Genomic DNA, 57,671 nt, shown 5'->3' with positions numbered 1-57,671 from the left:
GCAGTTGCTGTTGATCCAGCTGTAACGCTGATACAGGCGCTGCAACAACGATAAAAAGAAGAACTAAAAGACTGAATTTCATACTGATTTACCCAATGCGATTGTGTTCACGATAGTAGCAGGTTGCAGAAGATATTTCTAACCTCGTACAGCCACCAAAAAACGCATTAATTATTCACCCAAACCACAAATAAACACAATGAAATACTACATTTCAATATTTAAAACACCAAAAAGGCAGATTAATGCACTTTGTTTATCTTTGAGCCTTGACACTGCCGCATATAAGCCTTTAAATAAAGAACATCAGATTAAACTTTTACGCAGACATTAAACATGCAAACTCTATTCTTCACAGTTGTGGTACTCGTACTGGTCTTAGTGATAAGTCCGGCGGGGCCGTTGTGAGCGAACGTTTGCACAGACCCCGCACCAGCGGGGTTTTTTTTTGCCTTTAATTTAAATTTTGCTGAGGAATGAGGTAATGAATGAGCAATTTAATGGCTCAGAGCTGGTAGTTAAGGCACTGACCGAACTCGATGTTGACTATATATTTGGCTATCCGGGCGGATCGGTATTAGATCTCTATGATGCACTATTTGCACAAGATGACATCGAACATATTCTGGTGAGACACGAACAGGCAGCAACGCATATGGCCGACGGCTACGCCAGAAGTACCGGAAAGACCGGGGTCGTGCTGGCCACATCCGGTCCGGGTGCGACCAACTGTGTAACAGGCATTGCCACAGCCTACATGGATAGTATCCCTATGGTTGTATTGTCAGGCCAGGTACCGTCTAATTTAATCGGCGACGATGCATTCCAGGAAACAGACATTGTCGGCTGTTCCCGTCCAATTGTTAAACACAGTTTTAACTGCCGTGACGCTCAGCAGATCCCGACTGTACTGGCAAAAGCTTTTTATCTGGCAAGTTCTGGCAGACCAGGTCCTGTCGTCGTTGAATTGCCCAAAGACATTCTCAACCCGCAACTTAAATACACCTACGAAATGCCCGCCCGAATTGATATGCGCACTTATAGCCCAAGCTCTAAAGGGCATTCGCGTCAGATCAAAAAAGCGGTCGATGCGATTCTAGGGGCCAAGCGCCTGGTTGTATATTCAGGGGGCGGTATCATTCTTTCCAATACCTCTGAGCAACTAACTGAACTGGTTGAGACCCTAAACGCGCCCATTACTAACACCCTGATGGGTTTGGGTGGGATCAGCGGCACACATCCAAACTTTGTCGGTATGTTGGGCATGCACGGCTCATTGGAAGCTAACAAAGCGATGGCCAACGCTGACGTGATACTGGCATTAGGTGCACGATTTGATGATCGGGTAACCAATAACGTCAAAAAGTTTTGCCCGGATGCGACCATAGTCCATGTCGATGTTGACCCCACTTCGATCTCAAAAACAATTCAGGCGCACATTCCCGTCGTTGGCAGCCTGGAAACCGTACTTTCGCAATTACAAAGCGCCATAGAAAAAAGCGCGCTACGTATCGACAGAGCGGCTCAAGAATCCTGGTGGCAACAGATCACGGCATGGCGTGAACAACGCTGTTTGGCCTACGATGTACAAAGCAACGTAATTAAACCGCAAACGGTTATAGAGAAGCTATACAAGGTTACTCAGGGCAATGCCTATGTCAGTTCAGATGTTGGCCAGCACCAGATGTTTGCAGCGCAATATTATCCGTTTAAAAACCCAAGACAATGGATCAATTCAGGCGGCCTCGGCACCATGGGCTTTGGCCTGCCCGCTGCAATGGGCGTAAAAGTTGCCTACCCTGATGCTGACGTCGTATGCGTTACGGGAGATGGCTCTATACAAATGAACATTCAGGAGCTTTCTACCTGTCTTCAGTACGGCCTGAATGTCAAAATAGTCTCTTTAAACAACCGCTCTCTGGGCATGGTTAGACAATGGCAGGATATGATGTACGGTGGACGCCACTCCAGCTCTTATATGGAATCTCTGCCAGATTTTGTGGCTTTGGCCGAAAGTTATGGCCACGTTGGGATCCGAGTAGATCACCCTGATGAACTGGACGATGCACTGGACAGAGCATTTTCCATTACCGACAGACTGGTGTTCCTTGATATTCGAGTGGACGAAAATGAACACGTTTATCCGATGCAAATCAAACTAGGCGCCATCGATGATATGTGGCTGAAAAAGGGAGTAAAAGCATAATGCGCAGAATCTTATCTATATTACTAGAAAACGAGCCGGGTGCTTTGTCTCGCATAGTGGGGTTATTTTCTCAACGCGCATACAACATCGACAGCCTGACGGTGGGCACAACCGACGACACAACGCTATCGCGGATCACCATTACAACTCAGGGTGACGACCGCGTGGTCGAACAAATAACCAAACAAGTAAACAAGCTGGTTGATGTGCTTAAGATCATTGACTTAACAGACTCCAGCCACATCGAAAGAGAACTGTTACTGGCCAAAGTATTCGCGGGTAATGAGCAAACCAGAGCCTCTGTGACGCGTGTTACAGACGTATTTGGGGGTACCATACTGGACATGGGTAAACGCAGCTATACCGTTCAGCTGGCCAGCAGCAGCGACAAGATAGCGTCATTTCTGGATATGCTTAGACACGAGAGCGATATTATAGAGGTGGTTCGTTCTGGTACTGTGGGAATAGGAAGAGGAGATAAAGCACTCAAGGGATAATAAAATGTAGGGTGCTAAAAAAAGGGGCTTAAGCCCCTTTTTCTATTAAGGATTAACCTGGTCTTTAAGGCCTTTACCCGCTTTAAAAGAAGGGATATTTGCCGCTGGAATTTGGATTTCAGCGCCAGTTTGCGGGTTACGACCCGTACGCGCTGCACGCTCTTTTACAGAGAAAGTGCCAAAACCAACCAGTGCCACTGAGTTACCATCTTTAAGAGACTGAGTTACAGCACCAGTGAATGCTTCCAGCGCGCGTGTCGCTGCAGCTTTTGAGATCTCAGCGTCAGCCGCCATCTTTTCAACTAGTTGAGCTTTATTCATTGTATAATTCCTATGTTTTTATAATTTGCCGAAGCGGATTCTATGGTTATCCATTTTTTTTCTTTGTGCAAGCCTAAAATCCCGTTTTAACTAAAATATTTACGCTATTTCGCCTTATCTGACGGGGATGTAATCATAACGGGCACAAAAACACCCACTTTTTGCTCACTTTTCATGCACCACGTCTCACCCCGCGTCAAACCTGAGCCGAAGGGAAACATCAACCATAGGTTAAACCTTAAACGCAGCGAGCGCTCTCTCACGGGCGGCTTTGTGTTCAACTATCGGTTTCATGTACCCACTTATGCCAAAAGCCTGCAAATATTCGTGAGGAAAATGAATCGATTTTGCCGGCACTTCGCTCAGCTCCGGCACAAATTTACGAATGAAATCTCCTTGCGGATCGAACTTTTCACTTTGGCTGATAGGGTTAAAGATCCGAAAATAAGGCTGTGCATCACACCCAGTACTGGCAGCCCATTGCCAGCCACCATTGTTGCTTGCCAAATCACCGTCGATCAGCTTGCTCATAAAGTAGTGCTCGCCCTTACGCCAGTCTATAAGCAAATGCTTGGTTAAGAAGCTCGCTACAATCATACGTAAACGATTATGCATCCACCCGGTCTGGTTAAGCTGTCGCATTGCGGCGTCGACAATAGGGTAACCTGTATTGCCCTCGCACCACGCTTTAAAGTGGGCATCGTCCTGTTGCCAGTCAACGTGATCATACTTTTCGTTAAAGTTAGCCCCTTTGCATAACTTTGGATAAGCGCAGATAAGATGTCGGTAGAACTCGCGCCAAATCAACTCATTGATCCAGCTAAACGCTGGTGCACTGGTCATCTGCAACAGATCGGCAAAATGGAGCTGGCTTTCTGCTAATAGCTGCTTTACTGACACAATTCCTAATGCCAGGTAAGGACTGAGCCCAGAGGTGCCTTTGACACCAGGAAAATCCCGATTGGCTTTGTAATCGACCATTTTTTCCTGAATAAACGCCTGTACAACTTTTACCAGGGTTTCATCGTCAACAGGCCATTTATCTGAAACACCCTCCCCTTTGAGTATCTCTGGGGCTTCCCATTCAAATGGAGCTGCGTTTATCTCAGGCCAGCCGGGCAGGTAAAAGTGCTGTTGCTCATACTGTTTAAGCCAGGCCTTTTTAAACGGCGTAAACACTTTGTACATCTCATTGCTGGCCGTCGTTACACTGCCCGGTGGGGCAATCAAATCGCCATCAAATAATTGCAATTGCACACCGGCTTGCTGACAAGCGTTATCTCGGTCTTGTTCATTTACTTCATACTCACGGTTAGCGTAAACCTGCGCAACGCCGTTTGCCTGACAAAACTGAGACACCACTGCGGGCACTTGAGTAAAATCACCCGCATCTAGCACGTGCAGGCGAATACCCAACTCTGCCAGTTTATGCCCTAGCCAAATAACCCGCCGCTTAAGTAAATCAACCTGTACAGGTGCTGCATTGTGCGCTTGCCATTGCTGCTCACACACCAAAAAGAGTGCATCGCGCGCACCATTTTCAACCGCAGCTATAAGCGCTTCGTTGCCAAAAACGCGCAAATCACGCCGAAACCAAAACAATGTAGACATTAAATCGCGAACCTCAGTTTAAGCTCGTTAGGATAAGGGTGAAAATAGACTTGCTGCATCAGGTAGTCATTGGGGTGCATGATCAAATGGTGTCGCAACAAGGTAAGTGGGACCTGTAGAGGAACCTGACCAATGCGATAGTCATCAATCGCCCGGCACAGCTCCTGTTTTTCGACCTTACCCAGTACTTTCTTAAAATACCCCTGTAAGTGCGATAAAGTGTTAGCCTGGTCCTTGCGCCTTGCCGGGCTCGACAACGCCTCCATCAAACCGCTGATGTACGTCTTTCTAAGTTCATCAAGCGCGACCCCTTTACCCTCTGCCAACAGCCTGCCGAGATCACGATAGGCCTCGTAATTATGGCTCATCAGCAAGTACTTATGACGGGCATGGAAATTAGTCAAATCATGTAAGCCAGGATTGGTAACCACCAGTTCTTGCCAGCTCTTGTATACGTAGACCCGCATCACAAAATTTTCTCTCAGATGCATATCATTCAGACGGCCATTTTCCTCACAAGGCAACAACGGGTTGCGCGCCATGATCTGCTCGGCAAATATACCTACCCCTTCGGACGTATTACCTGTCTCTGCCTCGTTGTAGATCTTAACCCGCTCCATACCGCAACTGGGGCTTTTCGCACAAAAGATATAACCAGACAGCTGATCACCATGGTCCTCAGACACCTTTTTCCCATATTCAGCCAAATCGGGAGCATAGTCCTCATCACTGTGTGCAGGACCAACTTTGATAATGTCCTTTACTCTGACCTGACGGATGGTTTTTCGTGGGATAGGTAATCCGATAGCTACCTCTGGACAAAAGCGCACATACTCCACGTACTGCGCCAGTTCATCCATACAAAAATTGCTACGTTTATGCCCTGAATCAAAACGGACTTTGTCTCCGGCAAGGCACGCACTGATCCCTATTTTTATGGGGCTGTTGAAGTTAAAAGCTTGCTCTATCATTGCTCTCTCCATAACTCAAAAATGACGGATAGATTTAGCACCACTGGTACTGACGTAAGGCAATTTTGCCACCCTGTACCTTCACTCCTTCTAAGCGTAATAGTTGACTCTGCTCGATAAACTTACTGCTCTCGGGAGGAAAAGAAATTTTTCCCTGACTGTTAATCACTCTGTGCCACGGCAAACTCGATCCTGCCGGTAAGTGCTTTAACAGGTAGCCAACTGCCCGGGCATGCTTAGGTGCGCCGGCCAGCCCGGCAATTTGCCCGTATGTTGCGACATTTCCAACCGGAATGGCGCCTATCAGCGTAAACACCCTGGCTCTGAATTCCTCTTTAGTTTCCTCTTGCAAACTGCGCTCCTAATGCTGTGAACTGTTGCCACAAGTGTCGGCCAACTGGGCCATAGTGACTCTGATGGCGACGAAAAGCGTGAATTGCTGCTGTGAACTCATGCTGTCTGTCTATGATCTCAATGCGCTCCAACTCGCCGCTTTCCAATTCCTGCCGGCAAGTGTTGAGGCTGGTAAGGGCAAACCCGACCCCCTGAGATAAGAATAGTTTAATAGTACTTACATCATCCAGCTTCATAATATGTAATCCACGTGAATAAGCCAGCCTCTCGCTGTCGAAATCGAAACCACTCTCTACCATTGCCAAACAGGGATATAAACTCAACTCATCATAGTACATACGCTTAGGCAACAAACCACGTTTGGCTACGACACCAAGCTTGGTTTCGCCAATCGCGATTGATTCCAACTCGCCAGTGGCATAGAACAAATCAAACCAGGGTCCAATTCCTAAATCAGCGGCGCCGGTGTTTACCTGCTCCAGCGCAACAAAGCGTCGGCCGCTGGAAATCACGAGTTCAGTCGAAGGAAATTGCTTAAAAGTGCTGCTAATCTGTGCGTTATACGTTTCGTGGTGACACATAGGTTCATAGCAAATGCGAAATTTCGCTTCATTGCCCTGAGAGAACTCATCCGCCAGGCCTTTTAAATGATTATGATGCTCCAGCAGCTTTTGAGCGTGCTGGTGGAAACGCTTCCCCTGCTCGGTAAGCCGGATCCGATAATCTTCACGGGTTACCAAAGCAAAGCCCAGTTCGTCAGACAGACGCTTTAACGCTTGTGTGACTGCGGGCTGTGATTTATATAGACGTTTTGCCGCCTCGCTCAGGCTTTGAGCATTTGCGACGGCGTCGAGTACTTGAATATCAGCCAACTTCATAAATAAAATTTATTTTATACCAAAGTTTTAATAATTTTTATTTTATGACCAAATTCATTATCCTGCACTAAGTTTTAGTATGAGGGAGTAATTTTGGTGAATAAACTCGCACTCTTTTTGCCAACCTTGTTGTTATTATCCGCATGTCAGGATGCCACACAGCAAACCACTACAAGTCAAGTCGTTCGTCCAGTTAAACTACATACAGTGTCTGACCCACAAGCCAGCCAATTGCGCAGTTTTCCAGCCGAAGTTGTTGCTAACCAGGGGTCTTACCTTGCTTTTCGAGTCAATGGCGAGCTGATTGAGTTTCCTGTGTTGGCCGGCCAGGAAGTGCAAAAGGGGCAACTTCTGGCGAAACTCGACCCGGAAGACTTCGAACTCCAGTATCAGCAACGTAAAGCCCAATTTGAGCTCGCAGTTGCTCAGCTTAACCGCATTGAGTCTTTATATAAAAAGTCTATTGCCAGCAAAGCCGAATATGACCAAGCACTGGCAAACGAACAAGTTGCTGAATCAGCATTCAAAATAGCGCAAACCAATCTGCAAAATAGCGAGCTCAGAGCCCCATTCGGCGGTACGATTGCCAAAGTTTTCGTTAAGAACTTTGAAAACATAGTCGCAAAACAGAATATTTTACGCCTTGAGACGCGTGATCGTATGGACGTGGTCATCCAGGTGCCTGAAAAATTAGTTGCCCGGGTTAATAAAGATCTCGAATATCATCCAACCGTTATTTTTGACGGTTACCCGGATAAATCCTATCTGCTAAATATAAAAGAGTGGGATACCCAAGCCGATCCTGCGACGCTTACCTATAAGGTTGTCTTTTCGCTGCCTATTCCTGAAGACTTTAATTTGCTCGCCGGGATGACAGGTCATGTTTATGTCGACCCCAGCAAGATAACCAACCACAACACCTCGGAAATCATAGTGCCGAACGAAGCGGTATTTTCTGATCAAACGCAAGCAGCTAAAGGCAATCACTACGTCTGGATTTACGATCCCAAGACCCAGCTGGTGTCTAAACGAGCTGTCCAGCCCGGTCAGCTGCGCCAGCAAGGTTTTGAAATAAAAAGTGGATTAAAGCCCGGCGATGTCGTTGTCTCAGCCGGTGTTCATCACCTTAGTGAAGGCCTGAAAGTACGCCCATGGACCAAAGAGCGAGGCCTGTAAAATGAGTCTTGCCAAATGGTCTATTGAAAATAAGGTGATCAGTGCGATGTTCGCACTGCTGTTGCTTTTAGCAGGCACGGTTTCGTATTTTGGCCTGGGGCAACTGGAAGATCCGGAGTTTACACTCAAAAAAGCCATGGTGATCACAGTATATCCAGGTGCATCACCGCAACAGGTTGAGGAAGAAGTCACCTATCCCATAGAGAATGCCATCCAGAGCCTGCCTTACGTGGATTACGTTACCTCAATCTCGTCACCGGGCCAATCACAGATCACGGTAGAGATGAAAAGTACCTACCGGAAGGAAGACCTGAAACAGATCTGGGACGAATTAAGGCGGAAGATAAACGATCTCAAGCCAGATCTGCCCCCCGGCGTATTCACGCCCAAAGTAATGGATGACTTTGCGGACGTGTATGGCGTGTTATATGCCGTGACGGGTGATGGCTATTCCTATGAAGAACTAAAAGAATACGTTGATTATCTAAAACGTGAGTTGGTTCTGGTCGATGGTGTCAGTAAAGTGACCATCGCTGGAGAGCAACAAGCGCAGGTCATTGTTGAAATCTCGAGTCAAAAACTGTCACAGTTAGGGATATCTCACAACCGCATTTTTTCACTGCTGCAGACCCAAAACAGCGTATCTAACGCGGGAAAAATACGCGTTGGCGACGAGTCTATTCGGATTCACCCTACCGGTGAGTTCAGTCAGGTTTCTGAACTTGAGGACTTGCTGATTTCTAAACCCGGTGCCAAAGAGCTCATCTATTTAGGCGATGTTGCCACCGTAAAACGTGAGTATGCTGAGATCCCAACGCATATCACCCGTTACAATCGTGATCAATCTTTGCTCCTGGGTATTTCCTTCAGCTCGGGGGTTAACGTGGTAGAAGTCGGTAAGGCAATAGAAAAGCACCTGACCTCACTGGAATATCAACGCCCCCATGGCATGTCGGTCCACACCGTTTACAACCAACCCAAGGAAGTAGAAAAGTCCGTAGACGGATTTATTGTCAGCTTGCTTGAAGCCGTTGCCATCGTCATTGTCGTGCTGTTGATCTTTATGGGTGTTAAAAGTGGCATTCTTATAGGCGGTATCTTGCTGCTTACCGTTCTTGGCACCTTTATTTTTATGAAGATGTTCGCAATTGACTTACAGCGTATATCCCTTGGCGCTTTGATCATCGCTCTGGGTATGCTGGTCGATAACGCTATTGTGGTCACTGAGGGGATCCTAATCAACCTGAAGCGTGGACAAAGCAAGGTAAAAGCAGCGGTCAATATTGTCGAGCAAACCAAATGGCCTTTGTTAGGTGCAACGGTAATAGGGATCACCGCCTTCGCCCCTATTGGGCTGAGTTCAGATGCCAGTGGTGAATTTGCCGGCTCACTGTTTTGGGTACTGCTGATCTCATTGCTACTTAGCTGGGTTACTGCCATTACACTGACACCATTCTTTGCCAACATGTTGTTCAAACAAGAAATTCAGCAAGGTAAAGAGACCGACGACCCCTACCAGGGCATAATTTTTACCGCTTACAAAGCGCTGCTCAGCGTGTGTCTGAGATTCCGCTGGACTACCGTTATCGCGATGCTAGCGCTCCTTGGCTGCGCGATGGTTGGCTTTAAGTCAGTCAAGCAATCGTTCTTTCCCGCTTCCAATACGCCCATGTTTTATGTCGATTACTGGCACTATCAGGGCGCTGACATTCGCAGTACAGCAGATAATCTGGAAAAGCTGGAAGCATTTTTGCAATCCGACGAGCTGGTTGAGGAGATCACCACCACCATAGGTCAGGGCGCCCCCCGATTTATGCTGACATACAGCCCGGAAAAGCAATATGCATCCTATGGTCAGCTGATCATTCGGGTGAGCGACAGAGAAGCTGTTGCGACTATGATAGCGAAAGTACGCGAGTTTGCTGCCCATAACGAATTAGATGGTAAGCTTAAAATCAAGCGCATGGAAATTGGCCCGTCGACAGATGCTAAAATCGAAGCGCGTTTCTCTGGTCCTGATCCTGTAGTACTGCGCAGGCTGGCTGATCAAGCTAAAAACCGTCTGGCACAAGACGCCGGTGCATTTAATATTCGTGATAACTGGCGTCAGCGTTCTAAAGTACTTGAGCCTGTCTTTAATGAGCAAAAAGCGCGGCGACTGGGGATCAGTAAATCTGACCTGGACCAGCTATTGCTGACAAGTGTGTCGGGCAACACAGTAGGCTTGTATCGGGATGGCACTAAAATGCTGCCGATTGTGGCCAGAGCACCCGAGGTTGAACGTCGCAACGTTGAAAACCTGGTTGACCTGCAAATTTTCAGCCCTGTGCTCAATGTATATGTGCCGCTGGGCCAGATCCTCGATGACGTTGAAGTCATTTGGGAAGACAGCCTGATCATGCGTCGGGATCGCAAACGCACAATTACCGTCATGGCAGATCATGATGTGATCGGCAATGAAACACCGGCTAAACTGTTTGCCCGGATCCGCGCCGACATTGAAGCAATCGAGTTACCGCAAGGCTATGAAATGCAATGGGGTGGTGAGTTTGAGTCATCCAGCAAAGCACAAAAAGCCATTTTTGGCTCACTTCCGCTCGGATACTTATCCATGTTTATCATCACGGTGCTGCTATTTAATTCAGTGCGTAAACCATTGGTCATCTGGAGCACTGTGCCACTGGCAATTATTGGCGTAACCGCGGGTCTGGTCATATTTCAGGCACCATTCAGCTTTATGGCACTGCTGGGATTGCTCAGTCTGTCTGGCATGTTAATTAAAAATGGCATTGTATTGATGGATCAAATCAATCTGGAACTGGATAGCGGAAAAGCCCCCTATCAGGCCGTGTTTGATTCCGGGGTTAGTCGTGTACGGCCCGTGTCTATGGCGGCCGTGACAACCATTTTAGGTATGATCCCACTGCTGTTCGATGTATTTTTTAAATCCATGGCAGTGACCATTATGTTTGGTCTGGGTTTTGCCACCGTGCTCACTTTGATAGTGCTTCCCGTAATCTACTGTTTGTTCTTCAAAGTAACCGCACCCAAATAGCAAAAGGGCCGCAGTGTGCGGCCCTTTTTTTAAGTTATTTTTTGAGAGACAAAGTCCCTTTTACCCTGCCTTTTGGCTTAGCGCCAGCGCGACTTTTCGGTCTACCACGATTTGCAGTATTATCATCGTGTGCATTGCCTGGGCGCTTACGCTTTTGCTCAGACGCAGACTTTCTGCTCTGCCCTCTGGCCGCTGTTTCACCATCTTGACGCGGCTTCGCAGTGTGACGCTGTGTACGTTTATACGTATCCACTGACGCCTCTTCGGTCTTCGAGGAACCTTCAATTGAAGCATTTATCTCTGCCATTTCAGACTCGCTCAGGTGGCGCCACTGTCCCGGTCTTAAACCGTTAAGGTTCACATTCATGATCCGCACACGCTTCAGTGTTTGTACTTCATAATCAAAGTATTCACACATACGTCGGATCTGACGATTCAGTCCCTGAGTTAAAACAATGGTAAACTGCCTGGCCCCGGTCTTTTTGACAAAACACTTTTTAGTCATGGTGCCAAGAATTGGCACGCCCGAACGCATACCAGTTATAAACGCATCGGTGACAGGCTTATTGACGGTTACCACATATTCTTTTTCATGATTGTTGCCAGCACGCAATATTTTGTTGACGATATCGCCCTCATTGGTCAAAAAGATCAGTCCTTCTGAGGGCCGGTCTAAACGGCCAATAGGAAAAATACGTTCCGGATACTGAATGGCACTGACAATATTACTTTTTATTTTTCGCTCTGTTGTGCAGGTCACACCAACGGGTTTATTGTAAGCGATATATACCCGCTTAGGCTTAGCTTTGAGCGGTTTATTATCAACCAAAACAGTGTCTGCATCACTGACTTTCAGACCCATTTCGGCAACCTGACCGTTAACACTGACACGGCCGTCACTGATCAGGGTGTCCGCTTCTCTGCGGCTGCAAAACCCGGTTTCGCTGATGTATTTATTTAGTCGCTTAGGTTCATTCATAAAGGGACACTTTTCTTTTCGTGTGCAATGAGTCAATACTGTCCGATATCCGGCCCACAGGCTCAGAATCCGGTGTGCTTGACCAACGGGCAGTTACGGGGGCGCATGGTAACAAAATTTCATCGCCAGTAGAAATATTTCATCAACAGGTGTGACTTTAACTCGGCTAACGTTATAGCTTGCTCAGTCGCTAATCACACCTGGAGCGTTATCCTTGGCTAAAAAGGTCGGCGACACCAAGTAGTTCGATTGTTTATTGTTAAGCAAGCTAAACCCGCTAAAGTCCACGCCTGCCCAGTCAATTTTTTCGGCCAGCCATATATAGCGATGCACATTGTGTTGATTAATGACTACAAGTGGGTAAGTAATCGATTGGTTGGTTTGCCAATAGGAATGGCCATGGAACTTATCATACAAAGACAAAATAGCCAGCCCACCCATGATGAAGTGACCACCGACGGAGGCCTGCAATTCACCCTTTTCAATCAACCTGAGCGTGTCATTGAGCCAGTCAAATCCACCAATGGCAACAAATGCCTGGTCCTTCTCACCACGCTGTTTCACCGCACTTAGTGCACCCATTGCCATCAGATCTGACGCACTCCAGATTATGTTTGTGTTGGGGTAACGCTTAAGCAAACGCTGCGTTTTTTCCATCGCCTGGGTTTTTGACCAGCTTGCATAGATAGATTGTTGCAAGGCAACGCCCTGGCTGCCAAAAAAAGATTGCGCGCCTTGATTGCGAGCATCCGATTCACTGCCATAATGACCGTTGATCGCTAGCGCCTGAGGTTTAACTGCAGGCCTCTTCTCAAGTAATGAATCCGTCAAAGCCTGCGCCAGATCAGCGCCTGCACGAAAATTGTCAAAGTAAATCTCACCCAACCAATTTTTATATCTCTGTCCAGGTTTGCCAATCTCAACCTGCTCAGGCCCATTAATGGTTTGTTCTAAGGTTAAGTACTGTATTCCATACTTTTCTAATAGGTCCAGATGTTGCTCAGCATTACCGGGGTATAGCATCAAAACAACGTAATCAGGTGTTGCTCGATACTCTAAGTATTTCTGTAATTCTTCTAGCTGAATATAGCGACTGCCATCACCATAAATCACGTCCAATTTAACATTAAGCTGCTTACTGGCGGCCATAGCGATAGATTCTACTTTTTGCCAAAATGGTTCACCAGAAATCGATGGGTTCACTAAAAGCACTGAAAAATCGGCCTTTGCCCAACTCAAAGGGGCGAAAAGCAATCCCCAGCTCAATAAAACACACTGCAATAACTTCACAATAAACAGCCTTTTTTATGTTACGTTTGACTAAGGTAGCGCACGCAACGCTTCAATAAATACTCAGCTGGGCCGGTTTTCTTCGCCCTATCAAGCAGTATAGCTAAAATCACCTGAAACAGGGTCAGAGTAAGAAAAAAACCGAAATACTCAACACGAGTAAAGGACACCCTGGTCTCAGGAAAAAGAACATGAAACACCAAAATCCCAACCATTGATTGCAACAAGTACAAAGACAGCGAATAGCGTCCCGCTATCGCGAGTACCTGGCTAAACTTAGGCCAAAATTGGCGGATAGCTTGCAACAGCACCAAATAACATAAGGCCATAGGTATTGCAGCCAACCAATTCAATGTTTCCAGCATCTGCCCCAGGGTAGTTTCATTATTTGACCAAAGTATCAGGGATGCAAGCACACTTCCCCACCACCAGGTCCACATCTTCTTACCAGATACAAAACGCTGCCCTGAAAACCAACCTCGTTCAAATAGTTCCATCCCTAACAGCATCAGACCCAATGTATTCCACAAAGTAGCCAACGGGATTAGAATGATCATCATATTGAAATGGCTGATATTCTGGCTCAGCAACTGAGCGTAGCTTACCGGCAAAGAACTCAATAACGTCGCATACTCAGCACTGGACCTGTCAAAGCCAGGTTCACTGACCAGGATGCTGAGTATCACAAGCAATATAACCGGAAGGACTATCAGTAGCGCTGCGCTTAGTAATCTATGTTTCGCATCCAGCCACATCAGCGCCAGCAACCCCGACAATGCATAATTCAGCAGAATATCTCCAGGCCAAAGTAAGTAGCCATGTAGTACGCCAAATAAGCCCAATACGCACAATCTAGATTTGATAACAAAGAGGTTATCCTCGCCCTTGTCGTGCGCTTTATACTGAATTACCAATGCTGCACCAAACACGAGGCAAAATAAGGTTCGAAACCGACCATCGGCAAACACGGTGGTGAAAAGCGACAAAACTGATTCCACCCCGTCGCGTGTAACTGGGGGCACATAACCATAGGCAAAGTTTGCCATAAAGAATAAGTTTGTCAGGCTCAGGCCCAATAATGCAAAGCCTCTCAGGCTATCGATGTATTGATTTCTCACATCAATAAACGTGGTCGCGGTACATGTCGGCCCAGGTAACGGCGGATGCATGAAAATCAGGCAAACTGTCATCTTCCATATTTAGCATCGCACAGGCCTCCTGTAATGCCCACCAGCTGCCACTTTCGTAAGCCCTGACGACATTTAATATATAATACAAGGTGTTTGATTTACCCAGCAGCGCATCATGGATCATCTCCGGAAAAGGCAATCGGCCAACTAACAACTCCATCGGTTTATCCAAAATAGCGTCCAGTAAAGAAAATAACCCTGCCAGAAAGCTCATACCAGCAATGCCTGGTGCGATTTGCTGTGCGATGAGTTCACAAAAACGTGAGCGTACGATACTAAGACGAGTCAACTCGGTGGGTTTATTCGTCGCCACATGGGCTGTCATGATCAGATTCACAAACTTGAGCACGCGTTCGTTGCCCAAATAAACCAACGCCTGCTTGAGGGATTCAATGCGGTTTTTGATTGGAAAAACCCCAGAATTGATCAACCGAAGTAGCTTGTAGGCAAGAGCCGTATCTTGAGCAAACAGCTCCGAAATCCGTCCAAGGTTCATATTCGGCTTCAGCACTTCTGCGTAAATTAACATAACTATGGCGTAGTTGATTTCGATATCTTGTTGAGAAATCATCGTGGGCTTAGCGAAAAAGTATCCCTGAAAAAAGGTAAAACCCATTTTTTTCGCTTCAACGAATTCTTCTTCGGTTTCTACCTTTTCAGCCAATAATTTCAGGTTTTTACGTGTTTTTAGTTGCTCAACAAGTGGGCCGATTGTATCCAGCGGGCTTTCGACCAAATCGAACTTGATAAGCCGGACCAATTTGAGAAAGGGCTCCCAGTCTTTAGAGTAAGTAAAATCATCCAATGCCAGTCGGTAATTATTGTGAAACAACGACCTGACGCGTTCGTAATTGTCTTTTGTCGGGGGGATCGTCTCCAACAGCTCCAGGATCACATCACTGCTAGGCAGAAAGTGGGCGAGCTCCTGATTAAGCGACTCTTCTCCAATGTTGATCAGAGCCTTTTTACCAGAAGTCAGATATCGAGTGCCCAGATTGAGCTGGTTGTCCATTATAAGCCGCGCTGTCGCGGCATCATCAGCAATGTTGGGGAAGCAATTTTGTTTACCATCTCGAAACAGCAATTCATACGCGACCACCTGTTTCTTCCTGTTAAAGATGGCCTGCCTTGCCACAAACACTTTCAAATCACTGCTCCCAGCTATCTACTGCTCAATTAATAGCACTTTTGTTTTATTAGTTTGTCTTGATGGGGAATATTTTAACCCCATTTCATTAGAAAAAAAATCAAACTAAAACATTAATGTATTAGAATAGTCGATAGCAGAGCGAGCAGGCAAACGCCTACTCATACAATTTTTCGATATATTGACTGGCAATGGTATCCCAACTGAATCGTTGCGCTTTTGCATTGTCCTTAATATCACGGTACCTTTGCGGTTCGTGCCTATGTATATCGAGCGCCCGCTTTAAACCTTCGAGTAACTGCTCAGCCTGCTCAGACAAGTTACGTCCACCAAACAGGAATCCAGTTTCCTCATGTGCAATGGTGTCTTTCAGCCCACCGACCTGGTGAGCAAGACAAGGCTGCCCTGCACGCATTGCCAGCATCTGACTGATCCCACAGGGTTCAAATGAACTGGGCATCAGAAACAAGTCACCAAGGTCATACAGATGGTCGCCCAAAGTCTGTCCATATCCTTGTAAATACAAAACATTACTGTGACGGGCCATAACCTGCGTAAACAGATACTCAAGGTGCGGATCGCCGGAGCCCAGAATAACCAACACCCCACCGTACTCGTTGATCAAAGCCGCCACTTTATCCAGGATCAGTTGACCCTCTTTTGGTTGTCTGAGCAAAAGCGCCTTTTGGTCCGTTAAACGTCCAACACTGGTGACCAGAGGTCGACGAAATTGCCCATGCTGACGCCATTGCATGACACGCTGGTGAGCGATGTAATGAGCAGGCATTAGTTCTGAACGCTTAGACATCCACACAAACAGCGCCTGCTCTGCTAACTCACAGTAGTCACTCAGCGAGATGTCAGCTCCCTGGTCAGCATGCTGAGAATAAATACACCCATTGAGAATACCTGCCAGCCTGCCCGCTCTGTCAGCAGCTTGCATATCATGCTCCAACCCTTCACCACCAAAGAAGCCACTTTCGTGATCGCTGCTTAGCTGCACTTCCTGACAATAGGTTGGTGACACCAAGTGTACTTTATCTACGAGGTTAATGGCTGCGCGCATGGGATTAAAGCAATGAGGGTAGATGTGATCACATATCCGACTGCCGTCATAGCTCAGAGTTGGAAACCAGGATTCCAGACTGGAGTCATCATGCTTAAACGGCCGGATCCCCTGCAATGCGAGATTATGCACTGTATAGACCGTTTTGATCTGTTTTAAATTAACAAAACGAGGACTGAAAGTTTTAAGCACCGCCACTACAGCGGCATGCCAATCGTGTAGATGCAGTACATCAACGGGCCCTATCATCTCATGCTCAAGCAGCTCACTCACCGCAGCACAAAATAGCGCAAACTTATTGGCATCTGTTGCAAATGGCTGATCGCCATCATTACAATAAATGGCGCCATCATGTTGCGAGAACAACGAGTGCGACACGACATATTGATCTACACCTGACTCACTTGCAACTCGCCACAGTGTCGCTGTTTCTAAATGTTGCTTAAAAGGCACCGCAATATCTGCAACGAACTCCCGGTTTAGTTCGAACTGGCCATAATCCGGTACGATAACAGAGCAACGGATTTGCTGCTCTGCCAGTGCATAAGGAATGTCGCGGATCACATCCGCAACCCCCCCAACTTTACAACTCGGCAAGCGGTCATTTTCCGCTGCCACCATAACTACATGCATGATTGTCCTTTTACGCCGTTTCCTGGTTCTGACCTGCTAACAGCTGTTGCTTTTCTAGTGCAACAAGCATATCACGGGTCACCAGCACAATGCCGTTTTTAGAGACTCTGAAGCCATTTCTTTTATCTTGCTCCTGATCATAACCAATCTCCATGCCTTCCGGTATGTGGCAGCTGCGATCAATAATGGCATTTTTGATCCGACAATGACGCTCAATCACCACACCAGGCAAAACCACTGCGCCTTCTATTTCACAATACGAGTGTACATGAACATTTGAAAACAATAGAGATTTCCGTACTCTGGAACCTGAAATAATACAGCCACCAGATACCGTTGAGTCCACAGCCATACCGCGCCTTTCGTCGTCATCAAAAATAAACTTCGCCGGCGGTAGCTGCTCCTGATACGTCCAAATTGGCCAGCTCGGGTCATACAAGTCAAGTTGTGGTTGCGGAGACACCAGCTCCATATTCGCTTCCCAGAACGAATCTATTGTGCCCACGTCACGCCAGTAAGGTTGGCCGGGGTGGCTGGGATCTCGAAATGGGAATGCAAATACATTATGCTCTTCGATAATAGCCGGAATGATATCGTGGCCAAAATCCCTGCCAGATCCTTCGCGCTCTGCGTCTTTCTTTAGCTGCTCAAACAAAAATTCTGTATTGAACACATAATTGCCCATTGAGGCTAAACAGACTCCAGATTTGCCCGGGATCTCACTCGGCGCAGCCGGCTTTTCATCAAAACGCCGGACTCGCTTTTTCTCATCAACAGTCATCACGCCAAAGGTATTGGCAGCATCCTCACACGGCACTTCGAGACAGCATACGGTCATATCGGCACCGGTTTCGACATGCTTTGCCAACAAAGCACCGTAATCCATTCTATAAACATGATCGCCTGACAAGATCATCACATATTTAGGCAGCTCGTGACGAATAATGTCCATATTCTGGAATACGGCATCCGCCGTACCACAGTACCACTCGTCACCATATCGCTGAGATGCCGGCAAAATCTCCACTGACTCACCCAGCTCTTTCTTAAAGTGACCCCAAGCGCGGTTAACGTGGCGGATCAAAGAGTGCGATTTGTACTGTGTCGCTATGCCAACCCGGCGGATCCCCGAGTTAATACAATTTGATAACGGAAAGTCTATTATTCTGTGTTTGCCTCCAAAATACACCGCGGGCTTTGCTCTCCAGTCGGTCAGCTCATGCAGCCTGCTACCACGACCACCAGCCAGGATCAATGCATAGGTTTCTCTGGTCAGGTTACTAATATATCGGTTTGCATAACTGGGCATTCATTATCTCCATTAAAAAGTCTATCTACGATCTACTGCATTGGGGTTAAGCGCCAAATATCGTCACAATATTGTTGAATAGTGCGATCGCTAGAAAAACTGCCACTAGCGGCCGTGTTAAGTATGCTCATTCTCAGCCACTGCGACTGGTCCTGATAGGTTTCTGCTGCACGTTGTTGTGCATCCAGGTAGCTGTCAAAGTCGTGTGCAACCAACCAGGGATCGTGAGGGCTGCGGATCGCGGCAATGATGTCGTTGAAAATTCCAGGTTCAAACAAGTTGAAATGACCACTCTCCAGCAACGCCATAGTATTGCTGAGTGCCTGACTGGATTGAATAATGGCGTTTGGATCATAGTGCTGGCGCACTTCCTCTGCTTGTTGTGCGGTAGCACCAAATAAGAAAAAGTTATCTGCCCCCACCTGTTCTCTGATTTCAATATTTGCGCCATCCAGGGTGCCAATGGTGAGTGCACCATTCATCATAAACTTCATGTTCCCGGTACCGGATGCTTCTTTGCCCGCCGTTGAAATTTGCTGTGACAAGTCCGTCGCAGCGCAAATCGTTTCCATAGCCGTTACATTATAATTTGGGAAAAATGCGACTCGAAGAAGTGATTTAGCCTTCGCATCTTTATTAACAACATTCGCAACGTTATTGATCAGCTTAATCACCAGCTTAGCCATTGCATAGCCAGGCGCAGCCTTACCACCAAACAACACGCAGCGAGGCACCATGCCTTGAGTATCGCCACGGCGAATACGATCATATAAAGAAATCACATGCAGAATATTCAGCAGTTGGCGTTTATATTCATGGATGCGTTTGACCTGCACATCGAACATCATGCTGGCATCAAACTCCACACCGCACCGCGCCTGCACCAGCTTTGCAAGTTTTTCTTTATTTCTTTGTTTAACCGATTGCCACTGACTCTGGAACGTTTTGTTATCGTAGTAACGGCGCAGTGATTTAATTTCGGCGTAATCTGCTTGCCATTGCTCGCCAATCTTGCTGGTAATGAGTTCAGCCAATTCAGGGTTACAATAGGCAAGCCAGCGTCTGGGCGTAACACCATTTGTTTTGTTGTTAAATTTAGCAGGCCAGAGCTGATAGAAATCATGAAACAGCCCTGACTTAAGCAGCTCAGTATGCAATGCAGCAACACCATTGACCGAGAAGCTGCCCACAATTGCGAGGTAAGCCATACGGATCTGTGGATGGTCACCTTCTTCTATGAGTGACAGTGCACGTTGTTTTTCTATATCCCCAGGCCACATCAACGCCACTTCTGATAGAAAGCGCGCATTGATCTCATAAATAATTTCCAGCAAGCGGGGTAACAGACGAGCAAACAAAGACACTGACCACTTTTCCAATGCCTCAGGCAACAATGTGTGGTTAGTGTAGGCCATGGTTGAATTAGTGATTGACCATGCCTGATCCCATTCCAGTTCATACTCATCAATCAGCAGCCTCATCAGCTCTGCTACTGCAATACTCGGGTGGGTATCATTAAGCTGGAAAACATGAAGGTCAGAAAATTCACTAAAATCCGTACCATGTTGTTCCACCCACTGATGCAAGATGTCCTGCAAACTGGCACTCGACAGGAAATACTGCTGTCGGAGTCTCAGCTCTTTACCATTTTCACTGCTGTCATTCGGATACAACACCATAGTGATCTGCTCGGCGAGGTTTTTCTTGGCTACCGCTTCAGAATAACTACCGGCGTTGAATTCCTTTAAGTTAAATTCATCCGTCGCTTCCGATTTCCATAGCCGTAAGGTGTTCACCACCCCATTTCGATAACCCGGAATAGGCACATCATAAGGTACAGCCAGCACATCCTGAGTATTCACCCACATGCGATGATTACGACCCTGTTTATCCTGATGCCCCTCAACATGACCGAAAAACTTGATCACTCTGGCTTGCTCTGGCGCTGGCATTTCCCAAGGGTGGCCTTCACGTAACCAGTTGTCTGGCTGCTCCACCTGAAACCCCTGCTCCATTGACTGATTGAACATGCCGTACTCATAACGGATCCCATACCCTATCACCGGAAGAGCCAATGTCGCACAACTATCCAAAAAACACGCCGCCAGTCGTCCCAGACCACCATTGCCCAACCCGGCATCATGTTCAGCCTGCTCAACATATTCAAACTCGGTGCAATATTCTTTCAGCGCTTCACGCGTTTGCTTCTCCAGATCCAGGCTCAAGACCGCGTTACCCAACGCTCTGCCCATCAAAAATTCCAGTGATAAGTACGCGGCACGTTTACATTGGTTGTCGGCAAGATATTGATTCGTTGCTCTGCACCTTGCCACGAGCCGATCCCTGACGGTCAACGCCAAAGCCTGAAACAAATAGTGTTTAGAATCTCCGACTTTGTCACGTCCCAGGGTATAGTAAAAATGCCGCATTAAATCATCAGCCAGCGTGCTTTCATCCAGTTTTGGAGCTTCCTGCCAATGCTTTACAACACACACATTTGACGTTTTCTTAGTCATTCTTGAGATCCTCATTATGAGATTGATATACCCAGGCACTGTGTGCACTCAGGGATTGAGTCTGTTGACTTTTTTCGATGGTTTCGGTGGGATGTACAGAGCTGAGTGAAAGCTGCCAGACAACGCCCGGAATAACCGGTAATTTAGCCTCTACGTCGTCACTGCCGGCATGTAATATCACCAATAAATTTTGTTTTCTGAGCGTATCCGTCAACATATAGATCAGCGTTTTATTATTGCTGTCGTGCCAGTCTCCCTCAGACATTGGACGTGCATCCTTGTTGAACCAGCTAATGTTAAATCGTTCATCTTGAGTATGAATATAAAACGGGTGATGGAATATCGCATAACGACACCTGATTTCCTGGAGCTGAGCTATCAAGGCACACAAGGCACTTTCCTGGCCATCATCCCAGTCTCTCTTTACACGTAGGCTGTGAATCAATCGCTCGGTAATAGTTTGCGGCCAGCTCAACCAGTTAATCTCATTATCCTGACAATACGCGTTATTATTACCTTGCTGAGAATGCGCAATTTCCGACCCCGCGGCTAGCATCGGTACACCTTTTGACATCATTAGCGTAATCAGAGCGCTTTTTTGGATTTGGTGTCTCAGTGCCAGTATGTGTGCTTGTTCCGTCTGGCCCTCTATGCCGCAATTAAACGAGATGTTCTCACTGTGACCATCACGGTTCTCCTCGCCATTGGCAAAGTTGTGCTTTTGTTCATAACTCACCCAATCAGAGAGCGTAAACCCGTCATGACTGGTGATAAAATTAACAGAATTAAGCGGCCCGCGTTGGTTGTGTTCAAACAACTCATGAGAGCCATGCACACGTTTAGCAAGTTCCGACAGAGTACCGGCATCTCCACGCCAAAACCGTCTCACCGTATCTCGATATTTGTCGTTCCATTCACGCCACGGAGAGGGAAATCCACCTAATTGGTAGCCACCCGGGCCAACATCCCAGGGTTCGGCAATTAACTTAACTTTACTCAGTACAGGATCTTGTGCGATCGCCTGCAAAAAGCTGTGTTGAGAATTGAAGCCGTGCTCCGTGCGAGCCAATATCGTTGCCAAATCAAATCTAAATCCGTCGACCCCCATATACTCAACCCAATACCTTAAGCTATCCATAATCAGCTTTAGCGTATATGGGTCATCGATATTAAGGGTATTTCCACAGCCGGTATCGTTGATATAATGGGCCTGCTCTCCCACCATCCGATAATATCCAGTGTTATTTAGTCCTTTGAGTGATAAGGTTGGCCCGTCTAGACCGCCTTCTGCTGTATGGTTGTATACAACGTCCAGGATCACCTCAATGCCAGCAAGGTGGAACTCGCGAACCATTTGCTGAAACTCGCTAATTTGCCCTTCTACCAAAAAGGCTTTATGCGGCACAAAAAAGCTCAATGAGTTATAGCCCCAGTAGTTCTTCAGCCCCTTGGTCGTTAAAAACTGTTCAGAGATAAAAGCATGACATGGCAACAGCTCCACTGTTGTGACACCCAGACTGGCAAGGTGGGCAATAAAGTTGCTGTGACTCAGGCCCAGAAACTTACCGCGCAAAGGCTTAGGCACAAAGTCACAGTGCTTAGTCGCGCCACGTACATGACATTCATAAATAAGGGTTTTTGACCAGGGTACATTTGGTCTCTGACCATCGTATCGGGCAATGTCTGTAACACTGGATTTGGGCATATCTACCGCATTGTCACTTTCGTTAAGGGTGCCAACAGGCAAATGACAAAAGTGGCGCTCACTCCAGGTAAATTCGCCCTGAAAATCTTTACAATACGGGTCTAACAGTAATTTATTTTGATTAAACAGCAGGCCCTTTTCAGGCGCATAGGCTCCGTTTGCACGATAGCCATATAATGTCCCCGCACGCAGTGGAGAAACGAATACGGACCATAGCCCTCCCTCATGACGATACATAGTGACCTTCGCAATTTCGCTATGGCCACTTTGATCAAACAGGCAAAGTTGCATCTGAGTGGCCGACGGTGCATACACAGCAAAGTTGACCCCTTGTTCATGCAAAGTACTGCCTAATGGTGAGGGTTGACCCCTGTGCGACGTTAACATGGTTTGGCAGCACTCAAATATTGTAAGTAGATAGTGCTCAATGGGCCTATAGTGATTTCAATACTGTGTTCAAAGCCATGACTGGCAATGGCTTTGCTTTGTATCATTTGCTGTTGATGCGCAACTGGCGTGGTACCACTTCCATACAGGCTGCTTTCATCAGAGTTAAACACCACCTGATATATGCCACTCTTAGGAACACCAATTCGGTAGCTATGCAACACCTGAGGCGTAAAGTGACTGACTACCACGACAAGATCAGAACTGGATTTACCGAAACGTGCGAAACTCAAAATTGACTGTTCGCCATTGTGACAGTCTATCCACTGAAACCCACAAGGCGAATTATCCAGCTCATATAAAGCAGGGGTGTTTTTATATAAATGATTGAGTGATTTGACGGTCTGATAAATCCCCTGATGAGCAGGTGATTCCAGCAATGACCAGTCCAGCGTCGTGTTATGATCCCATTCAGTGCGGGGTGCCAATTCACTGCCCATAAACAACAGTTTTTTACCCGGATGAGCATACATAAACCCGTAATAGGCTCTCAAGTTAGCAAATTGCTGCCAATCGTCGCCTGGCATTTTGCTCAGCAATGCCCCTTTACCATGTACGACTTCATCATGGCTCAGTGGTAAAATATAATTTTCCGAGTAAGCGTACGCCATAGAAAAGGTCATTTCATGGTGATGATACTTCCTGTGGATTGGATCTCTTTGCATATAGCTCAGACTGTCGTTCATCCATCCCATGTTCCATTTGAAGCCGAATCCCAAACCATTGTGGTCAACGGCTTGCGTGACTCCAGGCCAGGCCGTCGACTCCTCAGCCACCATCATGATATGTGGATGCCTGCCATAGCTGCGGGTATTGACTGACTGAATACAGTCGATCGCTCCAAGGTTTTCCCTGCCACCGAACTGATTCGGGATCCATTCACCATCATTACGCGAGTAATCGAGATACAACATAGAAGCAACTGCATCCACTCTGAGGCCATCCAGCTTAAAGACATCAAGCCAGTAATTTGCATTGGAAAGCAGGTAACTTTTTACTTCCGGACGTTCATAGTTATAGATATAGGTATTCCAGTCGGGGTGATAACCCTGGCGACTATCTGCATGCTCATATAAGTGGGTTCCGTCAAACCGATGCAAACCATGCGGATCTGACGGGAAGTGACCTGGAACCCAGTCGATCAAGACGCCCAGCTCAAGCGCAGCACATTGACGTATAAAGTAACGAAAATCGTCAAGACAGCCGAAACGGCTAGTCGGCGCAAACAACCCTACCGGCTGATAGCCCCAGGAACCATCAAATGGATACTCACTGATAGGCATTAGCTGAACATGAGTAAAGCCCAGTTCCTTAACGTAAGGCAATAAATCATCAGCCAGCTCGCGATAAGTCAGATAACGGTTATCCTCTTCTTCTCTGCGTTTCCAGGAGCCCAGGTGCACTTCATATATCGCAATCGGAGCATCAATGGCATTGCGCTTTCGCCGTTGTGCCTGATCGGCATCACTCAATGTCATACACTGCTGAGCAGGCTGAATTACACTCGCGGTACCCGGAGCTTGCTGCATCTTAACAGCGTAAGGATCAGCGCGCTCAGTTACCTCACCATCCACACCGACGATGGCATATTTATAACCCTGCTCGCCCGTAAGATGAGGTATAAACAAATCCCACACCCCACTGGCAGGATGAAAACGCATAAAATGTTGAGAAGGCTGCCAATGATTAAACTCACCAATGACAGAAACACTGCGCGCATTGGGTGCCCAAACACAAAACTGCGTACCATTGCAGCCTTGATGAGTGATAGCCCTGGCGCCAAAGTGAAGGTAACCATGTTCCAGAGAACCTTCATTAAATAAGTACATCGCCGACTCATCCAACGCACTGCTGAAGTCGTAGGCGTCTCGGGTTGTAATAACCGTATCAATAAATTCAACGGTTAAGTGATACCCAGACGAAACTTTGCGATCAAACTCAACGACAAACAGAGCAGATTGTCCTATGCGCTGCATGACTGTTGAGTGGCGTCCGTCATTCACTGACACTGTCAGGGCTCCGGGCATATAAACCCGTATAATTGAGCCCTGCCCGGTACTGTGTAAGCCAAGAAAAGAGAAGGCATCACGAAAGCACCCGGCTTCAAGTGCCGAAATTTGTGCTGCGTATTCGAGGGTTACAATGGGCGATTTACTTGCTGAATTCATGCCTGCTCTCTAATCCTTTTTATCTCTGCCATTAAATGACGATTCTGTTCTAAAGTCTGTTCTGCTGGTGTCGCCAGACGGCGACGCCAATTGGGATATTCGCGGTCGGTGCCAGGAATATTCACTGGCAAATGTTGTTGTTCCAGGTCATCAAGTTGAATAGCAAGCAACTTACTGGGGCTGGCTGCAAGTTTTTTCAGCAGTGCACCATATATGCTGTGAATCTTCGAATGTTGCTGCGCAGGGAATGTGTCATTTATCCCCAACCATGCTAATAATCTGGCCTTATCATCTTCTCTTGCCATCGCCATTTGTGTGGCTTCTTGTTCGCTACACAGCTGGTAATCTTTTCTAAGTAAAATATCATTGTGCGTCCACCAGGCATTAAATGGCGCCACATCATGGTTTGCGACCATTAATAATGTGTCAGCACGATACTGCTCGGAAGGTTTAAAATAACCCTGCTGATCTTTGGCAAAATACATCAAAATATTGCCGTAAAGGTTCGCCTCACTCATGGCGGATGAGACTTCGGGCGGCACGATACCCAGATCTTCCCCTATCACCATGGCCCGATTCAGATGAGATTCAATTTTTAAAATGGCCAAAAGATGTTCAAAGGGGTAGTACACATAACACCCACCCGGTTTGCCCTCAGATTCAAAACACCACCATAAGCGCCGAATGGCCATAACATGGTCGATTCGAAGTGCACCAAAAGACGCCATGTTGCTTCGTACCAAAGAACGAAAATAGGCATAGTTTTGCTTCTTTATTTTAATCGGGTTGAGTGCAGGCAAGCCCCAATTCTGGCCTGTTTCAGCCCAAGGGTCAGGCGGCGCACCAACATCTGCACCGGTTGCAAAGAGAGACTCATTTTCAGCAAACTCGTAACCGCCTTTAGCACAGCCAACTGCCAGGTCATTAATCAGACCAATTGCCATCCCGACGTGGGTGGCATGTTGCTGACAGGCCTGAAGCTGCTGATGTGCCAGCCACTGCAAAAACCACTCCCGCTCTGTGAGTGCGCTGACATTCAGGTCACGCATTCTATCGCTTTTGAATTCTCTCACCGCCTGCTCAACAACGGGCATATCAATACACTCGCTATACAATTGAGTAAATATGGCGTATTTCAATTCAGCGACGGCACTGTAATCAATGTACTGTGCCTGAGCATCGAACGGATCCGGACAGCAAGCAGCACTCACGTTGACCTGATAATGATCGCGGAGTGTTTCAACAGCCCAGTCCAATGCAATATACAGGGGGTTAATCAAACAACGATGTGAGGGACTATAAGGGCTTGCACGCTCCGGCTCGGACTCGAACAGTAAATGTAGCGGGTTCAGCAAAACAAAATCACAATGCTTAGCCGCAGCACCACGGAGTAATTGATAAAGATCGCGAAAATCGCCAACACCATGATTACGGTCACTGCGTAACGTATAAAGCTGCAATGACAGACCAGTTCGTTTTAACTGTTCTTGCTCTAAGGCATAACAACGCTCGGGGACTGCCCACAGCTCGGTAATTTTCGTCTCAAAGGGGCCTTCTATTTGCGTCTTATGATAACCAACGGGCAGCGCCCCTATTTTGATTTTCACATCTAAATAAGTTTCGCCGTTGTAACGATAATCCCCGACCACTTCAGCCTCTGACAAGGCGCAACAGCGGTATATTGACAAATCGGGGATCTGAACAACAACTGATGCGTTTCGGGCTGACTCGGGTATTTTCAGTGAGAAGCATCCTGACTGGGCATCAGCCAGTACCACTTCCCCCACAACGTCAAGCCAGCGCTTGATATCCAGCGAAAAGTTTAACTTTGCGATGTCCGAGGCATCTTCCGTGTTTACGCCACAACAACGCAGTGCATTGACTCTTGTTGCATGGTCGAAATAAACATGCTCACCGTTATATTTGGTGTAATCAAAGCCTATTCCATGCAAGTAAAATAGCTGCTCCAGCCCCTGCATTGCGTTAAGCCAGCTTGTGGGTATCTACGACGCTGTTTTGCGTACCAAAACCGTTAGGCACATAGCCGTCAGCCTGGTCATCGTTGTCCCAATGCTCACCATTGATCAAATATCTGAAATGGTATTCTTGCCCTGTCGGTAAGCGGTGTTTTAGCTTAAATCGTTTGTCTTTTTTATTAAACTTCATCGTTAAAGGCTGCCAATCATTAAACTCCGCAACGAGTTCTACTTTGATTGCTTCAGGATGAGTGATTTCAAACGTGACTTCTGCTTCGTTTTTTGTTTTGAAAAAACGCTTAGTTAACATTGTGGGCTCCAAAAAACCGCTAGGTTGTTTATCCTTGCCACAGTGCCGTGCCCGTTACAGCTAGACTAACGGTTGCTGTGAAACTACAAAGCATAATTGCTTATTGTCTACGTACAGTGTGTACGCTTCATTACAGTGCAGTGACAGTCCAGCCTTGCACTAATATGGTGATTTTCACTTAGAAAGCTGGCACAACTGCCTGTATCTTAGTATACGGGCAATAAACGCGCCAAAACTTGTTAAAAAGTTAGGTGAGAACTATTCTCGTGTAAAGTGAATTTAATTGATACTTGATCTTAAACACACCACAGCTGTATTAATTAATTAGAATACATCGAGGCACTGAGCTACGATTGAACCCACATGAATTAGGTGTAAAACATGTCATACTTAGGGCTTATTTATAGTATACTTACTGCTCCTGGCAGGGACGAATTTCTTTAGGTAGGTGGATACGCTCAATCATGCAAAGTGTTTTTAAAAATATAGCAACCTGTATTGTCTGTTTTGTTGTGATTGGCATTGTTATTAGCTTGCTGTTTACAAAAAATGTGGTCGACATCCAGACTGGTCGCACCACTATGGCGGTATATAATCAACCCATCAACTCCCAGTCAGAACATACGCCCTGGTATGCTTTTCTGTTTGCTGATCAGCGGTTTTTGTTGGTAAAAGACGAAACACATGTATTGCTTAAGTACGATCAATCAGAATTCACCTCTGCCCCCGTTAAGCTGGTCATCAAACGTGTATTTTCTTCGCCAGTCTTGCTGCTACTTGTTATGGTGATGCTGCTCTTAATGCTGAACAAGTTGCGAGAATTAAGACAACAACATGCCCGAGCTAAAGCGCTTACCGACATAGACCGGGATCTCAAGGACATCATTAGTGGCCTTGAGATTGATTACAAAGCCTTACCGATCGGTGGCTCAGTTGCTCAGATCAGTCATGCTGTTCATACCATTGCAAGCAATATCCAACGTATCAAAATTAAAACCGACAGCCATGTCTTTCAGGACAAACTAACGAAACTGATAGACCGCCATGCCTATATCGAACACATCAGTAACGAATTGGCGATGGCAGAACAACAGCAAAGTAAGTGTGGCCTGCTATTTATCGACCTCGATGGTTTTAAGCAAGTTAATGATTCATTCGGACATAGTTTTGGCGACGAGATACTGATCCAGGTTGCCGAGCGTTTGTGCCAGGTCGTACGTCAATACCAATTACAGGCACTGCATGCCGTGCATGGGCTTGATCAAAACCTGTCCAGACTCGGCGGCGATGAATTTTCTATCTTTATCCCGGAACTCAAAGACACGGGCTTTTGCACTGAAGTAGCGCAAACCATACTTGGGGAAATTGAACGCGACTTTGTCCTCGGCAATAAACTGGTAAAAATCAGCGCCAGTATCGGTATAGCCGTATACCCCGACAGTGCAGCGACGCCGAATGCACTATTACAAATGTCTGATGTCGCTATGTACCGAGCCAAAACAGATGGCCGGGGAATTTTCCGCGTTTACTCCCCGGAAATGGGCAACAAAATTCGTCGCTATCATTACCTGCTGGAAGAATTACGCCTGGCCATTGCTTCTCAGAATTTCCATCTGTCGTTTCAACCAATTGTGCATGTTGAAGATTGCTCTATTGACTATTTTGAAGCACTCGCCAGATGGCACCACCCCATTGAAGGCCTGATCCCGCCGTCTGAGTTTATTCCCATTGCGGAAGAATCCAACCTGATTTTGGATCTGGGAGATTGGATCCTGCTTGAGTCTTGCCGACAAATGTCCGCGTGGCACAATGCAGGCATGAAGAGAGTAAGAATTTCAGTTAATGTCTCTGGGATTCAACTCAAGCATCGCGCTATTTTTGACTGGGTAATGGCCGCGTTAGAAAAAACTGGCTTACCACCCACTTCTTTGATGCTTGAAATCACCGAATCAACACTCATAACCGCCAGTAATGAAATCATTGCCCAGCTTGAGCGTTGTCGCTCCGCTGGTGTCACTATTGCTATCGATGACTTTGGTACCGGATTTAGTTCGCTCAGTACGCTTGCCGATCTACCCATAGACGTCATTAAAATTGATAAACTGTTTATTTCACAGGCCAAAGACAACCCGAAATACTACAAGATCCTTAACTCAATCAGTGAGCTGGGTGCACAACTTGACCTTAAAATTGTCGCAGAAGGTGTTGAACAGGTCGACCAGTTTGAGTTGGTTAAGCAAATGGGGATACGCTGCGTACAAGGGTACCTGGTCAGCCGCCCGGAAACCTCCAGCCGCGTGGGCAACAAAGTGCTGAAAAGCAATATGAACCACATTGCATCCACCGGTACCAGTGTATGGCTGCCAGAGTCCAGCTAACGAGGTAGTCTCACCTCAGCGCTTAAACTTAGTTTCTAAGATAACCGAAGATGTTGTCCGCTCAACGCCTTCCAGGTTCCCTATGTCATCGAGCAGCTGACTGAGTTGCTCCAGGCTTTGTGCCTCAACTTCTGCAATCATATCGTACTCGCCACTAATGGCATATAAAGCTGAAATGTTGTTAATTTGCTTCAGTGCATTATTTGTTTGCGCAGTCAGCTTCTGGCGGACCTTAATAGAGACATGGGCTGCAACCTGAGATTCCTGATACTGTCTGCCCAGTTCAACACTGTAACCCTGAATAACCCCACTATGCTCCAGTTTCTGCAATCGGCTTTGCACTGTGGTTCTGGACATATCGAGAATTCTTGCCAGCTCTGAAATACTAGCACGGGCATTTTTCCTCAGTTCAGAAAGTAAACGTTCGTCTTGTGAATGGATCATTGTGAAAACTTAAATCGTCATTTTGACTGATATTTTAATCATTTTATTTATTTTTGCACTGCAAATTGACAACACAACGCGTAATAATGACAAAAAAGCGGGGAAAGCGATTTTATCTGTTGCAGATGAGCGCTTAATACAACCCTGAGATGTAAAGTTTTTTAAAGAGGAAGTCGTCATGCAAGTGAATCGCGAGCTGTTTAACGAAGTAATGGTACCTAACTATAATCCGTCTGAAGTGATCCCGGTAAAAGGTAAGGGTTCACGTGTTTGGGACCAAAAAGGCGACGAGTATATCGATTTCGCTGGGGGTATCGCCGTAAACTGTCTTGGCCATTGTCACCCGGCACTCGTGAACGCGTTGAAAGAGCAAGGTGAGAAAATCTGGCACCTGTCTAACGTTATGACCAACGAACCAGCTCTTCGCCTGGCGAAAAAACTCACTGACGCAACCTTTGGTGAGCAAGTTTACTTTGCAAACTCAGGGGCCGAAGCAAACGAAGCAGCATTAAAGCTGGCACGTCGCTGGGCCATTGACAATTACTCAGAAGAAAAAACACAAATTATCGCCTTCAATAAAGGCTTCCATGGTCGTACCTTCTTCACTGTTACCGTAGGTGGCCAGGCAGCATACTCAGACGGTTTCGGGCCTAAGCCGCAGGATGTTACACACGTCGATTACAACGATCTTGAGACCTTCGCCAAGCTTATCTCTGATAAAACTTGTGCGGTTATGATGGAGCCACTCCAGGGTGAAGGCGGGATCATCCCACCAACGAGCGAATTTATTCAGGGTGTCCGTGAACTGTGTGACAAGCACAACGCGTTGTTGATCTTTGACGAAGTACAAACCGGTGTTGGACGCACAGGCGATCTTTATGCCTACCAGGGTCTTAACGTCACTCCAGATATCCTGACCACAGCCAAAGCACTAGGTGGTGGTTTCCCAATTGGCGCAATGCTAACAACAAAGGAAATTGCTAAGCACCTGAAAATTGGTACTCATGGCTCAACCTATGGCGGTAACCCGTTGGCCTGTGCCGTTGCTGAAGCAGCATTTGACACCGTTAACGACGCCCAGCTACTGGCGGATGTTAAGCGTAAAGAACAATTATTCCGCGATGGTCTGGCTGCCATAAATGAAAAATACAATGTCTTTAGCGAAGTGCGCGGTAAAGGGCTATTGCTTGGCGCTGTGCTGAATGACAAATTTAACGGCCGTGCCCGTGACTTCCTGGTCGCCAGCGGTAAACATGGCTTGATGGCACTGGTTGCAGGTACCAATGTTGTTCGCTTCACACCTTCTTTGGTCATTCCGGATGAAGATATCCAGGCTGGTCTGGCTCGCTTTGAGCTGGCTGTAGCGGACGTTGTAAACGGTTAATTGAGAGGGGCGCGTCAGCGCCCTGTTCAAATTATGCAAGTACTCAGACCCATTTCAAACAAAGACTTCGCAGCTTTGAAAACCATCGCGATTGAATCTGGTCATGGATTTACGTCGCTGCCGGTGGACGATGAGTTGCTGAGCAGTAAAATTGCACGCTCAGAGCAGAGCTTTGATAAAACAGTTAAACAACCACAGGACGAAGGCTACTTATTTGTCCTTGAAGACAGTAATACGGGTGAAATCCTGGGCACAACCGCGATAGAAGCCGCAGTTGGTATGCAAACACCTCTGTATCACTATCATTTGGGCAAAACAGTCCACCATTCACGTACTCTGAATGTCTACAACACAGTTGATATACTGAGTATGTGTAATGACTATACAGGCGCCTCCGAGATTTGTACCCTTTTCCTCAGGGAAGCATTTCGTCAGGGCCTTGCTGGCCGCTTTTTATCTCGCTCTCGTTTTAACTTTATGGCATTACATGCTGACCGTTTCAGCGATACGGTAATTGCCGAGATGCGTGGCGTCAGCGATGAAGATGGACACTCTCCTTTCTGGCAATGGCTACAGGAACATTTCTTCAGCATCGAATTCCCGCAAGCGGACCACCTGGTTGGACTGGGAGACAAAGTTTTCATCAGTGAACTGATGCCTAAATACCCAATTTATGCCAACTTGCTCAGCAAAAAAGCGCAAGCCGTCATCGGTCAGGTGCATGAGAAAACCAAGCCTGCCCTGCGCCTGCTTGAAAAAGAAGGCTTTGAACATCGTGGCTATGTGGACCTGTTTGATGCAGGCCCAACCGTCGAGTCCAGACTATATAACATCAAAACAGTGCGAGAAACCAAACGTGGCAAAGCACATGTTGTGGACCCAGATGAATTAGACACCATGAATGGTGAAACCTGGTCAGTATCAAATTGTCACTTAGCAGATTTTCGTGCCACCTTTGATACTCGTGTCAACTGGTGTGCTGAAACCAGCTCATTCAGAATCACTGCAGACATTGCATCTGCACTGAAGATTACTGACGGTGAAGAGATCAGCGGATTCTTACTGTGAAATACATTCGAACGTCAGGGCAGCAAAACTCATCTTGCACTCCCTTGATGTTCCAACCGATTTAAACAATTGCGTCGTGCTTAGTCGTAATATTTAACGCGGCTAAGCCGCCATTTTAAGGATTGTCATTATGCACAACAATGTAGATAGCTTATTTGAAAAACTATGGAATAACTACCTTGAAGTTACTCCGTCCGCAGTTAAAGTCCATGAACTGCTTGGTTCTACGCAACAAGATGACGTGATCAACGATCATATCGCACTGCGTACCTTTAACCACGAGAAGATTGGCCTGGAAAAATTGGCTGCCCATTTCAAAGCGGTTGGCTATAAAGAGTGCGGCGAATATCACTTCGAAGCCAAAAAGTTGTATGCCAAGCACTTTGAGCACAGCGATCCGACCAAACCAAAAGTATTCATTTCTGAGCTTTTGGTAGAAAAGTGTTCACCAGAGCTGCAAACTATTGTTAACGCGCTTGTCGAGCAAATCGATGAGCAAGCAGTCACTGCTGAAAACTTCTTGTACTCAGGCACACATTGGCAAGTTAGCCACGAAACCTACAAGCAGCTTTTGGCTGAATCTGAATATGCAGCATGGATGGCAGCCTGGGGTTACCGCGCAAACCATTTCACTGTAAGCATCAATCACCTGAGCAACTTCGAAACCATTGAAGCCGTTAATCAGGCACTAAAAGACGCCGGATTTGAATTGAACGCATCAGGTGGCGAAATCAAAGGTTCACCAGAAGTGCTACTTGAGCAATCTTCGACGCTTGCTGACCAGCATGCGGTTGCTTTCAGTGACGGTGAATTCAGCATTCCAAGCTGTTTCTACGAATTTGCCCTGCGCTACAACAAGCCAGATGGCGAAATCTACACAGGCTTTGTTGCGGCATCAGCTGACAAGATTTTCGAAAGTACTAACGCGCGTTAAGCGTAATATCACAGTAACTTGTCAAAGCAGTCGTTCGACTGCTTTTTTCTTTGCCTGAGTCATTCGACTGTTCTTTAAAGCGCCTTAACAAACTATTTGCCCTGTCAGATCAATCCGGCGCAGTAAAAACTATGCCAATATATTGGGATACTCCGGTTGTCTCAGCACGCTTTTAAAGCTAAGTTTTCACCTGTCGTTAGACAACCTTAACGAAACTGTCATTTATGTGAGCTAGCGTAGATGTTGTGTAGCTGACAACGTATTGCGGTCATGACAGTGAAACTGCCTATGAGGTGCAGCTGTGAATATTGAACCTAAGTTAAGTGTACTGCTAAACCGCCAGATGTCGGTCAAAGCCCCGATGGAACATCCGGCTTTGGATGACAAAAAAGCATATCGACGAGCGCTGAAGTACTGGCAAAATGAGCTGCTTCACGTACAACAAGCCTATTATCATCAGGGACGCCGCGCCCTGATTGTCTTCGAAGGCTGGGATGCGGCTGGTAAAGGCGGTGCAATTCGCCGTATCACTGAGCGACTCGACCCGAGAGGTTATCAGGTATTCCCCATTAGCGCGCCAAAGCCAGAGGAACAGAGCAGACATTATCTCTATCGTTTCTACAACAAACTACCAAAAGCAGGCACCCTGACAATTTTTGATCGCTCCTACTATGGCCGGGTATTAGTCGAACGCATTGAAGCGTTTGCCACCCGCGACGAATGGCAACGCGCGTATCAGGAGATTAATGAATTTGAGCGCCTGCTCCATGATGACAAGGTTAAAGTCGTAAAACTGTTCTTGCATATCAGTGCAGAAGAACAACTAAAACGCTTCGAAGAACGCCTCAATAACCCTTATAAGCGCTGGAAGCTAACGGAAGAGGATATTCGCAATCGTAACCGGCGTGACGATTATGAGCAGGCCATCGATGACATGTTTGCCCAAACCGACACCCAGCAAGCCCCCTGGCACCTGGTACTCGGTGAGCATAAATGGTATACCCGGGTAGAAGTATTGAAAACGCTGGTAAAAACGCTTAGTGAGGGGGTCGATACAACTCCCCCACCAGTGGACCCGAATGTGGTCAGGCTAGCAAAAGAGCATTTAGGTATTAACCACAAGAGGAAGGACTAATGGAAAGAGCAGACGTACTCGGTCAGTACTTTGACCAGCATGACGGGACTCACCCCAACATGGCATTACCCAAGCACAGCAAAATGGCCGCCAGCGCATTTCGCTTTTTCCGCGGCAGCGCTCCTTTGATGTACCGGGATATGGCAAATGACATCATTGCACTGCCCCAGTCATTATTCGAGCTTCCCCTCACCAACGTACTGGGAGATTGTCACGCCAGCAATTTCGGGTTTTTGAGCGAAGAAGGCTCACACGGTGAAACCCTGGTTTTCTCACCCAATGACTTTGATGATGCCTGTGTCGGCCATGCAGTTTGGGACTTGTTTCGATTTCTAGTGAGCTTACCTCTGGCGCAACAAGAAGGCGCCCTGCTCCAAAGCAGCAGTGATGATATGAAGCTCAGACAAAAACCCCTGGCAGATAAAGCGCAAGTGCTTCAGGCCCAGCACACTTTCATAGACAGCTATGTAGCCACTTGTGAAGCGTCTTTGCGCGGGGAAAATAACAATCAAAGCGCGCTAACTGAGTTCAGTCAGGAGCACATTTTACATAAACGCTGGCAAAAGGGCTTACAGCGTCTGGTTGGGGGCGCTGCCTTTAATCTCAAAAGCAGCCTGGCTAAAGAAGTTGACCTGAACAATCCCCCGCTCAGATTTAAAGAAGCCGATGAAAAGTTTTCACGGCTGCATGAAGATTTTTGCACTACACTAGTCGAATATTTCCGGCCTTACGTCGACGATGAGATCATTGACTGCGTTGAACGTCTTGATGCAGGAACAGGCTCAAACAACCTAAAACGTTATTACCTGCTAGTTGGCCCTAAATTTTGTTCATCCGCAGAGCTGTATCACATCGTAGAAGTTAAACAGCAGCAACTTGCCGCACCATTACACTATTACACAGATCTGAGTCCCACTAATCGGCTAAACCATGCTCACCTGACCGTCAATTGTCAACGCAAAATGCAACGCCGGCCCGACCTGGTTCTGGATGATGCACTATGGCAGGGCACCCACTGGCTGGTGCGCTCTCGCCATCATGCTCGCGTCGGCATTGATCCGGAGCACATAGTGCTTGGCAAGCGCGCCGCGCAGCGAAATGGCTTAAGCCAATATGCTGAGGCCTGCGCGATGGCACTGGCATATGCGCACATGCGGGGCGATCGCCGCTCACTGATGTTTCAGCAAGTCGTGGCTGATATTTTACCCGTGGTCAAAACCGAGCTACTCAATGCAGCAAACATCTATGCCAGTCAGGTCGAACAAGACTGGGGGCTTTTCTGTTCACTCAGAAAGTAACCGTTTTGGTATGGTTAAAACCAAAAAGTCTTCAGCCAGACGCAGCGTCCCCTGATAATGTGATCTGGCTTCATGCTCTACGTCGTCGAGCATCCCTTCACCATGATAACGAACACTAAAATGGGTAAGCGTCAAAGCTGGTATACTGTGTTGTTGAGCAAATAACGCAACGCGCTTGGCATCACTGTGCCCGGTATGTGTGCCAACTCTCATAAGATCTGGGTGTGTAAATGTTGCCTCATGCACCAGCATATCGATATCGCCGCAATAGGATGACAATAAAGTAGGCTTTTCATTGTCACCACAAATAATGACCACTCTGGGCCGCCAACTGGGAAACGCGTACGCAGCTGCGGATAAATGCCGGCCTTTATAAATCACATCCTCGCCTTTTTGTAGCAAGTTATAATGCGCCCCACTCGCAACCCCTTCGAGCTGCAATTGTTTGATCCTAAGCTTTCGGGGGATCAGAGTCTCCTTAATCTTAAAGCCAAAACTCGGCACCCGGTGCTTTAGGGGGATAATCTCAATATCACAAAAGCCAACAGAAATAGACTGATCACTTTGCTCTATTGCCATCGTATTTAAGTCAAAGGGTAGTGCAACCTCAGTCAGTGTTAGTGCCGACATGACAAACTGGATAACGGCCTGCGGTGCAATCAGGCAAACAGGCTCAACTCTGCCCGACATGGCCATTGATGCCAGCAAGCCCGGCAGGCCGTAACAGTGGTCGCCATGGAGGTGACTAATACAAATCACACTCAAATGATAAGGAGACAAGGTCGACTTTATAAGTTGGTGCTGAGTGGCTTCACCACAATCCACCAGCAACCAGGACTTGGTTTTATCAAAACTGACGCCTGTTGCAGAGACATTTCTGCTCAGGCTCGGGCTACCTGACGAGGTCCCTAGAAAATGTAATTGCAAAACTACTCCGAAAATATGAGCTTAGGCATTGATCCTGCCACAGCTTAGGTTAGAGTGGAACTAGTTCGGTTGACTTCATACTAACCGGTCAGCCAACAGACGTTTGAGTAGAGTTGCACGCCAATGCAAACAACAGGAGCGTAAGATGAAAAACGATTTAGACAGTCGCCAGATCCTGGCCGTTTACGAATATATCCAACAACATGGCGATGTCGATGAAAGCGGCAAGTTGTTCGAAGGGATCCGGGCATACTCAGATCCGGACGGGTATACAATCTATTTAGAAGGCAGTGCATTGCTACTCAGGTTTGGGTTCCATAATACCTACCACCTCGATTACCAACACGAGAAAAATAAAGAAGACTTTATCAACAAACTTAACTTTATCTATCAAATGGCTAATGCGGCTAAAGAGTAACCTGTATTTGTCGGTACAGATGGCTGTTTTACTCATTTTGTCTCAGAATTTTTCAAAATTAACGCGTAGCTATAAAACAAATGCCCGATTGGTGGTAAAGTAACGGCATTTTTTATAATTGAGAAATTTGCTATGTCGAAGGCTGTAGAGACGTCAGCTGATCAATCCAACCCACAGCAAAAACAAGGCGGCCTGTTTAACCGCTTTTTAGCAACGGTTGAATTCCTGGGTAACATGTTGCCCCACCCTATTACCCTGTTTGCCATGTTCTGTGTCGCCATTGTTATTTTCAGTGGCATCGCCGACTGGATGGGTCTCAGTGCCATAGACCCTCGTCCAGAAGGAGCCAAAGGAAGAGCACCAGATGGGGTGATTGAGGTCGTTAGCCTGATGAGTGCCGAAGGTCTACAGCGTATCGTCACCGGGCTCGTTACCAACTTTACCGGGTTTGCGCCTTTAGGCACGGTACTGGTTGCACTACTTGGTGTGAGTGTTGCTGAACACTCTGGTATGCTTTCTGCTGCTATGCGTGGCATGGTAATGGGCGCATCTAAACGTTTAGTGACTTTCATGGTCGTGTTTGCAGCCATTCTTTCCAATACTGCATCAGAGCTGGGTTATGTTGTTTTAATCCCACTTGCCGCCATGATTTTCCACAGCCTTGGTCGCCACCCGCTAGCTGGTCTCGCAGCCGCATTTGCCGGGGTGTCTGGTGGTTACAGTGCAAACTTACTGTTAGGCACTATAGATCCACTGCTTGCGGGGATCACAACCCCTGCTGCACAGATGATTGACCCGACTTACCAGGTTGGCCCAGAGGCAAACTGGTATTTCATGATGATCTCTGTATTCCTGATTGCCATCGTAGGTACCTGGGTCACAGAAGCAATTGTTGAGCCGCGTCTTGGTAAATACAACCCGGACGAAGCCAGTATTGATTTATCCAGCAATAACATTGAACATCTCACTGCAACAGAAAAATCTGGCCTTAAATGGGCGGGTGTCGCTTTGCTGGTTGTATCTGCCTTACTGGCGTTAACCATAGTGCCAGAAAATGGCATTCTGCGTCACCCGGAAACAGGTGCTGTCGCCGGTTCACCTTTCCTAAAAGGCATCGTGGTCTTTATTTTTGTGACGTTTGCAATCCCAGGTTTTGTCTACGGGCGGGTAGTTGGTACCATGCGTAACGACCGTGACGTAATTGATGCCATGAGTAAAAGCATGAGCTCAATGGGTATGTACATTGTACTCGTCTTCTTTGCTGCTCAGTTTGTTGCTTTCTTTAAATGGACAAACCTGGGCACGATTCTGGCCATTAATGGCGCAGCTATGTTGCAGGCGTTAAACCTCACCGGCCCGGAAGTCTTTGTACTATTTATTTTGATGTGTGCCGTTGTAAACCTAAGTCTTGGGTCATCTTCAGCACAATGGGCAGTAACCGCGCCTATCTTCGTACCAATGCTTATGCTAGTTGGTTATGCACCTGAAACCATCCAGGCCGCCTACCGTATTGGTGACTCAGTAACCAACCTGATCACGCCAATGATGAGCTATTTTGGTTTGATACTGGCCGTTGCTACTAAATATAAAAAGGATATGGGAATAGGTACTCTGGTCGCGACTATGCTGCCTTACAGTATGTGTTTCTTTATCGGTTGGGTTGCGCTTTTCTATATCTGGGTCTTTGGTTTCGGCTTGCCGGTCGGACCAAACTCTCCGATTTATTACCAGCCCTAACAAAATTATGCCAGCGCAAGCTGGCATTTTTTTTGGCGAATGTGCAAGGTTCTATTTGTTTAATAGTCGATGCTGTCCTACAGTCCTATAGGAATCGCCGAAAAGGAGTTTTAAACCTACGACATAAACTATTTAAGGCTAACCATGTATACACTGTTCTACTATCCACGCAATGCGAGTTTAGCACCCCATTTTGTTCTCGAAGCCCTCCAGGTCCCGTATCAGCTTGAACTTGTCGACCGAAAAAAAAATGTGCAAAGATCTGCGCAATATTTACGACTCAACCCCACCGGAAGGATCCCAACCTTGGTTGATGACGAGTTTGTATTGTTTGAAAGTGCCGCTATTTGCCTTTATCTGTGTGAAAAACATCCGGAAGGTCATTTAATTCCTACCGAAGCAAAACAAAAAGCAGAGTTTTATCAATGGCTGATGTACTTAACCACCACAGTCCAGGCAGAGCTGATGATCTATTTTTACCCTGAACGTCACACGCAAAGTGCACTGATGTATGACGATATTGTCAGAACTCAGCAATCTCGTGTGCAGGATATGCTGACTTTACTCGACAGACATCTGGCAGACAAAACCTATATGGTTGGTGAACAATTCACAGTCTGTGATTGCTATTTATTTATGCTCTGTATCTGGGCAGACGAGCTGGCTAAACCACCACTTCAGTTCGAGCATTTGGGTCGTTATTTAAGTGGTATTTCGAGGCACCCTGCCATTGAGGCCGTTTGTAAGAAGGAAGGGACGGAATTAGGGATGTATCGCTAAGCATGCATCGTCAGGTCTGGCTTATTAACCAGACCTGACGCGAGACATTACTTCTGTAACTTCAGCTGAGCACCTTTCAGTCTCTGACGCACATTACTGATTTTGGCGCGATTTTTGGCTCGAGCTTCACCACTGGCCTGATTGCTCGGGCGATTAGTTCGCGCTTTACGACGTTGGTGAGACGGCTTTCTGGCGAGATTCTCGATCAGATTTTCGCGACTAGCAACTTCGTAACCCGGCAAGTAATAACGCTGTATTTTTTGCCCAATCAAAGTTTCAATATGGATCAGGGTCTGCTCTTCTTCTCGTGCAACAAAAGAGATCGCCTGGCCGGAATTTCCAGCACGACCAGTTCGACCAATGCGGTGCACATAGTCTTCAGCAAGGTACGGTAAGTCAAAATTAATTACGCGAGGCAGTCCATCTATATCTATGCCGCGAGCCGCAACCTCAGTAGCCACTAAAACCCTTACTTTTCCTTCCTTAAACTCACGTAATGCCCGGCGACGTGCTCCCTGACTTTTATCACCATGACACACAGTGGCACTGATACCATCCAGTTCCAATTCTTTAACCAGCTGATCAGCATCATCTTTCATGTTCACAAAGACCAATACTTGCAGCCAGTTTTTCTTACCGATTAATTCCGAAAGCAGCTCCTGCTTACGCTTCTGCTCAACCGGATAAACCACATGCCTTACTGTTTCTGCCGTGGTGTTTTCTTTCGCGGCCTGTACCAATTTAGGTTCGCGAAGTACTTGCTTTGCAAATTGTTTAACAGCTGTAGGGAAAGTAGCAGAGAACAACAATAACTGCCGCTCTTCACTGACCATGTCGATGACTTTTTGCATGTCCGTAACGAAGCCCATATCCAGCATACGGTCTGCTTCATCCAATACCAGATATTTAACCTGTGCCAGACTCACGGCACCAAGGCGGATTAGATCCAGTAAACGCCCTGGTGTTGCAACCAGGATATCGACTCCCTGAGATAAACGTTGTGTCTGCCCTTCAATATTCACACCACCATATACGGCCTGAACAGTCAGCGGAGTATATTGACAGAAAGCCTGACAGTTGTTGGCGATTTGTTCCGCCAATTCACGTGTCGGTGCAAGAATAAGGGCACGGGCAGAGTCCAAAGACTCCCCTTCTAGCAAACGATGGATCACAGGCAGTGCAAACGCTGCGGTTTTACCTGTACCGGTTTGAGCGGTGGCTAGTACGTCATGGCCGCGGCGAACAACCGGAATAGCCGCTTGTTGTATCGGTGTCAGGGTATGGAAATTTAATTCATCAAGCGCCTGTAACAAGGCATCGGGAAAACTGAAAGACTTAAAATTCATAGCAAAAAACCTGCGACCATAATGAAGGGCCGCAGATTATACGCTATTTACTGGCTCAGTGTCACCTGTGTGGGGTTAATATAGTTTCACATCAACAGGATTGATCAGATCTGCATTTCCGCCAACCACCATTTCAGTATCCAGCTGGTTGATCAATTCCATCCCTTGCCTTTGCTGAGCTTCACTCAATGGCACATAAGGCAGACGAAAAACAGGCATCGCAGCCCCAGTCATGGCGAGCGCAGTATTGATAGCAATCGGGTTAGGTTCGCAAAACAACCAATTCATTAATGGCTGCAGCTGAGTGTTCAGTGTTTCATTTGGGCTATCAATCAGCGTGCGGAACAGCTGTGGTACAAGGTTTGACGTTACTGAAATAACACCATGAGACCTGTGCTGGTGACGGCTGTCATGTGCCTGATCATCATTACCCGACCAGCAAGCAATCCCCTGTTGCTCGTAATGCGCGATCCGTTCATGTCCTGCACATTCTTTCATCCCAACAAAATTCGCATGCTTCGCAAGGGGCTCTATTAACTCAGGAGTCAGATCCTGTCCTGTGCGACCAGGAACGTTATAAATAAATGCCGGACCAATATCGAGTAAACGCGCAAAGTGTTCTGTCAGTCCTGCCTCAGAAGTACGACCATAATAAGGGTTGATCTGTAGTGCGGCATCCATCCCTGAGGCGAAACCATACTCGGTTGCTTTAACGGCTTCACGCGTATTGTTGCTGCCGGTATTACCGACAATCACCAACTTGTCAGAGAATTTATTAACGCTATGGGCAATCAGCATCAAATGCTCTTCCCAATTCATTAACTGTCCTTCACCAGTCGTGCCGCCAACGACAATTCCATCAACACCCGCCGCAATCTGAGCAGCGACAAGTTTGTCAAAGCACGCAAGGTCAATCTCACCTTGTGAATCGTAAGGAGTTTTAATTGCAGTAATTAAACTGGCTTTTTTTATCGTTTCTATGTTGCGCATACAGATATCGTTTAATTCGTTATTTGGCGCTAAGTTTTATCATAAATGCCCCGCAGATCCGAGGGGGAAAATGGAAAATTTACAAAACAACTTGCCTAACCTGACCATTTAAGCCAAAATAAAACCACTGTATATAAAACCAGTTATTTAATTTATGCGCCTGACTCACCATCTAAATACACACTTTTTTAGTGCCGAAGAGCTGTGCAGTACGCTCCGGATCACTGCTGATCAGCTCGCTCATTGGCAGGAAACCTGTATTTTTCCCAATGCCAGCTACAGCCTGGAAAATCAAATAAAGTGTAGCTCCTATCTGGGTCTCTATGAGTGCGTTGAGCACACAGAATACTACCCAAGAGGCGCTGAACAATGGGGCCAACTATTACTCAAACACCAGGTTGAGCAATCAACACACGCCTATGAGCTGTTTCAGCAGAAGTATATTCAAACTCTCACAAAGTGCGCACAACAGGGGCTGATAAGTCAGGACAGCCGCTTTAATGAAGACTTACCAGAACATGTGCAGCAAAGTTGGCAGCAATTCCTGTGCAGCAAGTATGGCGTTATCAGCCAAAATGGTCTGGTTGAAGAAGTTGTTTACATAGATTTGGGGCGGGCACTGGTCGATGCACTCACTGAAGAGCGCACCTCTGGACATATCCCGGCTGAACACAGGACAGAGCTACTCGGCGCACTCAAACTCTTAAACCGCGCGCTGAGTCATCATATGGAACATGAGAAACCCATGTCCATTCGTTACAAGTACATTGAGAGCCTGATTGCCAAGTACGACTTGTCTATTCGTTGATCCTGTTCACTTCTGCGGGCATTAAACGCAATCGGGTCGCACCATTTCTAGTGAGCCTGCTCATAGTGGGCTCTAAAGATCTCAAACGTCTTCAATACCGTTAACTGGTCCTGACAGAGTGCGTCATACCAGGCGTCAAATTGACTGTCATCGTCTTGTTCACTCAACGCCAGATACTGTGCCAGTAGCTCAATGATATCGCCATGGGTACAGCTCAGGTTGTCCAGCTGCTTTAATTGTTCTGAGTGGTCTTTGTTTTGTAACTCAGCGATGACGCCGTTATCCAATTGTTGTGTTTTGTCCATCGTGACGAATTCCTGTTTCTCAATCCATTGATAGTTATATCAGCCTAGTTTGGAATATCCAGTGCTTTATAGATCGTTCGCTCAATCTATCAACAATTTATTATAAAAAGTAACTTTAATTGCAGGATATTGCTCGATAACCCCATAACCGGGGGCACTGGATACCAATAAAAAAGGCGAGTCAGCTAATGCCGACTCGCCTTTTTTCACGTCAAACTTGACTTATTTACGTCTTCTGCGAAGCATTGCCAACGGCAAACTGAGTAACGCAAGCCATGAGAATGAACCGGCATCATCATCGTCGTTATCATCATCGTTACCACGAAGGTCTTTAATTTTAATATTGACCGTTGTGTGGTTAGACAAATTACCGAAGACATCTTCTGCCTGAACACCCAGTACAACGAGTTCCTGATACTCGAAGTCCAGCTCTCTGGCAACTGTGATATTACCCTCTACATCGATGCTGAAGTAATCATCGCCATATACATGGAATGCAACCAGTGGAGACGCATACTCATCATTGAACGCCAGCTGGCCAATCGTTGTACCTACAGGCGTATTTTCGAATACTTCAAATCTCTGTTGCTGCTCAATAACCGGAACTTGACCCGTAATATTCAACGCAAAGCTGGTTGTTGCTTCCACTTCACCGTCAGACGCAGTAAGCAATACATCGCCACTGAACATTTCTTCAGGCATACCGGAAAGAACACCGTTTTCAAATGTAAGCCCAGGAATTTGTGGCTCCATTGTCAACGTAATAGATTCACTATCAACATCAGATACTTTTTCATTGAAGTCAAAAGTAAAGTGTTCACCTAGCTCCAGGTGAATATCTTCAATCGTCTCAAAAACAGGTGCATCGTTCACAGCTTCGATGACCAGGTCCACAACCACTTCTTCCGCGGTGTCTGAACCTTCTGTTTTACCTGTTACTGTAAAGTTATCCTCGCCGTTGAAATCTTCCTTAGGCATGTAGACAACTTTAGCAATGTCGTCTCCCTCTACAACAGAGCCAGCGTCGAGATATTCATCTTCTAGCATTAAGGAACCAGACTCAGGCGCCTCAGTGATCTCAACCATGGCAAATGCAGTGTCTGTGAAACGGCTTACCAGTGCAGAGGCAACATTTAGCTCAGTGTCCTCTGGTGTGCTCAGCTCTGTTTCACCAAAGCTTGCCAGGGCAACTTTATAAGCGCTGCGTCCGTGAGTGAAAGCAAACACTTCGTTGTTGTGGAAAGCGACTTTAGCAATGTTGGTGTTAGCCAAGCCAGAACCATCTGCGAACCAATTTTCACCACCGTCAATAGAGATAAATACCCCTAAATCAGTACCGATGATAACGCGTTGTGCGTTGTTAGGATCAACTGCAACAGAGGTAGCCGGGACATTTGGAATGTTTCTGTCGATTGGCATCCAGTTCTTACCGCCATCTGTGGTTTTCCACACATGAGCCTGATCAAATGTTGATACTGTTGCATATGCAATCTGGGCATCTGTTGGGTCAAACGCAATGGCGCTGATAGTGGCACGTTCGCCTTCTTCACCTATTTTGAAACTACTCCAGGCTTGCTCTCCATCTGCTTCACCTGCAGCGTAGTTGATGTAAATGTAACCTTCTCGTGTACCAGCAGCAACAATATTCTCATCCTGCGGCGCGATACCGATTGCATATACTGCACTGTCTAATACTGGGCTACCCGCAGTCCAGCTTTCAGCCTGATTGGTTGTGCGCCAAAGTTGGTTACCACCTATCCACAGAACCTGAGGGTTAGAAGGCGCCATTTCAAAGCGTGTAATGAATGGGAAGCCATCACCAGTTATCCCTTCAATAACCCGAGTGAAAGTCGCACCGCCATCTGTCGATTTCTGGATAGACAAGCCGGTAAATTCTGAGAACAGAACGTCTGGGTTTGTCGGGTCAACCGCGGTCCAGCCACCGTCACCACCCGAGATTTCACGCCATTCGTTGAAACCGCCGTCGTTACCTAGCAAAGTACCATTGTCCTGAGTACCACCAAAGTAAGCCGTGCCGTCTGGCATTACTGTACCATGGTAAAACTGCGTTACTGCATAGCCATTGTTAAGCGTTGTCCAATTCACTTTGCCTTCTGGGCCAGCAGCACCTTCAGTACCACAGATCTGAGCAAGGTCATAGCGCGCATCCAGGGCATTGTCAGTACGCTGAATACCACCATCGTTACCCACAAACATAGTTGTGTTGTTCACACCGTCGTATTCTGGGTGGAATACCAATGTGTGTTGGTCTGCGTGTGCGTAAAGAGGGTGATCCATGTCATACCACCAGATACTGGCTGGTACAAACGACTGTCCGCCATCATCTGAACGGAACAAGTCAATACCACCAGTCCAGACTACATCCGGATTAGATGGGTCAACAGCAATGATGTTGTCATACCAACCCTGGTTGTAAAATTGTGGCTCATCTCCGTAACCACATTCTGGGAATAAACCGTAAACCGTATTACTAAGCAGTAATTTACTGTAAGAATCAGCAGCTTCACGGGTTACTGTCGCATTCCACGTCAAACCCATATCTTCGGATTTGTAGACAGCTTCCATACCATGGTCGTTAACATTGGCAAGCAAAGCATACATGATGTTGTTGTCAGAAGGTGCAACTGCAATCGTTGAACGACCCTGATTTGGCAACTCTAATACCGATGACCAGCTATCGCCACCATCAGCGCTTCGATGCATGCCACCTGTTCTGAATGAACCACAAGCCGTAACCAACACATCTGCGTCACCACCGTCAACCAGAGTTAGATCTGTACAACCAACCGCGGCAGCTTCAGCAACAAACACAGTTTCCCAGCTCGCGCCACTGTCTTTAGAACGCTGTACACCACCACGCGTAGCAGCATACAAAGTCGCAGGGTCATTTTTACTGAATACAATTTTGTTAGTATACTGGAATAATTCATTGCCAGCAGTTGACTCTAGCTGCTCCCAGGTCGCACCACCGTCAGTTGATTTGAAAATACCGTCACCACGAATGGCGTCAGCGTTAAAGAAGCCTTCACCCGTACCGGCATAAATAGTATTAGGATCATTCGGCGCAAATGTCAGCGTGGTTACCGCGAGGTTGGTCGCCAAATCGCTAAGTGGCTGCCATGACTGACCTGCGTCCGTTGTTTTCCATACGCCACCAGCAACACCTGCGGTGTACATGATGTCATGCTCTGTTGGGTGGATAATAAGCGTTCTGGTACGGCCACCGATGTTACCAGGTCCTAGCTCTTCCCATTCACCCAGTTCACGATTCACGCCATCGATAGAGTTCAGACGCGGCGCATAATCAAATACAACGCTGTTTTCGGCCAAAGAATAGCGCTGCATCGTTTTGATGTGCTCTAGCGCTTTAGAATATTTCTCAGTAGGCAGTGTCTCAGCACCTTTAGGTAAACGCTGCGAAATATAAAACTCTTGTGCCTCTTTAGGCTTGTCATAACGTTTTGGAGAGTTTGCTTTTTTCTCAGCTTTGGCAGCCAAATAATCCGCTTTCTGCTCATAGATACTTGGTTGCGCATTTTGATACGCAAGATAGCTAGCGCCACCCAGTGCGATTGCTACAGCTAGGCTCACAGGATGTAAGAGTTTCATATTTTTCCCTTTTAAGAGTAGTTATAGTTTTAATTGGTTGTAAGTAAACAGATACATCAGATTAGCGTTGTACCGTTTACACCCAAAAACGTCAATAAAGTTAAGCACAAATGCAGAAAGTTACAAACAATGTGATTTCACCGCATTTAACTTAACCCCATTATCAATTAAGGGTACATTTAATTGTAACAATAACAGAAATTCATCAAATATGAATGATTTCTTAACGAGTCAAAGCAGTCAATTTAGGGTTAGCAGTACATGATCCAGGTTTTACTTTTATCTACGATCGCAGCGCAAGGCAGCGCCATTGAAACAATTGAAGTAATAGGCGGTAAAAATTTACTTGCTTCAGAGCCATTTACAAACATTAACATTTCTCATGTCAGCAAGGACGATTTGCATGGTGCAAGCAACACTATTGCAGATTGGGTAGTCCAGATCCCCGGGGTTTCACTTAATGGCCAGGGTGGACTCTATCAAAGTTATAGCATTCGCGGTCTGAGCCGCTGGCGAGTCAGAACTGAGGTCAATGGTATTGTCCTCCTGACAGACCGTCGCGCCGGTAACTCAGCTTCCTTTATTGATCCCGGCTTGCTACAACTGGCCAGTGTGCAAAAAGGCCCGGCAGCGATGTTATATGGATCAGAGGCAATTGGCGGCGTTATCTCTATGAACTCAGTTCAGGGCGAGCAAGATACGCTAGAGGCGGGCTTTGAAGATACAGGTAATGGCCGTCGTATGCTGGCTATTACCGGTGAGGAAAACTATAACCTGGCCTTCGCATACAGAAAAAAAGAGCGTGGCTTTGCGCCTAATGGCGACGAACTCAATAATGGCTACGAGCAATTCTCATCCAGTTTTCGCTATCGCCATGCGATCACCGATGAGATTGAACTCAATATGTCCTGGTTGCCCTCAATCAGCAAAGACGTAGGAAAGAACAGTGTGGCCTACCCTGACAGCCAAGTTGCCATGTATCCGGAAGATTTACATAGCCTGGCCCAGGTATCGGTGAAATCGAATCAATGGCTGGTCAATGTATTCCACCACTACCAAAACTGGGATAGCGATGTACTTCGCGTTGGCAAACGGCACAACCTCACGGCTTACCAATCTCATACTCTCGGCGCGAATTTGTATCACGAATTTGACTGGCATAAGCTGCCGGTTCGGGCCGGCCTCGACTGGACCGCCAGACGGGGAGTGTCAATTACCGATCAGGAAACCAGTCTCAAGGCGACTGACGAGATGACAGCCAACACCTTGTTGGATGGTCAACAAGACAACATTGCAGCATTTATCAACGCTATCTGGGATCAGCAAAACTGGCGAATAGACTTTGGTGCACGATTTGATCACTTTACTGCCAGTAACTTTGGTGTCAGCAAGTCCGATAACCACCTCAGCCATAGCCTGGGTGTTACCAGAACGTGGCAATCTCACAGCCTGTCACTGAATTATGCTAACGCATTTCGTTTTCCCACACTGACAGAGTTGTACTTTAACGGCGTCACCCCCAGAGGTAATACCATTGGTAACCCGCAACTTGACCCTGAAACCAGCCAGGGATTCGAATTGACTTATCGCCATGATCACAACACGGTTAAGACAACGCTCAACTTGTTCCATACTCGTCTGGACGACTACATTGAACGCGTAAAGCTGGAGTCGGGAGACAGAACCTATCTCAACCTGGATCAAGCCAGTATTTCAGGGGCAGAGATACTTACTAAAATCGACGTAAACGACGCTCTGTCTTATACGCTGGGATACACACATCAAAAAGGTAAGAGTGATAATGGTGATTACCTGTCGGATATCGCGCCTCACAAACTGAGTATATCCGGTCAATATGCATGGGACTCATTCGAGTTCAAGCCCGCAGTTACCTATCAGTTGGCGAAACACCAGCCAGGGTCAGGTGAAGCGGAGCTGGACAAAAGCTTGGTTGTCGACCTAAACCTAAACTGGTACTTGGATGAAAGCTGGACACTGCGTGCAGGTGTGTTAAACCTCTTCAACCGTCTTCACAGAACAACCGCAGATGAAGATGCGCCATTTCATGCTGAACGTACCGTGAAACTTGATATCAGTTGGCAAATTTAAATACATACACAGGTGGGTAGTGCCCTTTGGCACTTCCCCCTGCACACATCTCAATTGAAGTTATTTGCCGAATAAAAGTTCCCAAAAACCCGGTGGCTCATGCAATTCGTGATATTCCTTTCGCAACCCGTCTATCTGCCTGAGTAGTTCTTTGGCTTGTTGCAGTTGTGCCTTGGCCAGCAACCCTTGCGCTGAGTAGATAACATCAGACACCCTATCCAGCCCTTGTAGCGATTGCGTCTTTACATCAGCTTTGAAGTTGTGTTGCTTGCTCTGCTGGATCAAAAGCAACATGGTTTCGAGATGCTTGTTGACCTCTTCAGCTTGCTGAGCTTCCATCGCCTGTTTGTAAGCATGCCCCATATTCTTCATCGTCTGATTCAAATCCTGGCTTTGCTGCGCCATTACTGACTGCACAAAAAGTGCAGAACAAAGAAAGAGTATCAACTGCCTCATTTTTCCCCCTTAATCAAGAATGAGCTAGTATATAAGTAAAAGCGCGGCAAACAAACTGTCGCTCTGACATCGAGGTGCACAATGAAAGTGTTAATTATGTCTGTTGTGCTACTTTTTGTGGCCTCCGCTCCCTCTGCACAAACGATCACAGTGACTTTCATTAATCCAGGCCATAAACAAACCAACCCGACTGGCGCATTCTGGCAAAACGTCACAAGAGTCATGGAAGCTGCAGCACTGGACCTGGATATAACACTCACCACGCTTTACGCCGAGCGGAACCATATTCATATGAAGAAACTCGCACAGGACGCGCTCAGCACCAAAACTGACTACCTTATTCTCGTAGATGAAAAAGGCGTTATTACAGACGCACTGCTTACCGTGCCAGGTGAGCATAAACGTGTTGCATTTTTGCTTAATAGTCCAGATAAACTAGCGCTAAAGCGCATTGCAGCCAAGGGCATTGGCGTGCTTGGTTCCATTACGCCAGACAACTATCAGGCTGGCCGCTTATTGGCCAAACTGCTCCATGACGCGTTACCCGACGATACAAAACGAACCAATGAGCGTAGCGTCATGCTTGCTTTACTGGGCGATGTTGCCACAAATGCCGCAATCGAACGCGAGCAAGGCTTGCTTGGATACACGAATCGCACTTATGGGGTAAACCTGGTTGAGCGTGTTGATGCACAATGGTCTGAGCAAAGCGCCTACGAGCTTGCATTTGGGCTGCTACAACGATTTCCAGACACCCGCTTAATCTGGTGCGCAAATGATGCCATTGCTCGTGGTGCGGCACGTGCAGCATCGGAACTCAATATCAGAGAGAACCTTAAGATCGGAGGCATAAATTGGGATTTAGGTCATGAAAATGTCATCGATGTGTCACTGGGTGGCCACGTGCTGTTAGGTGGCTACTTATTAACTGAGATTAGAAAATTCCATGACCGCAAGATTAGCGCTATTGGAGAGCAAAAAATTGCTATATTTAAGCCCTACTCTGAAAAATTTAGACCTTTGTACCACACCCTCCACAATGCTGATTTGAATGACATTGACTTTAAAAAGTTCACCGTTAGTGGCCAAAGTTACAATATTAAGACACTGAATCAGCAATTAAAATTTTAATTTTTTTATTCTAGATATAAAAAATAAAATGCCACACAAGTTGCATTTGCAACAAATTTCAATCTACGAACCATCCACAAAAAGTATAAAATTTCCCCAGCAGAATTTTCCTTATTTTTTCATTATTGACAGCGCTAGCATTCCCTGTTTTAGTTATAAGGGTTAACAACATGTAATATAGGTAAACTTATGAAAACCAAAGTTCTAACAAGCGTAAAATACTCTTTGCTAGCATTAGGTGTCACTGCGGCACTCGGTACAGCACAAGCATCTGAAACACAACGTGTCATTGTCACTGTAAAAGATTCAGCAGTGGCCAACACACTCCCAATGCGCGTGTCTGATGCTGAGCTTTCTCAGTTCAAAGCACAAGGCCTTGCAAGCATCGCGACCCAGGCCAATGCCGAAGCAATTGAAACATTGCCAAGCGTGAATGCCGTTGTGATGGAGCTAACACCAGAGCAACTATCAGCTCTTGAAGCAAGTGGTAACGTTGCGTCAATTGAAGTTGACCCGAAGCGTTATCTGCCACAAGTAACTGCCGGCTCAGTGGTACCACTAGCTGAATCTGTACCATATGGTATCACCATGGTTCAGGCAAACCAGGTAAGTGACAGCAGTGCAGGCAACAAAAAGGTCTGTATCATGGACACAGGTTACACTCGTGGCCACCCTGATCTGCCAAACACAGGTGTTACTGGTAACGACGGTCACGGTCAATACAACACAGGTAACTGGTATCAGGACGGCAATGGCCACGGTACACACGTAGCGGGTACCATTGCTGCGCTTGGTGGCAATGGACAGGGTGTGGTAGGTGTTAACCCATCAGGCCAACTTGGTTTGCATATCGTTAAGGTCTTCAATGACCAGGGTCGATGGGCATATGGCTCAGACCTGATCAAAGCGATTGAGCAGTGTGAAGCTGCTGGCGCAAATGTTACCAGCATGAGTTTAGGTGGCAGTGGCAGCTCAACTGCTGAGCGTAATGCCTTCGCATCAAGTGCACAGCGCGGCATGCTACATATCGCTGCTGCGGGTAACGGCTCAAACAGCTCATTCAGCTACCCGGCTTCGTATGATGCGGTCGTTTCTGTCGCAGCCGTAGACAGCTCAGAGCGCGTAGCGTCTTTCTCACAATATAACAGCCAGGTAGAAATTGCAGGCCCGGGTGTAAGCGTAAATTCAACGTGGAATGACCAGGGTTACAAGAGCATCAGCGGTACTTCAATGGCTACCCCACACGTGTCTGGTGTAGCAGCACTAGTCTGGAGTAACTTCCCTCAGTGTAGTGCAGACCAAATCCGCTCGGCACTTAATGCGACAGCAAAAGACAAAGGTTCTGCTGGACGTGACAACTACTATGGTCACGGTATCGTACAGGCTAAAGCCGCTTATGATTACCTGGTAAATGCAGGCTGTAGTGACCAGCCAGTTCTGGTTGCGGATTTCAGCGCTACAGCAAATGGCCTGAGCGTTCAATTTAGCAACAAATCAAGCGCAGGTACTTATAGCTGGAGCTTTGGAGACGGTAACTCAAGTACACAAACCAGCCCAAGCCATACTTACGCACAAGCAGGTACATATAGCGTTACACTAACAGTTAAAGGCGCGAACAACAAAACCGCGTCCAAGAGCATGAATGTAACTGTTAAAGACGGCAGTAACGGCGGTGGTTGTAGTGGCGTTGAGGCGTGGAATGCCGGAACTTACTACAACACTGGCGACAAAGTATCGTACAGCGGCTACGAATATCAGGCAACCTGGTGGTCACTAGGTGCACGCCCTGACATTTTCAGCAATGTATGGCGCAAAGGCGCACAATGTAAGTAAATCGAAAAAAGGCAGCGCTCATGGATGAGGTTGTCGCTCTTGGAGCAAGCAAATAAGCTTGCTCCTCAATTACAAAGAAACCGTGCCGACCAAAATAACGGCGATACTTAACCATTGGTAGTGCTTAAGTGTTTCTTTATAGAAATACACCCCGAGCAATGCTGCACTGGTAATACCGATTGCACGTTTAATTGCCTCCATTACGCCTGGCTGTAACTGTTGCAAAGCAAACAGCTGACACAACACAGCAAAGGCAAAGACTAATGCAGCTCCTCCCCATTGCCACTTATACTTCAATAACACACCGGCGCCTAACCTGGGTCTGAAAATCATCCCATTGATTAGGGCCACAGAAGCAGTAAGAAAAATCAAATGAAAGCTCACCTCAGCATGTTGCAGGGCCTGTTTGTCGAACACAATGCACATCCCCCAGCACAAGGCTGTTATCAGGACATACCCGGCGCCGGGCTCGCGGATCGTAAACCTGCCACCTTGCAGTATAAAAGAGCCAAGAGTAATAGCACCTAAGGCCAGCACTTGAGTATCAACGAGCGGCTCACCTAGCCATATCCAGGCAAACGCACCAGACACGACAGGTGTCACAGAAAGCAGTGGCAACATCACTGCAATTTTGCCAACTGCCAGACCACGAATAAAACACACACTACCGATCGCCGCGAGCAAACCACTTATCGTGCCCGGAACAAAATACTCGACTTTTGGCAAAGGCGCTTGTAACCACCCCCAGTAAATGAGATAGCCAGGCAATACCAGCAAGCTGAAAATGACAGACATCAAAGGTGCACTGACATGCTGAGCCAGCTGCTTCCGTAAAAAGTCAAAACAGGCCCAGCAGATTGCACTGATTAACGCACTCAGCATTGCGCCTCACCAAGTTGCGCAAGACATAGTTCGCTCTGAGAAAACATGTAAGCGGTCAGTTTTTGATGATCGGGCTTCCAACCCATTAAAAAACGCTGGAAATCAGCCCACACATATGGCCATAACGCCCGCCAGCTTTTCTCTAGTTCGGCAATTTGCTCGGCCGACCAGCTCACGGACAAAGCTCGACCTAATTGCTCAAAATAGCTATCCAGACACGCCAGTGCCTGCTTTTCGAGTTCTCGGCCACTGTACAAACTGGTCAAGAGTAGCATTACATCAGCCACCCCAACCCCCAGGCCAACATGTTGAAAGTCATAACCCAATGCCTGCTTTGAGCTAAAAGCAAAATTGGCTAACTTCGCATCACCATGAATTAAAGTTTGATAAGGACAATCAAGCAACCTTTGGTTGATTGCATGTGCATTACTTTTAAGTTTACCGGAGACCATACGTTCGAATTCATCCGGACGGGTGTCCAGGTGCCAGTAGTTTCCTCGCGCGGCACCTGCCTGTACATCAGGGTCGACAAGTCCAACCGCATGAAAGCAGGCGAGCCAAGTAAGCATGTGATCGAGATGGACGTGAGAAGCTGCATTTACATTTTGGTACCCCTGCGCTTCAAAATCACTAAGCACCAGAATAAAAACCTCGTTCTGATGTGCCAACGCTTTAACCTCAGGCAATGCGCAAACTGAGATATAACGCTGCCCTGTGTGTCGATAAAAGTTCAATTCCTTCTCATAAGATTGATATTTTCGACGCAAAGAATGGGGACTCTGGGTAATATGGCGGTGCGCCAGTTGTGCTGGTACAGTGGCCACCTTGGCAACGAGCAACTCACCCTGATAAGTAAATTTGTGAATATAACCACAGCCACTCCATAATGCCTGGGCTTGCTGTGTGTCCACAAGCAGGGTCATAACATGCGAGACAAGTGCGGAGGTTGACATAGCGTTCCTTGAGATTCTTTTGACGTTTACCCGTTAACTTTCATAAACAGTGTAACACGTCCGCTCAGCTCTCCCCATACACTGTGCCTTTGCGTGGTTACAAAAAAGCCCCGAATAAACGGGGCTTGAAAGAGACTAACTAACAATTTAATTTATTGATTTACTGCCGACTTTACGTCATTTAACGACCCGGCTTCATCCAGCAGGTTAAGGTCGAAATCAAATTCGTCAACCCGGATTGCTTTTTCTCGCTTACGATTGTAGTCAATCAGCTGAGCATATTCCGTTTCGTTGATGACCTTAGCTATCAGTGCATTGTCCAGTGTTTCGTAAAAACGAACTCCGGCTTTAATCTCACGCTTTTTAAGTGCACGTTTAACTTTACTTAACAGATCAAGACAAGCAATCTTAGCCTTATAAGCCTGTTCGTTAATATCGTGACCGTCACCGGCTTGAGGTTTAACCAGGTGCGTTAACTGAGCCTTAAACGCAGTATCCAATTGTGCTGCCGTTGCCAGCTCTCGTACCATATCATCGTTAATACGTGGCATTGAATGACCAAACTGCATGGTTAAAACTCGCATGAACTTACGTGTACCAGGTGCCGGGAAGTTATCCAGGAACTTATGTAATGCCTGCTCAGCTTCAACTAATGCATAACGTGTTGCATAATGGAAATATGGCGCCGCCGCTTCACGGTCTGTCACAGCCACTTTCTGTTCGTAATACTTGATAGAAGCCATGGCAGCGTACAAGTAACTCATCACATCACCTAAACGGGCAGATAGCATTTCAGCTTGCTTAAGCTTGCCACCCAAAACCAGCAAAGAGAAATCAGCATACACAGCCAACTTAGCAGACAAACGCTGTGCTGCTTTTTCGTAGGCCTGTACTTCTGGCAAGCTTGAGTTACTGCCGGCAGTAAACGGCAATAGTCCCAGTTTGAATGCGCGCAGACTGTTCACAACACTATACCCTACGGTTTTACGCAAAATCTTATTAAAGGTTTTATCCGCATCGGCTTCTTCGCTGTGAATTGCCTCAACCATTGATTGCAGATAAGGGTGACAACGCATAACCCCCTGACCGAAAATCATCAGGTTACGAGTAAGGATGTTGGCTCCTTCTACGGTAATCGCGATAGGCTGTGCGACATAACCACTGGCCAGCGTATTTTGCGGACCATTCTGTATGGCCTTACCGGCCAAAATATCCATGGCTGAATCCAACACATCCCGGCCAGTTTCTGTCATGTGGTATTTGGCAATAGCAGTTACCACTGACGGCTTCAGGCCCATACCCAGACCTTCCGTTGTCAGTACACGCATCGCTTCTTGAAGATAAGTTTTGCCAGCGATGTCCGCCAGCTTTTCCTGAATCCCCTCAAACTGGCCGATTGCCAGCCCGAATTGCTCACGTACCGCCGCGTACTCTGACGCCGACTTCAACGCAACCTGACTGGTAGATACACCCAGCGCTGGCAAAGAAATACCGCGCCCTGCACCCAGACAGCTAACTAGCATCTGCCATCCGCGACCAATATTTTGCTGGCCGCCAATAATGAAATCCATTGGAATAAACACTTTTTCGCCGCGCGTAGTACCGTTGTAGAAACGGATACCCATTGGGTCGTGGCGGTTGCCCAGCTCAACACCCGGATGCGATTTAGGGATCAACGCACAGGTAATCCCCAAAGACTCTTTGCCACCGAGCAAGCCTTCGGGATCAAGTACTTTGAATGCCAAGCCTAACACGGTCGCAATAGGCGCAAGCGTGATGTAACGTTTGTCCCAGGTTACTTCCAGACCCAACACTTCTTCGCCGTTGTATTGACCTTTCGTGACAATACCCTGATCCGGAATACCACCCGCGTCAGAACCAGCTTCTGGGCTAGTCAAGGCAAAACAGGGAATGTCGGTGCCATTGGCAAGCCGTGGCAGGTAATGCGCCTGCTGCTCTTTGGTTCCATAGTGCATAAGCAACTCACCAGGCCCCAAAGAGTTTGGAACCATGACTGTAACCGCAACCGCAGACGATTTTGTCGCTATGGTGCCTACAATGGTTGAATTCGCATACGGGCTAAATTCTCTGCCACCATACTCTTTGGGAATAATCAAAGAGAAGAAGCGCTCTTTTTTCAAAAATTCTAAAATGTATTCTGGCAAATGCTTCTCGTTCTGGATCACAGAATCATCGATCATCGCCATTAATTCTTGTACGGGCCCATCCAAAAACGCTTGCTCTTCGCTGTTTAATTTGGCTTCCGGCACCGCACGCAATGCGTCAAAGTCTGGTTTCCCGCGATAGATTGAGCCTTCAAGCCATACATCACCCGCATCGAGTGCCTCTTGTTCAGTCACCGAAATGCTTGGCAATATTTTTCTTAGTTGTGTTCTTAAACTCATAATAAACTCATCCGACCAGATTGATATAGTTACATTACGGCATAAAATTCCGTTTAGATCAATTGCTCTATGCTATTTTTTAACGGCTTTTTTACTGAAAGGTCTGGGTTATTTAAAAAATTACTAAATAATTAATAGCTTACAAGTGTTCGCTGAAACCACCGATTTGATTGTTTTTTATTCATAAAAAGAGGATTAAAACGAAATGCTATCTCGTTCACTGAGAAAAGGGCATATGCGAGGAAAAAATAGATGGCTTAAAAATCAGCAACCTGGGCTGAGCACAATACTTTAAGTGCTGCCGGGCAGAGCGCCAGCTCTAAACCGCGTCGACCACCACTGACATAAATCGTGTCAAAATTGAGCGCAGAATTGTGTAAGATCACCGGCAAACGTTTTTTGTGCGCAAAGGGGCTGATCCCCCCCAGCTGGTACCCTGTCGCATTCTCGGCTTGTTGTTGTGTTGCAAGTTGTGCCTTTTTACCTTTACAACTTTTAGCAAATGCTTTTAAATC

Annotated in this window: 45 protein-coding genes (2 of these 45 running past the window's edge); 17 read left to right on the top strand and 28 right to left on the bottom strand. The window is 46.8% G+C overall.

The genetic code is table 11. The annotated features are described in order from the left end of the window. Positions 1-82 carry the beginning of an immune inhibitor A domain-containing protein gene (locus tag PRUB_RS25890; RefSeq protein WP_010381160.1) on the bottom strand. The gene continues 2,867 nt to the left of window position 1, outside the view, so 82 of the gene's 2,949 nt are visible here — the first part of the coding sequence; its start codon is at positions 80-82; its stop codon lies off the left edge, out of view. 402 nt (positions 83-484) lie between these two features. Between PRUB_RS25890 and PRUB_RS25885 the strand changes: the two genes are divergently transcribed. Both PRUB_RS25885 and ilvN read left to right on the top strand, forming a co-directional pair. Beyond that, complete coding sequence (locus PRUB_RS25885; protein ID WP_010381159.1) at positions 485-2,206, top strand: acetolactate synthase 3 large subunit; 1,722 nt, start codon at positions 485-487, stop codon at positions 2,204-2,206. Then, the gene (ilvN, locus tag PRUB_RS25880) at positions 2,206-2,703 is read left to right on the top strand and encodes an acetolactate synthase small subunit (RefSeq protein WP_010381158.1); all 498 of its coding nucleotides are present in this window, start codon (positions 2,206-2,208) and stop codon (positions 2,701-2,703) included. The genes PRUB_RS25885 and ilvN overlap by 1 nt, the downstream gene beginning before the upstream one ends. Positions 2,704-2,748: 45 nt before the next feature. On the opposite strand, the gene PRUB_RS25875 is transcribed toward ilvN, so the two are convergent. The 5 genes from PRUB_RS25875 to PRUB_RS25855 form a co-directional block, all read right to left on the bottom strand. Next, entirely contained in the window at positions 2,749-3,024 is a 276-nt protein-coding gene (locus PRUB_RS25875; RefSeq protein ID WP_010381157.1) for an HU family DNA-binding protein, read from the bottom strand. A 231-nt stretch (positions 3,025-3,255) separates the two neighbouring features. After that, a complete protein-coding gene (gene phrB, locus PRUB_RS25870) occupies positions 3,256-4,635 on the bottom strand; it encodes a deoxyribodipyrimidine photo-lyase (protein ID WP_010381155.1) in 1,380 nt (459 codons plus the stop codon). Next, positions 4,635-5,606: a YbgA family protein gene (locus PRUB_RS25865; RefSeq protein WP_010381153.1), complete on the bottom strand. Its 972-nt coding sequence runs from the start codon at positions 5,604-5,606 to the stop codon at positions 4,635-4,637. The genes phrB and PRUB_RS25865 overlap by 1 nt, the downstream gene beginning before the upstream one ends. 34 nt (positions 5,607-5,640) lie before the next feature. Continuing rightward, on the bottom strand, positions 5,641-5,958 hold the full coding sequence (locus tag PRUB_RS25860; RefSeq protein ID WP_010381152.1) for an MGMT family protein: 318 nt from the start codon (positions 5,956-5,958) through the stop codon (positions 5,641-5,643). Next, positions 5,942-6,838 carry a LysR family transcriptional regulator gene (locus tag PRUB_RS25855; protein WP_010381150.1) on the bottom strand — a complete coding sequence of 299 codons (897 nt, stop codon included), beginning with the start codon at positions 6,836-6,838 and terminating at the stop codon, positions 5,942-5,944. The genes PRUB_RS25860 and PRUB_RS25855 overlap by 17 nt, the downstream gene beginning before the upstream one ends. Positions 6,839-6,928: 90 nt before the next feature. Here PRUB_RS25855 and PRUB_RS25850 point away from each other — a divergent pair, with 90 nt between their 5' ends. Beyond that, positions 6,929-8,014: an efflux RND transporter periplasmic adaptor subunit gene (locus PRUB_RS25850; protein ID WP_040644840.1), complete on the top strand. Its 1,086-nt coding sequence runs from the start codon at positions 6,929-6,931 to the stop codon at positions 8,012-8,014. A gap of 1 nt (position 8,015) precedes the next feature. Beyond that, the gene (locus PRUB_RS25845) at positions 8,016-11,069 is read left to right on the top strand and encodes an efflux RND transporter permease subunit (protein ID WP_010381146.1); all 3,054 of its coding nucleotides are present in this window, start codon (positions 8,016-8,018) and stop codon (positions 11,067-11,069) included. Between the two features lie 34 nt (positions 11,070-11,103). Here the strand turns inward: PRUB_RS25845 and rluF are convergent, their stop codons facing one another. The 11 genes from rluF to PRUB_RS25790 all read right to left on the bottom strand — a co-directional run bounded on the left by rluF (position 11,104) and on the right by PRUB_RS25790 (position 27,805). Then, positions 11,104-12,048, bottom strand: a complete 945-nt coding sequence (gene rluF, locus PRUB_RS25840; protein WP_010381144.1) for a 23S rRNA pseudouridine(2604) synthase RluF — start codon at positions 12,046-12,048, stop codon at positions 11,104-11,106. 183 nt (positions 12,049-12,231) lie between these two features. After that, positions 12,232-13,251, bottom strand: a complete 1,020-nt coding sequence (locus PRUB_RS25835; RefSeq protein WP_162144649.1) for an ABC transporter substrate-binding protein — start codon at positions 13,249-13,251, stop codon at positions 12,232-12,234. A gap of 107 nt (positions 13,252-13,358) precedes the next feature. Then, entirely contained in the window at positions 13,359-14,456 is a 1,098-nt protein-coding gene (locus tag PRUB_RS25830) for a DUF418 domain-containing protein (protein ID WP_021032824.1), read from the bottom strand. A 1-nt stretch (position 14,457) separates the two neighbouring features. After that, complete coding sequence (locus tag PRUB_RS25825) at positions 14,458-15,675, bottom strand: EAL and HDOD domain-containing protein (protein WP_010381138.1); 1,218 nt, start codon at positions 15,673-15,675, stop codon at positions 14,458-14,460. Positions 15,676-15,832: 157 nt separating this feature from the next. Beyond that, positions 15,833-17,374: a glycogen synthase gene (locus tag PRUB_RS25820; RefSeq protein ID WP_010381136.1), complete on the bottom strand. Its 1,542-nt coding sequence runs from the start codon at positions 17,372-17,374 to the stop codon at positions 15,833-15,835. A gap of 10 nt (positions 17,375-17,384) precedes the next feature. Further along, positions 17,385-18,683 (bottom strand): glucose-1-phosphate adenylyltransferase, encoded by a 1,299-nt coding sequence (glgC, locus tag PRUB_RS25815; protein ID WP_010381135.1) that lies wholly within the window; start codon positions 18,681-18,683, stop codon positions 17,385-17,387. Between the two features lie 32 nt (positions 18,684-18,715). Continuing rightward, positions 18,716-21,199: a glycogen/starch/alpha-glucan phosphorylase gene (locus tag PRUB_RS25810; protein WP_010381133.1), complete on the bottom strand. Its 2,484-nt coding sequence runs from the start codon at positions 21,197-21,199 to the stop codon at positions 18,716-18,718. Further along, positions 21,192-23,291: a glycogen debranching protein GlgX gene (gene glgX, locus PRUB_RS25805; RefSeq protein ID WP_010381131.1), complete on the bottom strand. Its 2,100-nt coding sequence runs from the start codon at positions 23,289-23,291 to the stop codon at positions 21,192-21,194. Before glgX ends, PRUB_RS25810 begins: the two co-directional genes overlap by 8 nt. Further along, complete coding sequence (gene glgB / locus PRUB_RS25800; RefSeq protein WP_010381129.1) at positions 23,285-25,519, bottom strand: 1,4-alpha-glucan branching protein GlgB; 2,235 nt, start codon at positions 25,517-25,519, stop codon at positions 23,285-23,287. Before glgB ends, glgX begins: the two co-directional genes overlap by 7 nt. Further along, entirely contained in the window at positions 25,516-27,498 is a 1,983-nt protein-coding gene (malQ, locus tag PRUB_RS25795) for a 4-alpha-glucanotransferase (RefSeq protein ID WP_010381127.1), read from the bottom strand. The genes glgB and malQ overlap by 4 nt, the downstream gene beginning before the upstream one ends. Positions 27,499-27,502: 4 nt before the next feature. Beyond that, positions 27,503-27,805 (bottom strand): isoamylase early set domain-containing protein, encoded by a 303-nt coding sequence (locus PRUB_RS25790; RefSeq protein WP_010381125.1) that lies wholly within the window; start codon positions 27,803-27,805, stop codon positions 27,503-27,505. A gap of 464 nt (positions 27,806-28,269) precedes the next feature. On the opposite strand from PRUB_RS25790, the gene PRUB_RS25785 reads away from it, so the two are divergent. Further along, entirely contained in the window at positions 28,270-30,183 is a 1,914-nt protein-coding gene (locus tag PRUB_RS25785) for a putative bifunctional diguanylate cyclase/phosphodiesterase (protein WP_010381124.1), read from the top strand. Between the two features lie 15 nt (positions 30,184-30,198). On the opposite strand, the gene PRUB_RS25780 is transcribed toward PRUB_RS25785, so the two are convergent. Further along, a complete protein-coding gene (locus tag PRUB_RS25780; RefSeq protein WP_010381122.1) occupies positions 30,199-30,627 on the bottom strand; it encodes an Lrp/AsnC family transcriptional regulator in 429 nt (142 codons plus the stop codon). A 178-nt stretch (positions 30,628-30,805) separates the two neighbouring features. Here PRUB_RS25780 and PRUB_RS25775 point away from each other — a divergent pair, with 178 nt between their 5' ends. The 5 genes from PRUB_RS25775 (at position 30,806) to PRUB_RS25755 (ending at position 36,446) form a co-directional block, all read left to right on the top strand. Next, positions 30,806-32,011: an aspartate aminotransferase family protein gene (locus PRUB_RS25775; RefSeq protein ID WP_010381120.1), complete on the top strand. Its 1,206-nt coding sequence runs from the start codon at positions 30,806-30,808 to the stop codon at positions 32,009-32,011. 33 nt (positions 32,012-32,044) lie between these two features. Then, the gene (astA, locus tag PRUB_RS25770) at positions 32,045-33,079 is read left to right on the top strand and encodes an arginine N-succinyltransferase (RefSeq protein WP_010381119.1); all 1,035 of its coding nucleotides are present in this window, start codon (positions 32,045-32,047) and stop codon (positions 33,077-33,079) included. A 130-nt stretch (positions 33,080-33,209) separates the two neighbouring features. Then, positions 33,210-34,013, top strand: coding sequence for a DUF1338 domain-containing protein (locus PRUB_RS25765; protein WP_010381117.1), 804 nt, complete (start codon positions 33,210-33,212; stop codon positions 34,011-34,013). A gap of 343 nt (positions 34,014-34,356) precedes the next feature. Beyond that, complete coding sequence (locus PRUB_RS25760; RefSeq protein WP_052026435.1) at positions 34,357-35,148, top strand: polyphosphate kinase 2 family protein; 792 nt, start codon at positions 34,357-34,359, stop codon at positions 35,146-35,148. Then, positions 35,148-36,446: a DUF2252 family protein gene (locus PRUB_RS25755; RefSeq protein WP_010381112.1), complete on the top strand. Its 1,299-nt coding sequence runs from the start codon at positions 35,148-35,150 to the stop codon at positions 36,444-36,446. Before PRUB_RS25760 ends, PRUB_RS25755 begins: the two co-directional genes overlap by 1 nt. Here PRUB_RS25755 and PRUB_RS25750 read toward each other — a convergent pair. Next, positions 36,432-37,373, bottom strand: a complete 942-nt coding sequence (locus PRUB_RS25750; RefSeq protein ID WP_010381109.1) for a ribonuclease Z — start codon at positions 37,371-37,373, stop codon at positions 36,432-36,434. The genes PRUB_RS25755 and PRUB_RS25750 overlap by 15 nt on opposite strands. Positions 37,374-37,518: 145 nt before the next feature. Here PRUB_RS25750 and PRUB_RS25745 point away from each other — a divergent pair, with 145 nt between their 5' ends. The 3 genes from PRUB_RS25745 (at position 37,519) to PRUB_RS25735 (ending at position 40,308) form a co-directional block, all read left to right on the top strand. Then, positions 37,519-37,791, top strand: coding sequence for a DUF3081 domain-containing protein (locus tag PRUB_RS25745; RefSeq protein WP_010381108.1), 273 nt, complete (start codon positions 37,519-37,521; stop codon positions 37,789-37,791). A 132-nt stretch (positions 37,792-37,923) separates the two neighbouring features. After that, positions 37,924-39,528, top strand: a complete 1,605-nt coding sequence (locus tag PRUB_RS25740) for an AbgT family transporter (RefSeq protein WP_010381107.1) — start codon at positions 37,924-37,926, stop codon at positions 39,526-39,528. 144 nt (positions 39,529-39,672) lie between these two features. After that, positions 39,673-40,308: a glutathione S-transferase family protein gene (locus PRUB_RS25735; protein WP_010381105.1), complete on the top strand. Its 636-nt coding sequence runs from the start codon at positions 39,673-39,675 to the stop codon at positions 40,306-40,308. A 47-nt stretch (positions 40,309-40,355) separates the two neighbouring features. On the opposite strand, the gene PRUB_RS25730 is transcribed toward PRUB_RS25735, so the two are convergent. Further along, complete coding sequence (locus PRUB_RS25730) at positions 40,356-41,654, bottom strand: DEAD/DEAH box helicase (protein ID WP_010381103.1); 1,299 nt, start codon at positions 41,652-41,654, stop codon at positions 40,356-40,358. Between the two features lie 75 nt (positions 41,655-41,729). Next, positions 41,730-42,644, bottom strand: a complete 915-nt coding sequence (gene dapA, locus PRUB_RS25725; protein ID WP_010381102.1) for a 4-hydroxy-tetrahydrodipicolinate synthase — start codon at positions 42,642-42,644, stop codon at positions 41,730-41,732. 154 nt (positions 42,645-42,798) lie between these two features. On the opposite strand from dapA, the gene PRUB_RS25720 reads away from it, so the two are divergent. After that, complete coding sequence (locus tag PRUB_RS25720; RefSeq protein WP_010381101.1) at positions 42,799-43,452, top strand: DUF6058 family natural product biosynthesis protein; 654 nt, start codon at positions 42,799-42,801, stop codon at positions 43,450-43,452. Between the two features lie 47 nt (positions 43,453-43,499). Here the strand turns inward: PRUB_RS25720 and PRUB_RS25715 are convergent, their stop codons facing one another. Then, the gene (locus tag PRUB_RS25715; protein WP_010381100.1) at positions 43,500-43,757 is read right to left on the bottom strand and encodes a hypothetical protein; all 258 of its coding nucleotides are present in this window, start codon (positions 43,755-43,757) and stop codon (positions 43,500-43,502) included. 222 nt (positions 43,758-43,979) lie between these two features. Next, a complete protein-coding gene (locus tag PRUB_RS25710) occupies positions 43,980-47,387 on the bottom strand; it encodes a rhombosortase-dependent cadherin domain-containing protein (RefSeq protein ID WP_010381097.1) in 3,408 nt (1,135 codons plus the stop codon). A 261-nt stretch (positions 47,388-47,648) separates the two neighbouring features. Here PRUB_RS25710 and PRUB_RS25705 point away from each other — a divergent pair, with 261 nt between their 5' ends. Further along, positions 47,649-49,496: a TonB-dependent receptor gene (locus PRUB_RS25705; RefSeq protein ID WP_010381095.1), complete on the top strand. Its 1,848-nt coding sequence runs from the start codon at positions 47,649-47,651 to the stop codon at positions 49,494-49,496. 60 nt (positions 49,497-49,556) lie between these two features. On the opposite strand, the gene PRUB_RS25700 is transcribed toward PRUB_RS25705, so the two are convergent. After that, positions 49,557-49,952, bottom strand: a complete 396-nt coding sequence (locus tag PRUB_RS25700) for a cytochrome b562 (RefSeq protein WP_010381094.1) — start codon at positions 49,950-49,952, stop codon at positions 49,557-49,559. 81 nt (positions 49,953-50,033) lie between these two features. On the opposite strand from PRUB_RS25700, the gene PRUB_RS25695 reads away from it, so the two are divergent. Together PRUB_RS25695 and PRUB_RS25690 are read left to right on the top strand one after the other, a co-directional pair. After that, positions 50,034-51,083: an ABC transporter substrate-binding protein gene (locus PRUB_RS25695; protein WP_010381093.1), complete on the top strand. Its 1,050-nt coding sequence runs from the start codon at positions 50,034-50,036 to the stop codon at positions 51,081-51,083. Positions 51,084-51,272: 189 nt separating this feature from the next. Further along, positions 51,273-52,916: a S8 family serine peptidase gene (locus tag PRUB_RS25690; RefSeq protein ID WP_010381092.1), complete on the top strand. Its 1,644-nt coding sequence runs from the start codon at positions 51,273-51,275 to the stop codon at positions 52,914-52,916. 69 nt (positions 52,917-52,985) lie between these two features. On the opposite strand, the gene PRUB_RS25685 is transcribed toward PRUB_RS25690, so the two are convergent. From PRUB_RS25685 to ybaK, 4 genes are all read right to left on the bottom strand, one after another. Continuing rightward, positions 52,986-53,798 (bottom strand): DMT family transporter, encoded by an 813-nt coding sequence (locus PRUB_RS25685; protein WP_010381091.1) that lies wholly within the window; start codon positions 53,796-53,798, stop codon positions 52,986-52,988. Further along, a complete protein-coding gene (locus PRUB_RS25680; protein ID WP_010381089.1) occupies positions 53,792-54,751 on the bottom strand; it encodes a phosphotransferase in 960 nt (319 codons plus the stop codon). The genes PRUB_RS25685 and PRUB_RS25680 overlap by 7 nt, the downstream gene beginning before the upstream one ends. Before the next feature lie 152 nt (positions 54,752-54,903). Beyond that, positions 54,904-57,156 carry an acyl-CoA dehydrogenase gene (locus PRUB_RS25675; protein WP_021032820.1) on the bottom strand — a complete coding sequence of 751 codons (2,253 nt, stop codon included), beginning with the start codon at positions 57,154-57,156 and terminating at the stop codon, positions 54,904-54,906. Between the two features lie 257 nt (positions 57,157-57,413). Continuing rightward, positions 57,414-57,671, bottom strand: the 3' portion of a protein-coding gene (gene ybaK, locus PRUB_RS25670; RefSeq protein WP_010381086.1) for a Cys-tRNA(Pro) deacylase. It continues 201 nt past the right edge of the window; 258 of the gene's 459 nt are visible here — the last part of the coding sequence; its start codon lies beyond the right edge, outside the window; the stop codon is at positions 57,414-57,416.

It is taken from the genome of Pseudoalteromonas rubra (genome assembly GCF_000238295.3).
GTDB lineage: Bacteria > Pseudomonadota > Gammaproteobacteria > Enterobacterales > Alteromonadaceae > Pseudoalteromonas > Pseudoalteromonas rubra.
This window is presented reverse-complemented; position numbering and strand designations above follow the sequence as displayed.

Excerpts from the sequence above, each read along its gene's own strand:
- PRUB_RS25730 (WP_010381103.1), bottom strand. The coding sequence starts at position 41,654 with ATGAATTTTAAGTCTTTCAGTTTTCCCGATGCCTTGTTACAGGCGCTT.
- glgX (WP_010381131.1), bottom strand. The coding sequence starts at position 23,291 with ATGTTAACGTCGCACAGGGGTCAACCCTCACCATTAGGCAGTACTTTG.
- PRUB_RS25760 (WP_052026435.1), top strand. The coding sequence starts at position 34,357 with ATGTCGGTCAAAGCCCCGATGGAACATCCGGCTTTGGATGACAAAAAA.
- PRUB_RS25675 (WP_021032820.1), bottom strand. The coding sequence starts at position 57,156 with ATGAGTTTAAGAACACAACTAAGAAAAATATTGCCAAGCATTTCGGTG.
- PRUB_RS25680 (WP_010381089.1), bottom strand. The coding sequence starts at position 54,751 with ATGTCAACCTCCGCACTTGTCTCGCATGTTATGACCCTGCTTGTGGAC.
- PRUB_RS25755 (WP_010381112.1), top strand. The coding sequence starts at position 35,148 with ATGGAAAGAGCAGACGTACTCGGTCAGTACTTTGACCAGCATGACGGG.
- PRUB_RS25705 (WP_010381095.1), top strand. The coding sequence starts at position 47,649 with ATGATCCAGGTTTTACTTTTATCTACGATCGCAGCGCAAGGCAGCGCC.
- PRUB_RS25855 (WP_010381150.1), bottom strand. The coding sequence starts at position 6,838 with ATGAAGTTGGCTGATATTCAAGTACTCGACGCCGTCGCAAATGCTCAA.
- PRUB_RS25765 (WP_010381117.1), top strand. The coding sequence starts at position 33,210 with ATGCACAACAATGTAGATAGCTTATTTGAAAAACTATGGAATAACTAC.
- PRUB_RS25780 (WP_010381122.1), bottom strand. The coding sequence starts at position 30,627 with ATGATCCATTCACAAGACGAACGTTTACTTTCTGAACTGAGGAAAAAT.
- ilvN (WP_010381158.1), top strand. The coding sequence starts at position 2,206 with ATGCGCAGAATCTTATCTATATTACTAGAAAACGAGCCGGGTGCTTTG.
- astA (WP_010381119.1), top strand. The coding sequence starts at position 32,045 with ATGCAAGTACTCAGACCCATTTCAAACAAAGACTTCGCAGCTTTGAAA.
- PRUB_RS25685 (WP_010381091.1), bottom strand. The coding sequence starts at position 53,798 with ATGCTGAGTGCGTTAATCAGTGCAATCTGCTGGGCCTGTTTTGACTTT.
- PRUB_RS25720 (WP_010381101.1), top strand. The coding sequence starts at position 42,799 with ATGCGCCTGACTCACCATCTAAATACACACTTTTTTAGTGCCGAAGAG.
- PRUB_RS25710 (WP_010381097.1), bottom strand. The coding sequence starts at position 47,387 with ATGAAACTCTTACATCCTGTGAGCCTAGCTGTAGCAATCGCACTGGGT.
- PRUB_RS25735 (WP_010381105.1), top strand. The coding sequence starts at position 39,673 with ATGTATACACTGTTCTACTATCCACGCAATGCGAGTTTAGCACCCCAT.
- malQ (WP_010381127.1), bottom strand. The coding sequence starts at position 27,498 with ATGCAGGGGCTGGAGCAGCTATTTTACTTGCATGGAATAGGCTTTGAT.
- PRUB_RS25740 (WP_010381107.1), top strand. The coding sequence starts at position 37,924 with ATGTCGAAGGCTGTAGAGACGTCAGCTGATCAATCCAACCCACAGCAA.
- PRUB_RS25785 (WP_010381124.1), top strand. The coding sequence starts at position 28,270 with ATGCAAAGTGTTTTTAAAAATATAGCAACCTGTATTGTCTGTTTTGTT.
- PRUB_RS25700 (WP_010381094.1), bottom strand. The coding sequence starts at position 49,952 with ATGAGGCAGTTGATACTCTTTCTTTGTTCTGCACTTTTTGTGCAGTCA.
- PRUB_RS25775 (WP_010381120.1), top strand. The coding sequence starts at position 30,806 with ATGCAAGTGAATCGCGAGCTGTTTAACGAAGTAATGGTACCTAACTAT.
- PRUB_RS25745 (WP_010381108.1), top strand. The coding sequence starts at position 37,519 with ATGAAAAACGATTTAGACAGTCGCCAGATCCTGGCCGTTTACGAATAT.
- PRUB_RS25865 (WP_010381153.1), bottom strand. The coding sequence starts at position 5,606 with ATGATAGAGCAAGCTTTTAACTTCAACAGCCCCATAAAAATAGGGATC.
- PRUB_RS25790 (WP_010381125.1), bottom strand. The coding sequence starts at position 27,805 with ATGTTAACTAAGCGTTTTTTCAAAACAAAAAACGAAGCAGAAGTCACG.
- glgC (WP_010381135.1), bottom strand. The coding sequence starts at position 18,683 with ATGCCCAGTTATGCAAACCGATATATTAGTAACCTGACCAGAGAAACC.
- PRUB_RS25875 (WP_010381157.1), bottom strand. The coding sequence starts at position 3,024 with ATGAATAAAGCTCAACTAGTTGAAAAGATGGCGGCTGACGCTGAGATC.
- PRUB_RS25820 (WP_010381136.1), bottom strand. The coding sequence starts at position 17,374 with ATGCATGTAGTTATGGTGGCAGCGGAAAATGACCGCTTGCCGAGTTGT.
- PRUB_RS25885 (WP_010381159.1), top strand. The coding sequence starts at position 485 with ATGAATGAGCAATTTAATGGCTCAGAGCTGGTAGTTAAGGCACTGACC.
- phrB (WP_010381155.1), bottom strand. The coding sequence starts at position 4,635 with ATGTCTACATTGTTTTGGTTTCGGCGTGATTTGCGCGTTTTTGGCAAC.
- PRUB_RS25810 (WP_010381133.1), bottom strand. The coding sequence starts at position 21,199 with ATGACTAAGAAAACGTCAAATGTGTGTGTTGTAAAGCATTGGCAGGAA.
- PRUB_RS25690 (WP_010381092.1), top strand. The coding sequence starts at position 51,273 with ATGAAAACCAAAGTTCTAACAAGCGTAAAATACTCTTTGCTAGCATTA.
- glgB (WP_010381129.1), bottom strand. The coding sequence starts at position 25,519 with ATGAATTCAGCAAGTAAATCGCCCATTGTAACCCTCGAATACGCAGCA.
- rluF (WP_010381144.1), bottom strand. The coding sequence starts at position 12,048 with ATGAATGAACCTAAGCGACTAAATAAATACATCAGCGAAACCGGGTTT.
- PRUB_RS25695 (WP_010381093.1), top strand. The coding sequence starts at position 50,034 with ATGAAAGTGTTAATTATGTCTGTTGTGCTACTTTTTGTGGCCTCCGCT.
- dapA (WP_010381102.1), bottom strand. The coding sequence starts at position 42,644 with ATGCGCAACATAGAAACGATAAAAAAAGCCAGTTTAATTACTGCAATT.
- PRUB_RS25845 (WP_010381146.1), top strand. The coding sequence starts at position 8,016 with ATGAGTCTTGCCAAATGGTCTATTGAAAATAAGGTGATCAGTGCGATG.
- PRUB_RS25715 (WP_010381100.1), bottom strand. The coding sequence starts at position 43,757 with ATGGACAAAACACAACAATTGGATAACGGCGTCATCGCTGAGTTACAA.